Raw genomic sequence first — 57,671 nt, forward strand, 5'->3', positions numbered from 1 at the left:
TCTGACTTAATGAACCACCTGCATGCGCTTTACGCCCAGTAATTCCGATTAACGCTCGCACCCTCCGTATTACCGCGGCTGCTGGCACGGAGTTAGCCGGTGCTTCTTCTGTTGCTAACGTCAAGATGCGCAGCTATTAACTACACACCCTTCCTCACAACTGAAAGTACTTTACAACCCGAAGGCCTTCTTCATACACGCGGCATGGCTGCATCAGGCTTTCGCCCATTGTGCAATATTCCCCACTGCTGCCTCCCGTAGGAGTCTGGACCGTGTCTCAGTTCCAGTGTGGCTGATCATCCTCTCAGACCAGCTAGGGATCGTCGCCTTGGTGAGCCATTACCTCACCAACTAGCTAATCCCACCTAGGCATATCTTGACGCGAGAGGCCCGAAGGTCCCCCTCTTTGGCCCGTAGGCATTATGCGGTATTAGCCATCGTTTCCAATGGTTATCCCCCACATCAAGGCAATTTCCTAGGCATTACTCACCCGTCCGCCGCTCGACGCCCATTAAATCCTCCGAAGATTCAATAATGTCGTTTCCGCTCGACTTGCATGTGTTAGGCCTGCCGCCAGCGTTCAATCTGAGCCATGATCAAACTCTTCAATTTAAGATTTTGTGACTCAACGAATACTGACTTCAAAACTAATATTCATTCGCTCTTTCGAAAAAGATTGATGAACATGTAATTTTAAAGCTATTACCATTCCAACAGAATGGTAATGAATTGACTGTGCCGAATAATTTCTTTCTACAAGAGAAAGTCGTTAAACGTATTGGTCACTCAGTTCATTGAAATCAATTTGTTACCGAAGTAACTGTTTTATCCAAAGGATAAAACGTTTTGATATTCATCAACGAGTGCCCACACAGATTGATAGGTTTAAATTGTTAAAGAGCTTCACTTGTTGAGCGTTCCTTTTAAGTAAGGAGCCTCTCTAAGTGGACGGCCATTCTAGCGTTTTAATTCTCAGTGTCAAACACTTATTGGGAATTAATTTCTACTTTTTAAAAGTAGGAGCGATTAAACGCTTTAAGCTAGTTGCCTTACCAACATTCTGCGCTGAAGCCTTGTGGCGTCTGCCGTGTCAGTGAGGCGGCATTATAGAGATGCAGCTCTTATTGGCAAGCATTAAATGCGTTTTTTATTGAAAAAAGAGGTTAAGCGAAGACATTTCAACCAAGGGCTTATTTATACCACTTTCAACCCAAGTTTCGAACAAATTACCCACAACACCCTGTGGATAACTACTCACCATTATCAAAAAAGTAAGATAAACGAGCCCTAGGGTTTAGATATTCTCTAACTTGTTCCGGTAACTTACTTGGATGAACTGCATTGACAATTTTTATCTCTTTACTAAAGAGGTCAATGATCGGGGCTTGGGTTCTTGGCACGCTAGGATCATAGATCAGTACATTCGGGTAAAGCATGTGTTTAGCATTAACTGAAATCACTATTCCAATTGATTCATTTGAAAGCTGCACGACAGTGCCCGGTGGGTACACTCCCATAAACTTGACTAACAGACTCAAGTTATCCTGACTATATAGGTGTTTGCAGTTCTTATATAAATGAGAGAGTGCTAAGTAAGGGATCTTCTGCTGGGATTGCGCTTTACTGTGGCAAAGGTTATCAAATGCATTTGCTACCGCGACTATTTTTGCAAACTCATCTATACCATCTTCAGTTAAGCCTTCTGGATAACCCGAACCGTCATTCATTTCGTGATGCTGACCAATAACTCTCTTCGCACTGTCAGGAAAACCCTCAATAGCCGTGACTATATCTACCCCATACTTAGTATGAAGTTTGAGATAATTCGCCTCTGGCACAGTCAAAGCTGCCTGCTTTCTTAGTATCGCTACGGGTATCTTTATTTTACCTATATCGTGAAACAACGCGGCAAATGAAAGGTCTTTCAACTGCTGCGTATTGTAGCCTTTTGCTTTACCTATCATTAACGCAACAACAGAGACATTTAATGTATGGAAGTAAATGTCTTCAAAGTCAGCTTTTGCATTCATGAGATGCAAGGTTACGTTATCGTCACTCACTAGCGTTTCAACAATCTCATCAACAAGAGCTTTAACCTCCCCTACCGCATCTAATGGGCGATTACGGATTTTGGTCATCACAGAACGCATTCGGGCAAGCGAACGTTCGAACTCTTTCTCGCAATGACTCACCCTACGACGGTAAGAGCTTAGAGTTTCGATACGCTCATGCTTATCTTTCCACATTCTTTCCGCTTCAAGACTTACTTGTAAATCAGTATCAAGGTCTTGTTCACTCACATGATTAGCGGGTAAAGGTGATGTATCGCTTTGGTTCGGATTTATATAGACGTGCTTAATCCCAAGATGTCGAATTACTTGTACTTGAGCGTCATCTTTGATTTTAAAGCTGTTAAGTAGAAATGGGTGTTCATTCCATTTTACTGGGAGTCGTACATGTAGACCGGGCTGAATGCGATCTACGGTAATCTTTATGCTGCCCATTTTTATATATAATATTGATCAATAATCTCTATTTATAATTCTAATAAAACCGAGCAGCAATTTCACTATCCAATTTCACAGGTTCAACTTAAAGAATCACAGTGCACCATCCAACGTATGCCGAACTTATCTTCCACTTTGCCAAACCGAGCTCCCCAAAACGTATCCGCTAAAGGTGTCATTATTCGCCCACCTTGCTTCAGGTTTTCAAAGATTTGCTCTTGAGTCGCGGTATCCTCAGTAACAAGGGAGAGAGCGAGGTTGTTACCTTCGAGCTCTTTCGCTTTAACACCATCAGACATCATCAGCTTCATACCAAACGCTTCAAACTCAGCATGCATAATCCAATCAGGTTGAGCTCCCTCTATTACTTGTGGCGCATCACTAAAAAGTTGTTTCGATAAAACTACACCGCCAAAACATTTATGATAAAAATCCAACGCTTCGTTACAACGGCCATCAAAAAACAAGTAAGGGGTTACTGTCAGCATATATCTCTCCTCTATTATTCCTTTAAACATAGACAATAGATGAGAGAATGGTAGGTAACATCATGATTTAAGATGATTAATTTATTAAGGAATCGAATTGCGAAGGGAAACGGTGTGGTTTAGGAATGAAACAACAAGATCTGACTGATTAAAAAAGCGTTCCTGCCGTTAAAACAAAGGTAAGCTTTTCTATTCTCCAGATACAACAAAGCCCCGACCATTTCTGATCAGAGCTTTATCTAAATATGGTACCGGTAGGCCGACTTGACTGGGCTTGCATCCAAGCCGTCACGCTGGATTTTAAATTCACAAACGCCTAAAACGACGAAAGGTCGCTATAAAAGCGACCTTTCTATGCTTGGTACCGGTAGGCGGAATGATTGGACAGGCATTCCTGCCGCCGCCGAGAAGGCAACGCTCCCTATACCCCAGATACAACAAAGCCCCGACTTTCGTCGAGGCTTTGTCATTTAAATATGGTACCGGTAGGCGGACTTGAACCGCCACGCCCGAAGGCAACGGATTTTGAATCCGTCGTGTATACCAATTTCACCATACCGGCATTATCTTGGGGCGTTGCCCTTTCGATGTCTGGCATTATACGTATGCGAACTGATGTGGCAAGTATAAAAACTTGAATTCATGTGTGTTTGCCGATAATTTCGCCACTAAGTCATAAGCTGTGCGTCATGTCTCTTTTCACGCCAGGCCTTAGACTATATTCTGACGCCTAAATTTTTGAAGAAGTAATAACACCATGACATCAACAAACACAATGCCACCAGCAGGAGTAATGCGCCGATTTGGTGCCTTGTTCTATGACGCCCTTATCGTAATCGCTATTGAGATGCTGGCGGCTGGCGTCATTGTCGCTCTGCTGCATGCGCTCATGGCACTTGGCGTTTTTAACCATAGCGGTTATGCCGATGTTAGTGACTTCTTGAGCAACCACCCGATTTGGAGCCCTGCATATACCTTTTACTTAGTCGTAGTTTGGGTGTACTTCTTTGTGTTCTTTTGGACAAAAGCAGGTCAAACGCTAGGCATGCGAGCTTGGAAACTGCGCATTCAAAACAAAGATGGCTCCGCTATTACTGTAACCCAAGCTCTGATTCGCTTAGGTACTTCAGGATTTGGATTAGCAAACTTATGTGTTCCATTCGACCCTCAAAAGCGTGGCTTTCACGACATCTGGGCGAAGACCGAAGTAGTAGTGCTACCACAAGCACGATAACGCGATCAAACTTGCTACAGTCAAGAGCAAAAAAGGAAGGCGTTATGCCTTCCTTTTTTCTATTTACAGTTTCCGCCTCAAGAGCATTATGGCTATTCCAAGGAACACCACGCTCGGGGCTAGCGCACCAAAGGCCGGTGGTATTTGATAGACCAAACTGACCGGACCAAAGAACTCACTGGATATATAGAAGGTAAAACCTGCAATAACCCCCGAAAGAATTCTTGCTCCCATAGTCACACTTCGTAATGGGCCAAAGATAAACGACAATGCCATCAACATCATGACCGCTATCGAAATCGGCTGAGTTATCTTTCTCCATAAAGCGAGTTCATAGCGTGATGCATCTTGCTCCGACGCCTTAAGGTAAGAAACATAATCGTACAACCCACTTAAAGACAGTTCTTCAGGCTTAACCGTTACAATGGCAAGCTTATCTGGAGCGAGTGACGTCTTCCATGAGTATGTCGGTAGGCTTTCTTTAGTAATCTGAATCTCATTTTCGAACGACGTGATCTCGACATCGTTCATTGTCCAAACGTTGTCTCCAACGTAATCGACCTCTTCAGAATATATCGCCGTCTTAAGTGCCTTATTTTCATCAAAGCGCCACATGTTCAAACCATATAGCTTTTCATCGTCAATTTTGACAACGAATATAAAGTCATTGGCATCACGCGCCCATACCCCGCTTTGGGTAGAGATAATATTACCACCAGCAATCGATATGGTTCTTAGGTCACGAGCCATCTTCTGTGCTTGAGGCGCCCCCCATTGACCAAGAAGAGTCACGACGATCATTAATGGAATAGCGGTTTTGAGTACCGATAGGCCAATATCTAACTTAGAGAAACCCGCCGCCTGCATCACCACCAGTTCAGAACTCGCAGCAAGCATACCCAATCCAATCAATGCACCAAGTAATGCAGCCATTGGAAAGAACATTTCGATATCACGAGGGACACTCAATAGAACGAAATACAGCGCTTGTAGTAGATCATAGGTACCACGACCAACTTTTCTCAACTGCTCTACGTACTTGATAATCCCAGAGAGACCAACAAACGTCACCAATACCAGAGACGTCGTTGCGATGATGGTTCTGCCTATATATAAATCGAGAATCTTAAACACGGCTTAAGCTAACCTTTTATTCTTGAATTTTTCTTTCAAACGCCTTACTGGCACGCTATCCATAAAGTTTGCACCAATTGCGACAAATAACAATAACGCATTAATTGGCCACATGCCGACTACCGCAGGGATACTCCCTTCTTCAATCGAAGATTTGGTTGCACTGATTGCTAAGAAATAGGTTAGATAAATTAGAATGGCTGGACCAATTTTAGCGAAACGACCCTGTCGAGGGTTCACCGCAGACAGTGGCACAACAAGCATGGTCAACAATGGAATACAAAGTACCAATGAAATTCGCCACTGTAATTCCGCTTTCGCACTTTTTTCTGGATTACCAATCAGTTCGAGTGTAGGAATAGCTTCCCAATCTCGACCTTTCTTCTCAACTTCACGCTGACCAATTAAACCTTCGTACTCTTCAAAGTGCGTCACCATATAATCGAGACGTGTCGGAACCCCTTCATGGCGAGTGCCGTCATACATAACGATGACTTGGCGACCATCGCTCAGTTCTTTGACATCACCCGACTTAGAAAACATCACACTGGGTAATACCGAATCACGTGGGCGCATTTGAGCAACGAACACATTTTCTAACTTATTACCGTCGATATCATCAATGAAAACGACAGAAGAACCATCCGGCGTACCTTCAAACTTACCTTTCGGAAGTAAATCAACGCTATTTTCTGCAGCCACTTCTTCATACATTTGCTCAACTTTGTCTTGCGACCAAGGAGACAACCAAAATGAGTTGAAGGCAGCAACAGATGCAGTAATCAAAGCCAAATAAAGCGCAGATTGGATAAGGAATTTATTACCAATACCCGTTGCGTTCATTACGACTATTTCACTTTCAGCGTAAAGACGGCCAAAAGTAAGCAAAATACCAATATAGATACTGAGTGGAAGCATCAATAAACCCATCGCTGGCATATTTAGACCAACAATCGACAATATGAGGCTCGCAGGAATATCACCATCAGAGGCGTCCGCTAAAACACTGATGAATTTTTGGCTGAGAAACACGAGAAAGAGAACAAAAAAGATCGCAAATTGGCTCTTGATTGTCTCGCGGATCAAATATCTAACAATAATCACGCTCAAATTACCTATACAAAACTTGTTTTTTTGATTGAATCACTATAATTTCCCGTTGAACCTTTTATTTTTTTAAATTTTTAGCTAAGTGTTAGCGTTCTTCTTTAAGGTTAGTTCCATTATAGGATCCAACAAGTAAGAACCCATTATCTAACATTTAGTTCGATTTGTCTTCAGGATGTAGGAGTACGCATGGAGTTCAGTGTAAAAAGTGGCAGCCCAGAGAAACAGCGCAGCGCATGTATCGTTGTCGGTGTATTCGAACCGCGCCGCCTTTCTCCAGTAGCCGAGCAATTAGATAAGATTAGCGATGGCTACATTAGTTCACTGCTTCGTCGCGGTGATCTAGAGGGTAAACCTGGCCAGATGCTGCTACTGCATCAAGTACCTGGTGTACTTTCAGAACGTGTTCTACTGGTAGGCTGTGGTAAAGAACGTGAGCTAGGCGAGCGTCAATACAAAGAAATCATCCAAAAAACCATCAGCACACTAAACGAAACTGGTTCTATGGAAGCAGTATGTTTCCTTACAGAACTTCACGTTAAAGGTCGCGACACTTACTGGAAAGTTCGTCAAGCGGTAGAAGCGACTAAAGATGGTCTTTACACATTCGACCAATTTAAGAGCAACAAACCAGAGACTCGTCGTCCATTACGTAAATTGGTATTCAACGTACCAACTCGTCGCGAGCTAAGCCTTGGCGAAAAAGCGATTTCTCATGGTCTTGCTATTGCTTCAGGTGTGAAAGCATCTAAAGATCTTGGCAACATGCCACCGAACATCGCAAACCCGGCTTACCTAGCTTCTCAAGCTCGTCGTTTAGCTGACGATTATGAGACAGTAAAGACTAAGATCATCGGTGAAGAAGAGATGGAAAAGCTGGGTATGACTTCATACTTAGCTGTAGGCCGTGGCTCTAAGAACGAATCTATGATGTCTATCATGGAATACAAAGGTGCTGCTGACCCAAATGCAAAACCTATCGTTCTGGTCGGTAAAGGTCTTACTTTCGATTCAGGCGGTATCTCGCTTAAGCCTGGTGAAGGCATGGATGAGATGAAGTACGACATGTGTGGTGCTGCATCTGTATTCGGCACAATGAAAGCACTGGCGAAACTTAACTTGCCAATCAACGTTGTAGGTATCCTTGCAGGCTGTGAAAACATGCCAGGTAGCAATGCTTACCGCCCAGGTGACATTCTAACAACCATGTCAGGCCAAACCGTTGAAGTATTAAATACTGATGCAGAAGGTCGCTTGGTTCTATGTGATGCCCTAACTTACGTTGAGCGCTTTGAACCAGATTGTGTTGTCGATGTTGCTACGCTAACTGGTGCATGTGTTATCGCTCTAGGTCACCACATCAGTGGCGTTCTATCTAACCACAACCCACTGTCTCATGAACTTGTTAATGCTTCAGAGCAAGCAAGTGATCGCGCATGGCGTCTACCTATGGCAGACGAGTACCATGAGCAGCTGAACAGTCCGTTTGCTGATATGGCAAACATCGGTGGCCGCCCTGGCGGTACTATCACCGCAGGTTGCTTCCTGTCTAAATTCACTAAGAAGTACCACTGGGCTCACATTGACAGTGCAGGTACTGCGTGGAAGTCAGGTGCAGCGAAAGGCTCGACAGGTCGTCCTGTCTCAATGCTAGTCCAATTCTTATTGAACCGCAGCGGCCAAGAGACTGAAGAGCAATCTTCAAAATAATGAAAAGGGCCTACGGGCCCTTTTTTAATAAGCGCTATTTGTTAGACCCTGTTAACCAAGTAATATTGATATCCACGATTTTCAGTTCAAGTTTCGAGTGTTAAGTATGCAGACTGCCACGTTTTACATTGTGCCTTCAGACAGCCCGCAAGCCTGCGAAGATGGTTTTGCTCACTATGTGCTGTTTCTTGCTCAGTACTTTGCTAAACAAGGCGCTAAACTTTATCTCAACTGCAATGACAAAGAACATGCCGAACGTATCGCTGAGGTTTTCTGGCAGGTCGAACCCAATGAATTTATTGCACATAACTTAGTTGGCGAAGGCCCAAAGTATTCAACCAACATCGAAATTGGCTATCAAGGCGTAAAACATAATTGGAATCGCCAACTGGTAATAAATCTGGCCGATAATAATACAACCTTTGCGAACGCCTTTGCTCAGGTGATAGACTTCGTTCCTTGCGAAGAAAAAGCTAAGCAACTCGCTCGAGAAAGGTATAAAATTTACCGTCAGGCTGGATATCAGCTACAAACTATCGAGATTCAACATCCATAGTCAAACCTCATAGTTAAAGCTATCTTTGGATTTAGATTCAAGAAGCTTCACTTATGAAGTTTGACCACGATTAACCATTCACAGTATCCGTTATAAGAGCACTATGGAAAAGACATACAACCCAACATCAATCGAACAAGCTCTGTATAAGACTTGGGAAGAGAAAGGCTACTTTAAGCCACACGGTGACACATCAAAAGAAGCTTACAGCATCATGATCCCGCCACCGAACGTCACTGGCAGCCTACACATGGGTCACGCGTTCCAAGATACGATCATGGATACGCTTATCCGTGCTCAACGTATGAAAGGCAAAAATACTCTTTGGCAAGTGGGTACTGACCACGCTGGTATCGCCACTCAAATGGTTGTTGAGCGTAAGATCGCCGCTGAAGAAGGCAAAACAAAACACGACTACGGCCGTGAAGCTTTCATCGACAAGATCTGGGAATGGAAAGGCGAATCAGGTGGCACGATCACTCAACAACTTCGTCGTCTTGGTGCTTCTGTAGATTGGGATCGTGAGCGATTCACTATGGATGACGGCCTATCGGCTGCGACTCAAGAAGTGTTTGTTCGTCTATACGAAGAAGACCTAATCTACCGTGGTAAGCGCCTAGTAAACTGGGATCCTAAACTGCACACTGCTATTTCTGATCTTGAAGTTGAAAACAAAGACAAAAAAGGTTTCATGTGGCACTTCCGCTATCCACTAGCGAACGGTGTTAAAACGGCTGACGGCAAAGACTACATCGTCGTTGCTACTACACGTCCAGAAACCATGCTTGGTGATACAGGCGTTGCGGTTAACCCTGAAGATCCTCGCTACAAAGATCTTATCGGTAAAGAAATCCTGCTTCCTATCGTTAATCGTCTTATCCCTATCGTAGGTGATGAGCACGCTGACATGGATAAAGGCACGGGTTGTGTGAAAATCACGCCAGCTCATGACTTTAACGATTACGAAGTGGGCAAGCGCCATAGCCTACCAATGATCAACATCCTAACGTTCAACGGTGATATCCGTGATGCGGCTGAAATCTTCACAACTAACGGTGAAGAAAGCGATGTGTACTCAACAGATCTTCCAGCTAAATACCAAGGTATGGAACGTTTTGCTGCTCGTCGTGCAACGGTTGCTGAATTTGAAGAGCTAGGTTTACTTGAAGAGATCAAAGATCACGATCTAACCGTTCCTTACGGTGACCGTGGTGGTGTAGTTATCGAACCAATGCTGACTGACCAATGGTACGTGCGTACAGCGCCTCTTGCTGCGCCTGCCGTTAAAGCCGTTGAAGATGGTGAGATCCAATTCGTACCTAAGCAATATGAAAACATGTACTTCGCGTGGATGCGTGACGTGCAAGACTGGTGTATCTCTCGTCAACTTTGGTGGGGCCACCGTATCCCAGCATGGTACGACAACGATGGTAAAGTTTACGTAGGTCGCACTGAAGAAGAAGTTCGTGAAAAGAACAACCTTTCACCGGTAATTGTTCTTAAGCAAGACAACGACGTTCTTGATACTTGGTTCTCTTCTGCACTTTGGACGTTCGGCACACAAGGCTGGCCTGAAGATACTGAAGCAATGAAAACATTCCACCCATCAGAAGTACTAGTATCTGGTTTTGATATTATCTTCTTCTGGGTTGCTCGTATGATCATGATGACAATGCACTTCGTGAAAGACGAAGATGGCAAGGCTCAAGTACCTTTCAAAACAGTTTACATGACGGGCCTTATCCGTGATGAAAACGGCGACAAGATGTCTAAGTCGAAAGGTAACGTACTTGATCCAATCGATATGATTGACGGCATCGGCCTTGAAGAGCTAGTAGAAAAGCGTTGTGGCAACATGATGCAACCTAAACTGGCTGCTAAGATCGAAAAAGCAACACGTAAGACTTTCGAAGATGGTATCGAACCATACGGTACCGATGCACTGCGTTTCACTCTTGCTGCTATGGCTTCAACTGGCCGTGACATCAACTGGGACATGAAGCGTCTTGAAGGTTACCGTAACTTCTGTAACAAGCTATGGAACGCAAGCCGTTACGTACTGATGAACACAGAAGAGCACGATTGTGGCATGTCACTGTCTGTAGAAGACCGTGCAAACATGGAATTCTCTCTAGCAGACAAGTGGATTGAATCTCAGTTTGAAGTTGCAGCGAAAGAGTTTAACGCTCATCTAGACAACTACCGTCTAGACATGGCAGCAAACACGCTTTACGAATTCATCTGGAACCAATTCTGTGACTGGTACCTAGAGCTAACTAAACCTGTTCTTTGGAAGGGTACTGAAGCTCAACAACAAGCGACTCGTTACACGTTGATCACGGTTCTTGAGAAGACACTACGTCTTGCTCACCCTGTTCTTCCTTACATCACTGAATCTATCTGGCAGAGCGTTATTCCGCTGATCGACGGCGTTGAAGGCCCTGATGCAGAAGAAAGAACTATCATGACTCAAGCGCTTCCTCAGTTTAATGAAGCTAACTTCAATGCTGAGATCGTTGACGACATCGAATGGGTTAAAACTTTCATCACTGCTATCCGTAACCTACGTGCGGAATACGACATTGCCCCAAGCCAAGGCTTAGAAGTAATGATCAAAGTCGCTGATGAGAAAGATGCAGTTCGTATCGAAGCAAATAAGATCGTTCTTACTTCTCTAGCTAAGCTAGACGATATTAAAGTTCTAGCAGACGGCGAAGCAACTCCGGCTTGTGCAACCAAACTGGTTGGCAAATCTGAGCTGATGATCCCAATGGCGGGTCTTATCGACAAAGATGCTGAACTTGCTCGTCTAGATAAAGAAGTAGCGAAGACTCACGGTGAGATTAAGCGTATCGAAGGCAAGCTAGGTAACGAAGGTTTTGTTGCTAAAGCACCAGAAGCGGTTATCGCGAAAGAGCGTGAAAAGCTTGAAGGCTACCAAGAAACGCTTGTTAAGCTAGAAGAGCAAAAAGCGACTATCGCTGCACTTTAAAACTGATTGAACGAGAAGGCTTCGAACTTCTCGCTCTAAATAGAAAGGTTGGTCTTCGTGACCAACCTTTTTTTATGCCAATCACTCCAAGCTTTATCGTCCGTCACTTATTTATTGATAGTTTTTACCTATCAAATTAATCCCTACAACCCATTTTAATTAATGATAATAATTCTCAATAATAGCTCTATCAAAACAACACAACGATTGAGTAATTATCATGAAAAAGACACTAACCTTTGCCGCATTACATTTTACTATCGCATTTAGTGTCGCTTACGTACTCACAGGCGACATCTTAATTGGCAGCTTAATTGCCATGATTGAACCCTCTGTGAATACTGTTGCCTTCTATTTTCATGAAAAGGCTTGGGCTCAAGTTCCAGCGCTTAAAGCTCGTCAGTGGATGACTAAATTAAAAACAGCAAGCTTCGCTACTATCCACTTTAGTGTTGCCTTTACCGTTGTCTACTTATTGACTGGCGATGCCTTTGTTGGTGGTGTGATGGCAACATTAGAACCCGCTTTGAATACCGTGGCTTACTACTTCCATGAGAAAGTTTGGCTACGAAAAGCAGAAAACCAAACAGCACAGCCACAGTTTTGTTTGCACCAACACGCTTAACCTAGAGAGTTCATTGTTGACATAGTTGCGATTCGCAATTAAATTATAGTTGTACATCGCAACCATATTAAGAGGCAACATGACTTCAGCACAGCTTAGAGAATTATCACGTCAGCTCGTTCGACAGCTTGGAATGCTCGACAAAGATTGTGGTGATATTGCCCTACCTCCGATTCAAGCACATACGCTTATCGAACTAGAGCAGCAGCCATTAACCGTGAATCAATTAGCGGATAAGCTCAATATTGATAAGTCCAACGCCAGTAGAGCAGTCAATAATCTAGCGAGGAACTCGTTAATCCAAACCTCGCCACACCCCAACGATAAGCGCAGTGTTGTTGCTTCAGTAACAGAACAAGGGATAAACACTCTTGCCCAACTTCACAGTCAACAGAATCAATTTTATGACTCGGTACTTGAGCGTTTAACGGAAGCGGAAACTCAACAAGTTTCTGGGGGAATTAAGCACTACCTTAGAGCACTGCAACAAAGCCACGCTTCAAGCGGTGTGATGGTTCGTTCCCTACAACAGCAAGACAACACCGTAGTGGCCAATGTAATTCGCCAAGTCTCTTATGAAAACGGGCTAACTGAAGATAAAGGTTATGGTGTGGCTGACCCCACCTTAGAAGACATGTTCAATGTTTATAACAATGAAAGATCTCAGTATTGGGTAATTGAACTTGATGGAAAGGTTGTCGGTGGTGGCGGATTTGCACCATTAGCAGGTATGCCAGAGGTCTGTGAACTGCAAAAGATGTACTTCTTGCCAGAAACAAGAGGCAAAGGCTTAGCGAAGAGGTTGGTTAATATGTCGATGGAGAAAGCTAAGGAACTGGGTTATCAACATATGTATCTAGAAACGACCGAATGCCTTAATGCCGCCATTAAACTTTACGAAAAATTGGGCTTTGAACACCTTGATTCAGCTTGGGGAGAAACAGGCCATGACGCTTGTGAGGTTGTCATGGCCAAAACGCTATAATGTGTTTTGAAATAGGGTTAGCGTCGGCAGTTCATCAGATGACAAGCAAGTGAGCGAATTGATTCCTTACGTAACGGGCTAATTAAATAACCGCTAACTACGCAAAAAATTACTGACGCAAGAAGCTGGATTCAAGGCGACAAAAGAGCTCTCTTCCTGGCCATCAAGTACCACTTCTAACGAGTATAAATGTTTAGGGTTAGGATTCTCAATATCAAAAATTATCGGCGCCTCAACCTGGAAAACAACACCCGTATGTTCTGCTCGCACATCTATCGGCATCACTAATGTCATACCATTAAACTTGATTGATGCCGATATTAGCCCTGGCTTTAGCGTTTGGTAGATAACATCCACTTTGAACTCACAACCACCACCGTAATGCCAGATCTGCTCTGTCACAACTTGCTCAAGCTTGACGTGACGAACGAACTGCAGATATGGCGCTTGCCAGATTCCGATACGAGAATCCGATTTAGCGACAGCCGATGAAGAGACTGACTCATCCATATCCTCTTCAAGCAATAAGCTCTCCTCTTCTTCAAGGAAAAGAATCTCAAAACGGTTGCGACCAGACTGCATGTAAGGTCGAATATCTTTACGATATTCGACTTGGCTACCATCACAATCAAACACAGCCACACCATTGAGTCGAACTTCCGCAAAGTAATCAACACCTGCCATTACTAACTCAACAAACGGGCACGCCAACATCGCATCATCCACTTCGATGTCATGCATCAGGTGCCACTCTTGCTCTGCGATTTCACTTTCACTCAAGCTATCAGGAAGCTTTGAACTTAACGGAGCCGGAAAAGTAATGTCATCTTGTGGAATAGAGAGGTCCGTCAGTGGCGATATTTGCCAAAGACCATCGAGAGGTAATCGCATAGCATTCCTTGAGCTAGATCAATTTTGACCGCATTATAATGAATGAATGCATATAAAGACATTTATTTTTCTGAGGATAAAAAAATGCCAGCTCAAGGCTGGCATTCTTTAAAACTGGGAAGAGATTACTCTTCGTCTTCCTCATCTTCGTCTGGGTAGATAGCATCTTCACCTTCGTAGTAAGTGCCCCAACCGTCGTAGATAATGTCAAACTTCTCTGCAAGATTTACAAGCTTCTCAACTTGCTCATCAATCGCTTCTGCATTCAGAGTACACTGCATCGTTGCATCACAACAAAGTAGCTTGTTGCCATCTTCGTCTTCTGTCTCTTCAGCTTCAAGCACTTCAAAGCCCATTTTGAATGCTTCAACAACGGCTTTCTCAAGTACTGCGAAATCTTCAGCAAAAAGGTGATGCTCGATATCGTATAGAGCTTCAGGATCGCTACCATCTTCGATTAGTGCTTCAATGATGTCGCGAGTCTCTCCTTTTTGAAATTCAATTAATTCCGCTACTGATAGATATTCATCTTCGTGAGACATGTGTCTGCTCCAGAGTGTTGACTATGAAAAGATCAAATTTGATTGCCACGAAATATGGCATGGATCGCCTAGAAAAGCCACCTAGATCAGGTATAGAAGAGTAAGTTTATCGCTAGATAACAGAGAGGATATCAATTAAAAAGTGAAATCAAAATCACAGAAACAAATTTTCAACATATTATTAACTAACGTGTGTTTTAGCATTTCATTTTTATTGTTACTTTTCGCCTTACTTCTCTAAAACTGAGTGGTTAGTCATATCAAATGCATACTGACGATCACTTCATTGGTGCATAAGATCTCATTTTAGAATGGATAATTGCATAAATTTTGAATGAAAAATCATGTTCACCAAGCAAAATGGATTATCGAGTTACTGAAATTTGAGCATAGAACTGCAAAAAGTTTGTTCTAGCATTGAGTCTTTCAATTGGATTTTAATATCACTAATTTTTAATTAATCAGCATTAAAAACCAACAATTGAGAAATAACACAACCTTTACACAATTTTCAAAACTTGCATATTACGAACAAGCTTGTCATAAATAGACGCTGGATTAATAGTAAGGATGCAAAATGAGTAAGCTGTACGTTGGCTCCGAAGTCGGTCAATTAAGACGAGTTCTCCTAAATCGACCTGAAAGGGCACTCACCCACCTCACCCCTTCTAACTGTCATGAGTTACTCTTTGATGATGTACTTGCAGTAGAAGCCGCAGGTGAAGAACACGATGCCTTTGCGACGACACTTCGTAACCAAGACGTTGAAGTGTTATTACTGCATGACCTACTGGTTGAGACACTCGCTGTAGCTCAAGCTCGTGAGTGGCTACTGACGACTCAAATCTCAGACTTCCGTTACGGCCCTACATTCGCACGTGATTTAAGAGAATACCTTGCTCAAATGGACAACGAGCACTTAGCCACGATCCTACTGGGTGGCTTAGCCTACTCTGAACTTCCTATTAAATCTTCTTCAATGCTACCGAAGATGCACCGCCCACTTGATTTCGTTATTGAGCCACTACCCAACCATCTATTTACCCGCGATACTTCTTGTTGGGTTTATGGAGGTGTCTCTCTTAACCCAATGATGATGCCTGCTCGTCAACGAGAAACGAATCACTTGCGAGCAATTTACCGCTGGCACCCTGTATTCGCAGGCCAAGATTTCATTAAGCACTTCGGTGATGAAGATCTTCACTATGACAATGCGAATATTGAAGGTGGAGATGTTCTGGTTATCGGTAAAGGTGCCGTGCTTATCGGTATTTCAGAGCGTACTAAGCCACAAGGTGTTGAAAACCTAGCCGCTAGTTTATTCAAATCCGGTCAAGCAACCGAAGTGATTGCGATTGATTTACCAAAGCACCGCTCTTGTATGCATCTTGATACAGTAATGACGCACATGGATATCGACACATTCTCAGTCTATCCAGAGATCGTTCGTAAAGACCTAGATACTTGGCGCTTAACGCCGAAAGAAAATGGCGAAATGCGAGTAGAGAAAGCTGAAAACTACCTAACAGCGATTGAAGGCGCACTGGACCTCGATCAACTGAAGATCATCACAACCGGTGGTGATAACTACGAAGCTGAACGTGAGCAGTGGAATGACGCTAACAACGTACTGACGGTGAAACCGGGTACGGTTATCGGCTATGAGCGTAATGTTTACACCAATGAAAAATACGATAAAGCAGGTATCGAAGTTCTGACGATTCCGGGCAATGAACTAGGTCGTGGCCGAGGTGGCGCTCGCTGTATGAGTTGTCCTATCGAAAGAGACGGTATCTAAGCCACAAAACTCAATAAAGCGAGCACACTAACTTATCTAGGCCAGTACCATTATACTGGCCTTTTTTATCAAATTAATAAAATAAATATTCACAAATATAGCATTTTTATGTTTAACTGAGTTCTTCATTGATTCTATATACGCAAGGAGCGAGAGATGGCCTTTAATCTTCGCAATCGTAACTTTCTAAAACTTCTCGACTTTACTCCTAAAGAGATTCAGTTTTTACTCGACCTGTCTGCCGACCTTAAAAAAGCTAAGTATGCAGGTACAGAGCAGAAAAAGCTTAACGGTAAAAACATCGCTTTGATCTTTGAAAAAGCATCCACTCGAACTCGATGTGCTTTTGAGGTAGCTGCTTTTGATCAAGGCGCTCAAGTCTCTTATTTAGGCCCATCTGGTTCTCAGATTGGTCAGAAAGAATCAATGAAAGATACGGCACGTGTATTAGGTCGCATGTACGATGGCATTGAATACCGAGGGTTTGGCCAAAGCATTGTCGAAGACCTAGGCGCTTATGCTGGTGTACCAGTTTGGAATGGCTTAACCGATGAGTTCCACCCTACTCAGATCTTGGCTGATTTCCTCACTATGCTTGAGCATGGTCGTGGTAAACATCTGCACCAAATCAGCTTTGCTTACCTTGGTGATGCACGTAACAACATGGGTAACTCTCTGTTAGTGGGTGCCGCGAAAATGGGCATGGATATTCGCCTTGTCGCGCCAAAAGCATTTTGGCCAGAAGAGCACCTTGTCGAAGAGTGCCAAGCTATAGCGCAAAGTACAGGTGCAAAAATCACGCTGACAGAAGACGTTGCTGAAGGTGTGAAAGGCTGTGATTTCCTTTATACCGATGTTTGGGTTTCTATGGGTGAAGCGCCAGAAGCTTGGGACGAACGTGTGGCTGTAATGACACCTTACCAAGTGAATATGGATGTCATTAAGCTCACAGGTAACCCTCAAGTGAAATTCATGCATTGCCTGCCCGCTTTCCACAACAATGAAACCGTGATCGGCCAGCAAGTTGCAGACAAATATGGAATGAACGGCTTAGAAGTCACTGACGAAGTCTTTGAATCGGATTACTCAATTGTATTTGATGAAGCAGAGAATCGCATGCATACCATCAAAGCGGTAATGGTTGCGACTCTGGGCCAATAGCGAATACTGAAAGTAAACAAAAGCTTGATGTAATCGCTTGCGCTCACAAATTGAAAGCGTATAATTCTCGGCAATTTGTCTGAGAGTAGTGAAAATGACGCCAAGCAATGTTGTGATAAAGCATAATGATATTGTGAAAACACATAATAAAATTGTGAAAACACCAAATATTGCTCGCAAGCTAGCATGCTTGCCAGGCCGTCTATTCTGCTTTTCAGCACTTTTTTAAAGCCTCCCATTATGGGGGGCTTTTTTATGGCCAATACATTATTGTGGGGAAGAAGATCATGGCGAATTCGCTCTATCAAAAGCACATCATCTCAATTCCAGAGCTTTCTCGTGAAGAGCTAGAATTAATTGTTCAAACGGCAGGTCAGCTAAAGGCTGAACCAAACCCAGAACTCATCAAGAACAAAGTTGTTGCCAGCTGCTTCTTCGAACCTTCAACGCGAACTCGTCTCTCTTTTGAAACGGCTATTCAACGCATCGGTGGTGATGTGATTGGTTTCGACAGTGGTGGTAACACGTCACTGGCGAAGAAAGGCGAAACGCTAGCGGACTCGGTACAGGTTATCTCTTCATACGTTGATGCTTACGTAATGCGTCATCCTCAAGAAGGTGCTGCGCGTCTGGCTTCTGAGTTTTCTAACGGTGTACCGGTTATTAACGCAGGTGACGGCGCAAACCAACACCCAACACAAACGCTATTAGACCTATTCTCTATCGCTGAGACACAAGGCCGCCTAGACAACCTCAACGTTGCATTCGTTGGTGACCTTAAGTACGGCCGTACGGTTCACTCGTTGACTCAAGCGCTAGCGAAGTTCGATAACATCTGTTTCTACTTCGTGGCACCTGAAGCACTGGCGATGCCAGACTACATTTGCGAAGAACTTGATGAGGCGGGTATCAAGTATCAACTGCTGACAGACATGGAAGATGTCATTCCAGAGCTTGATGTCTTGTACATGACTCGAGTTCAAAAAGAGCGCTTCGATGAATCGGAATACGCGCACATCAAATCAGCGTACATCCTGACGGCTCCAATGCTGGAAAATGCACGTGATAACCTAAAGGTTCTTCACCCTCTTCCTCGTGTTGATGAAATTACTGTCGATGTCGATAAAACACCTTACGCTTACTACTTCCAGCAAGCAGAGAACGGTGTTTACGCACGCGAAGCACTGCTAGCCCTTGTTCTTAACGAAACGCTGTAGAGGAGAGATATCATGTCTAAAGAGACTCAATTAAAAGTTGAAGCAATCAAGAACGGAACGGTTATCGACCATATCCCAGCCAACATCGGGATCAAGGTACTCAAACTGTTCGACATGCATAACTCTAATCAGCGAGTAACGATTGGCCTAAACCTGCCATCTTCTGCTCTAGGCGGTAAAGACTTACTCAAGATAGAGAATGTGTTTATCACGGAAGAACAAGCGAGCAAGTTAGCACTTTACGCACCTCACGCAACGGTAAACCAAATCGAAGATTACGAAGTGGTTAAGAAGCTAGCATTGGAACTTCCTGAGCAAATCAACGATGTGTTCGAGTGTCCAAACACCAACTGCATTACTCACAACGAGCCCGTAGAAAGCAGCTTTAAGATCTTTGAAAAGAAAGAAGATATTCGATTGAAGTGTAAATACTGCGAAAAAGTCTTCTCTCGTGAGATCGTGACAGAAAGATAACGTCATACGGCAACATCGATCGAACGCAAAAACTATTCAATACCTCGCCTGTGCGGGGTATTTTGCTCTTTACCTATCCTAAGTTTGAAGGCACACTAAAAATCGCTTTTTATCCAATAACTGATGGAATAACCAATGACTAAAGTACTTCACACAGAATCAGCTCCAGCTGCAATCGGCCCATACGTACAAGGTGTTGACCTTGGTAATATGGTTCTGACTTCTGGTCAAATCCCAGTAAACCCAGCAACTGGTGAAGTATCTGCTGATATCGCAGTGCAAGCTCGCCAATCTCTAGACAACGTTCAAGCGGTTGTTGAAGCTTCTGGCCTGACTGTAAAAGACATCGTAAAACTAACGGTATTCGTTAAAGACCTAAACGACTTCGGTACAGTAAACGAAGTTTACGGTAAGTTCTTTGATGAGCACGGTGTTGCAAACTACCCTGCACGTTCATGTGTTGAAGTAGCGCGTCTGCCAAAAGATGTGGGTATCGAGATCGAAGCTATTGCGGTTCGCAAATAGGTTTTAATATCTAGAATAAACGGTTTCTAGTAAACAAGTTGGCATAAAGCTGAGCGTTTATCAGATACAAAAAAGGTTGCCCAATTGGCAACCTTTTTTATTGTTCATCGTTTCGCTTAGATGATTACTTCTTATTAAGCTCAACCACTTCTTTGTCTAACTCTTCAAGCTTCGCAGCCATCTGCTCACGAGCTAGGTTAGCCAGTTGACGAACATTAGACTTATCGTAATCTTCAGTACTGATTGGTGGCAGCATTTCAACAATCACATGACCATTGTTCCAACGGTTCAGCTTCACGCCACCTGTTGAGCTACACACGATAGGGATAATAGGTAAGCCAGCGCCAATCGCAGCATGGAAAGCACCCGTTTTGAATGGCAACAAACCACGACCACGAGAACGAGTCCCCTCAGGGAACATCCATACTGAAACATCACTCTCTTTAAGGCTAGTAACCACTTGGTCAATCGTACCTACCGCTTTGCTGCGGTTAGCTCGGTCGATTAGGATATTACCCGTCAGCCAATACAGCTGACCAAAAAGAGGCATCCACGCTAAGCTCTTCTTACCAACAGTCACAACTTTAGGTGTTACCGCTGATGAAATCGTGAATAGATCCCAGCTATTTTGGTGGTTTGCAACGTAAACATGTTGGCCACGAGAGTAAGCATCTTCCGGGATACGAAGCTCTAACTTCATACCAAAGATTTTCGACATACGACCGAAATAACGACCAAAGGTAAATACGTGTTTCGGGTTGCGTGGGCTTAGTAGACAGTAACCACACCCAAATACAAACATAAGAATCGCAAATATCGCCACTGCGAAAATACGTAATATTGCTATCATTTTGTTCCTCACAACCGCCAAGTTGATTCATCTATTTGCACAAAATAGGCAACAGATTCACTGACGGTAAATACAACTATAAAAAAGCCGAAACCAAGGTTCCGACTTTTCTGTTTTCATCTTACTGATTCATGAACTCACTAACCTAAGTTAGTTCGACTCGCTAAACCGTGTAATGTTTGCGCCTAAGGCTGACAATTTATCTTCAATCTTATCGTAGCCACGATCGATGTGATAAATACGGTCAACAATGGTTTCACCTTGAGCAATACAGCCAGCAATAACAAGACTCGCAGATGCGCGAAGGTCCGTTGCCATTACTTGAGCGCCGCTCAATTTTTTGGTTTCACCACAAATAGCCGTGTTGCCTTCTATTTCCGCTTTTGCGCCCATTCGCTGTAACTCAGGGATGTGCATAAAGCGGTTTTCAAAGATAGTCTCAGTGATAACACCACTGCCCTTCGCCATCATGTTAAGCAGAGTAAATTGTGCTTGCATGTCGGTTGGGAAACCTGGGTGAGGTGCTGTTACGATTTTCACCGCTTTCAGCTCACGGTCTGTCATATCAAGGCTGATCCAGTCTTCGCCTGTTTCAACCTTCGCACCCGCTTCTTCAAGCTTCGCTAATGCAGCTTCAAGAAGATGAGCGTTGGTGTTGCGACAAACCACTTTACCGCCAGAAACAGCAGCAGCAACAAGGAACGTACCCGTTTCGATACGGTCAGCAACCACAGAGTGATGACCACCACCAAGACGCTCAACGCCTTCGATAGTAATCGTGTCTGTACCTGCGCCAGAAATCTTAGCACCTAGTTTGTTTAGGAAATCAGCCGTATCAACAATCTCAGGCTCGCGCGCTGAATTGTCCAAAACAGTTGTTCCTTCAGCAAGTGTTGCTGCACACATGATAGTAATGGTGGCGCCCACACTTACTTTATCCATCACGATGTGCGCGCCTTTCAAACGGCCGTCAACACTTGCTTTTACATAACCATCTTCCAACTTAATGGTCGCACCTAGTTGCTCTAGGCCATGGATATGTAAATCAACAGGTCGAGCGCCAATTGCACAACCACCAGGAAGTGACACTTGGCCTTCACCAAAACGAGCGACTAGAGGACCTAAAGCCCAAATAGAAGCACGCATTGTTTTTACTAAATCGTAAGGCGCACAAAATTCATTAATTTCGCTGCCATCAACATGAACACTACCGTTACGTGATACTTTTGCGCCTAAACGCTTAAGCAATTCCATCGTAGTATCGATGTCACGTAGGTGAGGAACATTACTCACTTCAACCGGCTCTTCAGCAAGGATTGAGGCGAATAAAATAGGTAGCGCTGCATTTTTTGCGCCTGAGATCGTCACTTCACCGCTTAACGGCTTATCCGATCCAATAACTCGAAACTTTTCCATCATAAACCTTAAAGTGACATCAGTTTCTTATCACGTTCCCACTCTTCTGGCGTGAAAGCCTTAATAGAAAGAGCATGGATGTCATTGCGTTGAATGTATTCCATTAGTGGGCCGTAGATTAGTTGCTGCTTCTTAACTCGATTCATGCCGTCAAAACATGCATCAACCGCAACAACTTCGTAATGACTGCCTTCACCCTTCACGAAAATCTCCTGAAGGTTCAGTGCCGCTGCTAATAATTCTTGTACTTTTGTGCTGTCCACAAATAGCTCCTGCCTAATTTTTTATGTGTTCTGCCATCATTGGCTGGATATTGCTCAATTGGAACAACGTTCGTAATTGTTCTGGCACGAAACTGAGCATTATATGACAGTTTTGATTTTTTGCATGCTCTAATAAGTGAATTAGCATCACCATTCCTGCTGAATCGACTCGATTTATATGGCTAAGGTCAATTTCAACGCTCGATTCCGTCGTTTGCCACTTTTCCAATATACGCCAGATTGCAGGGACACTGTCTCGGTCTATGTCACCGAGCAGCTGATACTCTTTAGAGCTTAGTGCTTGCCATTGAGAGTGGCTCATTATTTATTACTCTCAAAACGAATCGGTTGTGCTGCAAGTTTCTCTAATTCATCGGCAACTTGTAAAATGCCTTCTTGACGAATTTTAGTATTCCACTCTGATTGCTTGCTCGATAACAGGCTAATACCTTCAGCAACCATATCAAACGCCTTCCACTCGCCTGACTTCTTGTCTTTGCGTAGCTTAAATTCAAGCTTAATGTTTGGTCGCGGCGTATCTAAGATACTAACCTTAATACTGGTAATACGGCTATCTGCTTTGATTTTTGGTTCTGGACCAAATTCAATCGTCTGATCCGAGTACTGAGTCAGTACTTGAGCGTAAGAAGAAACGAGGTATTTACGGAACGCATCGATAAATACACGTACGTCTTTTCTGTCCGCCCCTTTTAGGTTAGGTCCTAACAACTTAAGTGCCGCATATTGCGCGTTCACATAAGGCATCAATTCATCTTCCACAATGACCTTCAATAACTCAGGATCTTGCTGGATATTCTCTTGCTCACTCTTTAAACGATCAAATGCCACTTCAGCAACTTGCGTCATCATCTGATAAGGCTGAGTGCGATCAATCGATTCTGCAGCAAAAACTTGAGCAGAAATAAGTGAAGCCATTGCTACCATAAACATTGATTTCAAGTAACCGATAACTTTGAAGTGACTAATAGTTTTCAACATCATCTTATTCCTTAACTTCGCTGTCATCAGAGCCACCAACGCTATACAGCACTTGGCCAATCAAATCTTCTAGTACTAATGCTGACTTGGTGTCTTCAATAGAATCACCATCAACCAACATCTCTTCATCATCAAAAATGAAGCCAGGAACCAGACTGATGTACTGCTCACCGATTAAGCCAGACGTTAAGATTTGAGCACTAGAGGTATCTGGAAATTGTGAGTACTTCGCATCAATAGATAATTCAACGACAGGAAGGTAACTCTCGGTATCAAGCTCAATACTTTTAACTCGACCGACAACGACGCCACCCACCTTCACTGGAGAGCGAACTTTTAGGCTACCAATGTTGTCAAAGGTCGCTTTTAGATTGTAAGTATGGTTCGAACCTAAGCCTTTTACGTCAGCGACTTGAAAGATCATGATTAAGATTGCGCAAATTCCGACAATAGCAAAGGTGCCGACCCATAATTCTAATTTTCGAGTTTGTTGCATGATTAATTCCCAAACATCAATGCGGTAAGAACAAAATCTAGCCCTAATACCGCTAGAGAAGAGTGCACTACAGTGCGTGTGGTTGCCTGACTAATACCTTCTGAGGTCGGTACCGCATCATAACCATTAAAAAGTGCGATCCAAGTTACTGTGATAGCAAAGACCATACATTTGATCGTGCTGTTACCAATATCTCGACCTAGCTCAACGGAAGACTGCATCGCTGACCAGAAACTGCCGTGGTCAATGCCCTTCCAATCAACACCAACCAACTGAGCCCCCCAAATCCCGACCGCCATAAAGATCATAGCGAGCAGTGGCATTGAGATAAGCCCAGCCCAAAGGCGTGGCGCAATAATGCGTTTGAGAGGATCGACGGCCATCATTTCAAGGCTAGAGATCTGTTCGGTTGCTTTCATTAAGCCGATTTCAGCCGTTAATGCTGAACCTGCGCGGCCTGCAAACAATAACGCAGTCACCACTGGGCCCAACTCACGTAACAGTGAAAGCGCGACCATTTGACCAAGATTACCTTCAGCACCGTAGTCGATTAACACGACATAGCCTTGCAGGCTGAGCACCATGCCAATAAACAAACCCGAAACTAAAATGATAGCTAATGACTGAACACCAACGCTATAAAGTTGTTTAACGAATAAAGGGAAATTCTTTAGTCTCGGGATGCCAAACAAAGCCCCAAATAACATCAGGCTTGCTCGACCAAATGACTCACAGATCGCAAGTGTTCGCTTACCGACACCCGCAATAGCTTTAACAATCATATTAAAACAAATCCTCTTTTAAGCTCTTCGCAGGAAATCTAAACGGCACAGGGCCATCCGCGTCACCTTGCAAAAATTGCTGCACTCTCGGATCGCTGTTGTTGTACAGCTCATCAGGCGCACCAGCAGCAATGATTTTTCCATCAGCCATCAGATAAACCCAATCGGCAATACTCATCACCTCAGGCACATCATGAGAAACGACAATAGAGGTCAAGCCCAAAGCTTGATTGAGATTACGGATCAGCTCAACCAAGACGCCCATAGTGATCGGGTCTTGGCCAACAAACGGCTCATCGTACATGATAAGTTCAGGATCCAATGCGATCGCACGAGCCAACGCAGCACGTCTCGCCATCCCACCAGACAATTCACTCGGCATCAATTGCGCAGCACCTCGTAACCCTACCGCTTCAAGCTTAAGTAATACGATGGTACGAATGAATTTTTCGTTAAGTTCAGTGTGCTCTCGCAGCGGAAACGCCACATTATCAAAGACATTAAGATCAGTAAAAAGTGCACCCGATTGGAAAAGCATGCTCATTTTTTTACGTGCTTGATATAGCTTTCGACGTGATAATGCAGGGATATTGTCGCCATCAAACCAAATTTCGCCCTCATCTGGCGGTAATTGTCCGCCAATCAAACGCAGCAAGGTCGTTTTACCGATCCCTGACGGGCCCATGATTGCGGTTATTTTGCCTTGAGGCACCTCTAAACTGATGTCATCAAAGATAACGCGCTCACCGCGTGAGAAGCTGAGGTTCTTAACTTTCACAAGCTCAGTGTTCAACATATTTTTGTTGTTTCCTTGCTTTAAAATACGCCAATTATGGCTGCAATAATAATGAGTCTACTTTAGAATTAAAAGCACTGTTCAATTAATTCATATTAAACAGGAATCTATGCAGGGATTTGAAAGCCTTAGAAAATTATCTATTGAGCTCTCTTTCTTGCCTGCTAACTGGTAATTAATTTGCCGAGTGACTTCCCTTTTATCTAGCAACAGGTCAAAATTAGCGGTTAATTCTCCGTTTTTTATTAATTTTTTAGGAATCATCATGCTTGAAGCGATTGCGTTTCTTATTATCGGTCTAGGTTTTTTGGTGTGGAGTGCAGATAAGCTGGTTTACGGCGCCGCTGCTCTTGCTCGCAACTTTGGTATCTCACCATTAGTTATCGGTATGACGATTCTAGCAATGGGGTCTTCGGCTCCTGAAATGATGGTTTCAGCAACAGCTGCTCTTGATGGAAAAACAGATACGGCTGTAGGTAACGTTCTCGGTTCAAACATCGCCAACATCGCACTGATTTTGGGTATTACAGCGCTTATCAAACCGCTATCAATTAGCTCTGGTGTGATTCGCCGTGAACTACCATTGATGATTGGTGTCACTCTACTAGCGGGTGCTTTGCTGTGGGACAACCATTTAGGGTTCTACGAAGGCGTATTGTTGTTTGTTCTTTTTGCCGCATTCTTATTCGCAATGCTGCAAATCAGCCGCAGTGAGAAAAAGAACGGCGATGCCTTCCTTGAAGAACAAGAATCTGAAGTTCCTGAAGGCGTGAGCAACCCTAAAGCCGCAATGTGGGTGGTAGTTGGTCTGATAATTCTGCCTCTAGCTGCCAACATGTTGGTTGATAACGCCGTTGTTATCGCGAAATTCTTTGGCATGAGCGACCTTGTGATTGGTTTAACCATTATTGCCGTTGGTACAAGTCTGCCTGAGCTAGCAGCATCACTTGCTGGCGTAATGAAGGGTGAGGATGATATGGCCGTGGGTAATATCATTGGCTCGAACGTATTCAACATCCTTGCTGTTATGGGTATCCCTGGCATCCTCAACCCTTCAGTCTTGAGCGAGTTTGCGATGGGTCGTGATTTCTGGGTAATGCTAGGCGTATCGCTACTGCTTGTCGTCATGGCGCTAGGTAAATCACGTAGTGTGAATCGTATTGAAGGCGGTGTGTTAATTGTGACATTCGTGGCCTACCAAGCTTACCTACTTATGAACATGTCAGCTTAATTATTGATTTAACTTCCCGTACTTGGAGTATTTAATGTCTCAGTCATTCGATTATCGCAGTGTTGCAAAGCAAGTTTTGGAAACCGAAGTTGCAGGTCTTACTCAATTGGACCAATATTTTAATGATGACTTTTGCAAAGCTTGCGACCTTATCCTGAACAACAAAGGAAAAGTGGTTGTGATGGGCATGGGGAAATCTGGCCACATCGGCAAAAAAATCGCAGCAACACTAGCAAGTACTGGGACATCCGCTTTCTTCGTACACCCAGGGGAAGCTGCGCACGGTGACTTAGGAATGATCGGGGCTGGCGATGTTGTGATAGCAATATCCAACTCTGGCGAATCAGGTGAAATCCTAAGCTTATTCCCGGTATTGAAGCGTTTGAACATCAAGATTATCAGCATGACAGGTAAGCCAGCATCAAACATGGCGACGTTATCTGATATTCATTTACAAATATCAGTACCAGAAGAAGCGTGTCCACTTGGTCTTGCGCCAACAACCAGTACAACGGCTACCTTGGTGATGGGTGATGCATTAGCCGTCGCACTTTTACAAGCCAGAGGCTTTACTGCGCAAGATTTTGCTTTGTCCCACCCTGGCGGCGCTTTGGGTCGACAACTATTATTGAAGCTTGAAGATATCATGCATACGGGCGATGCGCTCCCAGTGGTAACACCGGAAGCATTGGTACGAGACGCTCTTTTGGAGATATCTCAAAAAGGCTTGGGGATGACGGCAGTCGTGGGTGAAGACGGTCTAATGGCCGGTATTTTCACTGATGGTGATTTGCGCCGTATCCTAGACAAACGCATCGATATCCATGATACGCAGATCGGCGATGTGATGACGCTAAATCCGACGGTAGCAGAACCAAACATGCTCGCGGTTGAGGGTTTGAACTTGATGCAAGCTAAGAGCATCAATGGCCTAATGTTGTGCCATGAAGGCAAACTAGTCGGAGCGTTAAACATGCATGACTTACTCAAAGCAGGAGTAATGTAATGACACAGACAGTCGAAACTCTATACGGCACGGTAGATTCAGAAGTGTTTGCCGTAGCAAAAGAGATCAAATTGCTTATTTGCGATGTCGATGGCGTATTCTCAGATGGTCGCATCTACATGGGCAACAACGGTGAAGAACTAAAAACCTTCCACACTCGTGATGGCTATGGCATTAAGTCACTGATGAGCGCCGGTATCGAAATTGCAATCATCACTGGCCGTAAATCTCAAATTGTTGAGAATCGAATGACCGCTCTCGGTATTAAGCTTATTTACCAAGGTCAGGATGATAAAGTTAAGGCCTATCAAGATATTTGCGATAAACTTTCAGTGAATCCTGAAAATACGGGCTACATCGGAGACGATCTGATCGACTGGCCTGTGATGGAAAAAGTTGGCTTGAAAGTATGTGTTGCAGATGGTCATCCACTACTTGCAAAGCGTGCAAATTACGTGACAACCATTAACGGTGGTCACGGTGCGGTACGTGAAGTTTGCGACCTTATTTTACAAGCAAGAAATGAACTCGACGTGCATAAAGGTTTAAGCATATGAGTTTTACTCGTATTATCTATTTAATACTCATATTTATTGCCTCTTGGTCGACCTATTACTTGTACGACAAAGAGCAAACATCAACGATACAAGTGGCTCCAAATTTGGAGCTGCCCGCGTTTAGTGGCAAAAGTCTAAACAACATTAGCTATGACGAAAGCGGTATTCGTAGCTATCAGGTTGAATCGACGTATTTAGAGCACTACTCAGTGGTTGGCGATACGCACTTTCAAAACCCGGTTCTTTCGGTATTCAGAGAAGGGCACACGATTGAATGGCAAGTCACCGCTGATCGCGCGATTATGGATGAGAATCAAGTTGTCACGTTTTATGACAACGTCGTGGCAAAGAACCTGTTGCCAGAAGCCAGCTTCGATACAATGACCACAGATAAAATGGTTGTTGAGCTGCCTAGCCGAGATTTTTATTCAGAGACTCCGGTCCATATGATCGGTACATTTTTTGAAACTGAGGGACAAGCAATGAAAGGTAACTTCGGTACCAACAATGCAACCCTCTTTAATTCTGTTCAAGGTAGATATGAAACTCTTACACCTTAGTTTATTCGCTTTGACCCTTGCGGCGCCTAATGTCTATGCCCTTTCTTCGGATAGCGAGCAACCTGTCTACATTGACTCAGACAGCCAGCAATTGGATATGAAAAGTAACCAAGTGACTTTCCTTGGTGATGTAAACCTTAAGCAAGGCAGCATCAATATCAATGCCGATAAGGTTATTGTTACCCGCAACGCCGTAAACGGTGAGATTGAAGAAATTCAAGGCTTCGGTAAGCCAGCGACCTTCTCTCAACTGACTGACGACGGGAAGACACTCTACGGTGAAGCTGACGACTTACATTACCAGCTTGTTGCCGACAAATTGATCATGACTAAGAATGCAATGCTATCTCAAGATGGCAGCATCATCCGTGGCTCTAAGATCACCTACCAGATCGGCTCTCAAAAATTAGTCGCTGACAGTGGTGAAAACAAACGAGTGTCAACGGTTTTACAACCAACGGAAGTGAATAAGTAACGATGGCTGTTCTTAAAGCAAAAAACCTAGCGAAAACCTACAGCAAGCGCAAAGTTGTTACCGATGTAAGCTTGCAGGTAGAGTCAGGCCAGATCGTTGGTCTGCTTGGCCCTAACGGTGCGGGGAAAACGACCTCTTTCTATATGATAGTTGGCCTGGTTGCACGTGATGAAGGTACTATCAGCATTGACGACCGTGACATCAGTATCTTGCCAATGCACAGTCGTTCTCGTCTTGGTATCGGTTACCTACCGCAAGAAGCATCTATTTTCCGTAAGTTGTCTGTTGAGAACAACATCATGGCCGTTTTACAAACCCGTGATGAAATGACTAACGAACAGCGCCAAGATAAGCTGGAAGACCTTCTAGAAGAGTTCCACATCCAACATATCCGCACCAGTAATGGTATGGCTCTGTCAGGTGGTGAGCGTCGTCGTGTGGAGATTGCTCGAGCTCTAGCAGCAAACCCGCAATTCATTCTGCTGGATGAACCGTTTGCCGGTGTTGACCCGATCTCAGTTATCGATATCAAGAAAATCATTGTTCACCTACGTGATCGCGGCTTGGGCGTTTTGATTACCGATCACAACGTTCGTGAAACATTAGATGTGTGTGAAAAAGCTTATATCGTAAGCCAAGGACATCTGATCGCTGAGGGTACTCCTGAAGATGTTCTCAATAACGAACAAGTTAAACAAGTTTATCTAGGCGAACAATTCCGTCTATGATTATATAGAGAGTATCGAGAGTTCTAAGAATAATAACTAGGTAAGTCACACTGAATGAAACCCTCATTACAACTTAAGCTAGGCCAACAGTTAGCAATGACTCCTCAATTGCAGCAAGCGATTCGTTTGTTGCAATTGTCTACTTTAGATTTGCAGCAAGAGATTCAAGAAGCACTTGAATCTAATCCACTACTCGATGTCGAAGAAGGCAATGAAGATACGCCTACATCGGAAGAGAAACCTAGCAGTGACGAGAAAGAAACAGTTGAAGCCACAGAGCAAGATTTACCTGATAGTTCAGACTTAATCGAAAAATCAGAAATTGGCAACGAACTAGAAATCGACACAACTTGGGAAGACGTCTACAGCGCAAACACAGGTAACACTGGTATTGCGATTGATGACGACATGCCTGTTTATCAAGGCGAAACGACTCAAAGCCTACACGATTACCTACTTTGGCAACTCGACCTAACACCATTCTCTGAAACTGACCGAAGCATTGCTTTCGCGCTGATTGATGCCATTGATGACTATGGCTACCTCACCGTATCTTGTGAAGATATCCTTGAAAACTTCGATAGCGAAGAAGTAGAGCTTGATGAGATTGAAGCCGTCCGCAAACGAGTTCAGCAGTTTGACCCGCTGGGTGTCGGTTCAGTGAACCTACAAGATTGCTTGTTACTGCAACTGGCAACCTTTCCCCAGGATACCCCTTGGCTTAACGAAGCTAAGTTAGTACTTACTAGCCACATCGACCAACTCGGTAACCGCGATTACAAATTAGTCATCAAAGAAACCAAGCTGAAAGAAGCGGAACTACGTGAAGTTCTGCAGTTGATTCAGCAATTGGATCCTCGACCTGGCAGTAAAATTACACCGGACGAAACTGAATATGTGGTTCCTGACGTAACGGTGTTCAAAGATCTTGGAAAGTGGTTAGTCACCATTAACCCTGATAGTGTCCCTAAGCTGAAAGTAAATCAGCAATATGCCGCTCTTGGTAGCAAGGGCAGCAGTGCAGACAACCAATTCATTCGCTCAAATTTGCAAGAAGCAAAATGGCTAATCAAAAGCTTAGAAAGCCGAAATGAGACGCTACTCAAAGTTGCGCGATGCATTGTTGAACATCAGCGTGATTTCTTCGAACATGGCGAAGAAGCGATGAAGCCAATGGTTCTGAATGATGTTGCGTTAGCCGTTGATATGCACGAATCCACGATCTCTCGTGTGACGACTCAAAAATTCATGCACACGCCACGTGGCATCTTCGAACTCAAATACTTTTTCTCAAGCCATGTCAGCACTGACAATGGCGGTGAATGTTCATCTACAGCAATTCGCGCACTGATTAAGAAGCTTGTCGCAGCGGAAAATACCGCGAAGCCTCTCAGTGATAGTAAGATTGCTGCTTTACTGGCTGACCAAGGAATTCAGGTAGCTAGACGTACCATAGCGAAATACCGTGAGTCTCTGGGCATTGCCCCATCGAGTCAGCGTAAACGCCTGCTATAAGCTAATTTAGTTAGCTATTTAGTTAACTATTAATTTGGTTATAACCTGGCAACCAACTGAAAAGGAAAGTCTATGCAAATCAATATTCAAGGCCATCACGTTGATCTTACCGATTCAATGCAAGACTATGTTCGCACTAAATTCGACAAACTTGAGCGCTTCTTTGATCATATCAATAGCGTTCAGGTTGTTTTAAAAGTTGAGAAAATCAATCAAATCGCGGAAGCTACCCTGCATATAAATCAGGGGGAAATCCATGCGACAGCAACTGATGAAAGCATGTATGCCGCGATTGATTCATTGGTTGATAAACTCGTCCGCCAACTCAACAAGCACAAAGAAAAGCTAAGTAGTCACTAACATGCAATTAAGCGAAGTACTTTCATTGGACTGCACCAAAAGTGCAGTCCAATGCACAAGCAAAAAAAGAGCCCTTGAGCTCATCAGTCAGATCGCTGCAGAAAGCTGTGGTCAAGATTCAACAGAACTGTTTGAGTGCATGTTGAGCCGTGAAAAAATGGGCAGTACTGGTATTGGTAATGGCATCGCTATTCCTCATGCTCGTATGAATGTCAGTGATAAAGCGATAGCTGTATTACTACAATGCCAAGACCCAATCGAATTTGATGCGATTGATAATCGTCCTGTCGACCTACTATTTGCCCTGCTTGTTCCAAGTGAACAGTGCAAGGAGCATCTAAAAACCCTTTCATGTATGGCAGAACGACTTAACGACAAGCAGACTCTTAAACAGTTGCGTAATGCTCAAAGCGATCAAGAGCTTTACGACATCATGATCCAAGTGCCAACTTGCGAGCAATAACATGCGATTAATCGTTGTGAGTGGCCAATCTGGGGCCGGTAAAAGTGTTGCGTTACGAGTCCTTGAAGACTTGGGGTATTACTGTGTTGATAATCTTCCAGTAAACCTGCTAAGCGACTTCGTCGAATCGGTACGCGAGATCAATCAAAACGTCGCTGTTAGCATTGATATTCGCAACCTACCGAAAGAACCGCAGTTAGTTACAGAGACACTAGAACAACTAGAAGCCGCCACTGATATTGATGTGAACGTTTTGTTCCTAGACGCAAGTAAGCAAACGCTACTCAAACGCTACAGTGAAACACGCAGAATCCACCCTTTATCGATCGGCCAAGAAAAGTTATCTCTTGAGCAAGCGATTGATTTAGAAAAGACACTCCTAGCACCTCTCGCAGAACAAGCCAGCATTGTGATTGACAGCAGTGACTGCAACCTCTACGAGTTGAGCGAAAAGGTTCGATTTAAAGTTGAAGGCAAAGAGAAGCAAGAGCTGATCATTGTCTTTCAATCTTTCGGTTTCAAATACGGACTACCAAGTGATGCTGACTATGTGTTTGATGTTCGCTTTTTGCCAAACCCTCACTGGGAACCAGCACTACGACCATTAACGGGTCTTGACGCACCCATTCACTCTTTTCTTGAAAAACACTCAGAAGTTCTTGAACTCAAGCAGCAAATTCAAGGCTTTGTTGAGCAGTGGTTGCCAATGTTAGAGAAGAATAATCGCAGTTATCTAACGGTCGCGATTGGTTGTACTGGCGGTAAACACCGCTCGGTTTACCTAACTCAGAAAATTGGTGAATACTTCGAACAACTTGGCCATCAAGTTCAAATCAGACACGCCTCCCTAGAGAAGCACCAACAGGGCTAACCATGGAATTAACTCGAACTGTACTGATCCAAAATCGCTTGGGTCTTCACGCTAGAGCAGCCGTAAAATTGGTTGAGCTTGCACAAAGCTTTGATGCAACCATCACTATCCATAGTGAAGAAGATAAAACGGCAACAGCAGACAGTGTAATGGGGCTACTTATGCTGGAGTCGGCGCAAGGGCAACACATCACTATCCAAGCCGCAGGCACCGATTCACAGCAAGCGCTTGATGCCGTTTGTCACCTAATTGAAGACCGGTTTGATGAGGGCGAGTAGCAAAAACGCTTCACTCACAACATCTAAAACTCAAACCACGCATCAACCAATATTAATTCTTAGTTCTACCTAAGTTAATGATTTAAATAAGCCCCAGAATTAAGTTACTATTCCAAGCATTGTTAGAATAATGAGATAGGAGGAAAATATGGCAGAGCAATTAGAATTCGACCAAGCTCACCAAACCCTCCAAGAAGTCAGCGAAGCCCTAGAAAACGGCCGATTTGTTCACGTACGCCGACAACTTCAGGATATGGAACCTGAGGATATTGCACACCTTTTAGAAGCCTCCCCTCGCAAAAGTCGTGACGTACTCTGGCAACTCACCGATCCAGAAGACTACGGTGAAATTCTTGATGAGCTAAACGAAGACGTCAAAGATGCTCTTGTGTCAAAAATGGCACCAGAAACCTTGGCAGAAGCAACCGAAGGTATGGAAACCGATGACGTCGCATACGTACTTCGAAGCCTACCGGACGATGTTTCTCGCGAAGTCCTTTCTCAAATGGACTCCGTTGATCGCGCTTTAGTTGAAACCGCACTATCGTACCCAGAAGATTCAGCGGGTGCGTTAATGAACACCGACGTAATCACGATCCGTGGTGATGTCGATGTTGAGGTCGTACTGCGTTATTTACGTATGCGTGGTGAATTACCTGACGCTACCGATGCATTATATGTTATCGATGATGACGAACGCCTCATTGGTAACCTATCGCTCAGCACACTAATTACGACTCAGCCTGATGTGTCTGTTTCAGAAGTGATGGAAGATGCCGACGAAGCGATCGCGGTCGAAACTAGCGCCTCTGATATCGCTAGCCTGTTCGAACGTCGTAATTGGGTTTCTGCCCCAGTAGTCGATAGTAATCAACATCTTGTCGGTCGTATCACTATCGATGACGTGGTTGATGTCATTCGTGAAGATGCTGAACACTCAATGATGAGTATGGCGGGTATGGATGATGACGAAGATACCTTCGCACCAGTCGTAAAATCCGCTCGTCGTCGTAGTGTATGGTTAGGTGCAAACGTTTTAGCAGCACTCGCGGCAGCGTCTGTGTCTAATATGTTTGAGGCCACACTGAATGAGATGGCCGCGATTGCCGTTTTGATGACTATCGTACCTTCCATGGGTGGTGTTGCAGGTAACCAAACCGTCGCTCTAGTGATTCGCGGTTTAGCGCTTGGTCACATTGGTGACAGTAACAAACGCGAACTACTACTCAAAGAAGCCTCTATCGGCTTCCTTAACGGCATTCTATGGGCCGTTATCATTGGCGGTATAGTGGTTGCTTGGAAAGGCAATTGGATCTTGGGAGGCATCATCTCAGCAGCGATGATGACAAACTTGATTGTCGCGGGTATTGCCGGTGTAACCATTCCTGTGATGCTGAAGAAGATGAATATCGACCCTGCCCTTGCTGGCGGTATGGCTCTGACCACAGTAACCGATGTGATTGGCCTATCGGTATTCTTAGGCCTAGCCACGATACTTATCTAACTCATACTGACCTAGTGTGAATAAACAGATAGCCTATTTTAAGTTAAGACGCTAAATACAAAAAGGGAGCTCAAAGCTCCCTTTTTTAATGCGTCAAATTTAAGCTTCAGGCTTGAACTTCAGATTTAAACTAAAGCAAATTACTCACCCGCGACTTTCATCGATTCAAGCAAGATAGAACCTGTTTGAATTTGTGAACGAGTTTCAACGTCGTTACCTACAGCTACAATCTGAGTGAACATATCTTTTAGATTGCCCGCGATCGTCACTTCCGATACTGGGTATTGGATCTCTCCGTTCTCAACCCAGAAACCTGCAGCACCACGAGAATAATCACCTGTCACGGTATTAACGCCTTGACCCATCACTTCAGTCACAAGGAAGCCTGTGCCTAACTCTTTTAGCATTTGCTCAAAGTTTTGACCGGTCGATTTAACGAACCAGTTATGAATACCACCCGCATGACCAGTTGGTGTCATATCCATTTTACGTGCGGCGTAGCTCGTTAGTAGGTAAGTTGCTAACACACCGTCGGTGATGATTTCACGATCTTGAGTGAACACACCTTCGCTATCGAATGGGCTTGAAGCCAAACCACGTAAGATATGGGGACGCTCAGAGATATTGAACCAATCTGGCAAGATTTTCTGACCTAGATGATCCAGTAAGAACGAAGACTTACGGTAAAGATTACCACCGCTAATTGCCATCACAAGGTGGCCAATTAGACCTGTAGCGACATCGTTCGCGAACATAATTGGATATTGGCCTGTTGGTAGCTTTTTAGCATCCAAACGGCTGATGGTTTTTTCTGCCGCTTCTTGACCAACACGCTCAGGCGCCCATAGCTCATCACGATGACGTGCAACGGTGTAGCTGTAGTCACGTTCCATTTCACCATTAGCGCCTTGTCCAATCACACAGCAGCTCGTGCTATGGCGACTTGAGGCGTAGCTTGCTAGCAAGCCATGGCTGTTACCATAAACCTTAACACCATAGTGACTGTCGTAGCTTGCACCATCACTTTGCTTGATCTTGTCGCTATAAGCTAGCGCTTGCTTCTCAGCAGCAATCGCAATCTCAGCGGCATAGTCAGGGTTTGGTTCATCAGGGTGGAAAAGGTCCAAATCTGGAATTTCTTTTACCATGTATTCTTTTGCGGCAGGACCTGCAAATGGGTCTTCAGAAGTGTACTGAGCGATATCAAGCGCAGCCGCTACTGTTTGAGCAATTGCCTTTTCACTCAGATCAGATGTAGATGCGCTGCCTTTTTTCTGGCCGCGGTAAACAGTAATACCTAGAGCACCATCACTATTAAATTCAACGTTTTCCACTTCACACATACGTGTTGAAACACTTAAACCCGTTGACTTAGTAATAGCGACCTCAGCTGCGTCTGCACTCACTGATGCCATATCCAACGCTTTAGCTACTGCGGCTTCTAGCTCAACTCTTTGCTGGGCGACTTGCTGTTTTACATCCATATCTATTCTAATTTTTTAGGTCAATATTAGGTAGGATAACAAGAATTTCGCTTTCTCCCCAAGATTCTTGCTAAAATAGGCAATATATTCGTTTGAGATAGTGACATAGGCAGAAAAGATGGCTCGCAAAAACCAAAAAGCCCCATGGGAACCAGAAGAAGAAATCATCTGGGTAAGTAAGACAGAAATGAAAACGGACATGGATGCCCTGCAAAAGCTGGGAGAAGAGCTTGTTGAACTAAAGCCTTCTATTCTTGATAAGTTCCCTTTGTCTGAAGACCTGGCACAAGCGATTAAAGATGCACAACGCTTTAAAAATGAAGCAAAGCGCCGTCAGCTTCAATACATTGGTAAAGTAATGCGCAATGTAGATCCAGAGCCAATTCAAGCGGCTTTAGATAAAATTCGCAACAAACACTCTCAAGCAACAGTTGAACTGCACAAACTAGAACAACTGCGTGACCGCGTTGTTGCAGAAGGCGATGCTGCCATTTCTGACGTTATGGAAATGTACCCTGAAGCAGACCGTCAACGTCTTCGTCAGCTAGCTCGCCAAGCTAACAAAGAGAAATCAGCAAACAAGCCAGCGAAGTCTTCTCGCGAGATCTTCCAAATCTTAAAAGAGCTAAAGCAAGGCGACTAACCTTCGTCTCCTTTTACTCAGAAAGATAATAAAAGACCTAGCACATGCTAGGTCTTTTTGTTTTCGACTTACTCAATATCAAAAGCCATCAAGACCAATACTCAGTCGTCACTCACCCGCTTTAACAAACGAACTTAATTCTTGCTGTGGATGAGTAGCGGTCAGTACCTCTATCGAGTCTTCAACCAACACCTTACCTAGCGCCACAAAAATAAACTTATTCGCGATACTGCGTGCATCACCTAAATGGTGCGTCACCATCAATACCGTAATATTTCGTTCTGCCGCTAATCGCTTCACTAAGCTAAGCATCTCCTCGCGCAGCAAAGGATCAAGCGCAGAGAAAGGTTCATCAAGCAACCAGATATCATGAGGCTGAACAAAACAGCGGGCTAACGCGACACGCTGGCGCTGGCCACCCGATAAATGCTCAGGCAATCTATCTAAATACTCTGCAACACCTACTTGTGCGGCTGCTTGCTCAACTTTGAGCTTTTGGGTTGCTGTAAGCTTTAATCCTGGATGCAGCCCTAAACCAATATTTTCACGTACGGTGAGATGGGCAAAAAGATTGTGTTCTTGGAACAACATCGCCAATGGACGTTGGTGCGCTTCTTTACCAATAAGCGATTGTCCTGCCACTGAGATCTCACCCGATGTAGGCTCTATGAATCCCGCAACTAGCGCCAACAACGTTGATTTACCAGCGCCACTCGGCCCCATCAACGCGACAATGTCGCCCTGCTCAGCTTGGAAATCAAAGCGAAACAACTCTCGGTGATAGTGGTAGTCCACCTCTTTCATCACTAACATCATCGGTTCCTTAACTCTTTAGCATTAGGCTTTGATCTTCGAGTAAATAAAAATTCTATTAAGCTAAAACTGCCCACACTCAGCAGCAGCAAACTCACCGAAACCACCGCCGCAGCTTCCATTTGATAGCTGCCTAACAATTGGAATAGATACAAAGGCAGCGTTCTAAAATCTTGGCTACCAAACAAGGCAATAGCACTTAAGTCACCCATCGCCAGCATGAAACTAATAGAGAAGGCTTGCGCCATTGGTTTACGTAGTGCGCGCCACTCCACCAGCCTAAAACGTGTGAAACCTGTCATTCCCAAGCTTGCACACACGTATTGATACTGTTGAGATAAATGCAACATAGGTTGGGCTAAGGTTTTTATCACATAAGGCAGTGCCATCAAGCTATTTACTGCAATCACAATAAAGAAAGCTAAGCTAAATACATCGGTAAATGAACGCAGTAATAAGAAGAGTCCCGTACTGATCACTAATCCAGGTGTCACTAAGATAATGGTACCAATCAGCTCGATTTTATCGGCTCTAAAGTTCTTGTTCTGCAAACGCCATGCACGACTGGTCAGGAGTATCGCAATACCAATACCGACGGCAATAACACTTGCTAAGGACGCAACTTTAACTGAGGTCATTAGCGCAGTCCAAAACGGTTCGCTGCTGAGCACAGTCAGTGCTTGTGAGTTAATACCACTGACGATAACCATGGCTAATGGCGGCAATACCAGCATTGAGACTACTATGATCCAAAAGCTATCCCAAGCTTTTGACCACCAGCAGTCCTTAACCAAATATTTCTCTTCCGACAACTGACTGGCCGTCACTGAAATAGGTTTCGACAGGCGCTGAATACTCACCGCGAGCACTCCACACAGCAGCATTTGCCATATCGCGAGCAAGGCACCAGCCTGTAAGTCAAAGTCGAATTTAATCGCTTGATAAATAGCGAGTTCGATAGTGGTCGATTTCGGACCTCCACCTAGCGCCATCACGGTAGCAAAGCTAGTAAAGCACAACATGAAGACTAAGCCACATACATGAGGCAGTTGTTGTCTCAATCGCGGCCATTCGACCCATTTAAATTTATTCCAATGACTCATACCCAAATGAGCACACAGCTTATGTTGCTCTGCAGGCACGGTATCTAAAGCTTGTAAAAGTAAACGACTGGCATAGGGCAGATTAAAAAAGACATGTGCGAGCAAAATGCCATTCAATCCATAGATGGAGAATGGTAATTCAATATCGAAGTTCGCCAGAAATTTAGCTAACCAACCACTGTTGCCATAAATTGCAAGCAAACCAAACACACCGACTAACACAGGCAAAACCAAGGTCGACGCGAACAGCCTTAACAACAGAGCTCGCCCAAAAAATTGCCTGCGACACAAAGCATGAGCAATAGGTATAGCAAAGCCAACACTCAGCACAGTTGAGAGTGTCGCTTGATAAAAACTGAATTTCGTTACATGCCAATAGTAAGGATCGGACCATACTTGGCTGATATCAAGAGAAGGGGCATTGCTAAGCAATGCCCCAACTGCTGAAACCACAAAGGCGGTAATGAGTATCGCAACCCAGATCCCGACCTTAGGTGTTTTCTTTATCATAAATTGATTTTTTACCGTAAGTGGTTCACTCAGTTAATATCGAACGAACCTTTAAATACAGAAAGTTAGAAAGCTGAGCTTTAGGAAACTCATCTTTAGAAAGTTAAGCTAGAAGGCTAATCCTTTAAAAAGTAAGTGCACTCTGCCATTCACGAATCCATGGCTTACGCTTAGCAGCGATTTCTTCAGGCGTAAAACTCAGAGCTTTCTGCGGTACTGTTAACTGATCGAACCCTTTTGGTAGCTCGATATCCGTCACTGGGTACATCCAGTTGCCCGTTGGCATCGCCGATTGGAATTCATCACTTAAGATAAACGCCATAAACTCATCGGCCAGTTTTTCATTTTTGCTGCCTTTAACTTTCGCTGCCACTTCCACTTGAGTGTAATGACCTTCTTCAAAGCTTGCAGCTGCATACTTAGAATCACTTTCTGCAATGATGTGGTAAGCAGGAGATGTTGTGTAAGACAAGACTAAGTCCGACTCCCCCTTTAAGAACATAGAGTAAGCTTCAGACCAACCTTTAGTAACCGTAACCGTCTTCTGAGCAAGTTTCTTCCAAGCTGCCGCCGCTTCATCACCGTATACCGACCTCATCCATAGCATCATGCCTTGACCCGGCGTTGATGTACGTGGGTCTTGGTAGATAACCTTAAGGTCGTCACGCTGCTCAACCAGTTCTTTCAAGCTCTTAGGTGGGTTTGCTAGTTTCTCTTTGTTATAGATAAACGCAAAGTAACCAAAATCATAAGGAACAAAGGTGCTGTCGTCCCAGCCGTTAGGAAGTGTCACTGAAGACGTATCAACATTGTGCTCAGCCAATAAGCCCGTCGCTTTCGCTTCAGCCATCAGATTGTTATCTAGGCCTAACACGATATCTGCTTTGCTGTTACCGCCTTCAAGGCGCAAGCGGTTCAGAATAGACACGCCATCTTCTAGCGCGACAAAGTTCACATCGCAGCCACACTTTTCTTCAAATGCTTTTTCAACGGCAGGACGAGGGCCCCAATCCGCAGCAAAAGAATCATAGGTATAAACCGTTAGGGTATTGTCTGCAGCAAAGGCAGAAAAAGAGATGGCTGTAGTAACAGCAAGAGTTGTTAATGTGAATTTCACTGGACGCTCTCCATGGTCTGAGCGGCACAGGTTTGAGGGAGGAGAACGGTAGAAGTTGTTCCTAACTCAATTCCTACGCCAGCATTATCTGGTTCAGGTTTACGAGTCCCAAGCACTTGCTTGATCTCAGCTCGCATTCATTATTTGAATGGTTCGCTCCCCGATGAGTGTTCAGAATTGTAATTCGAATTTTAACAATAAGCTATCAAGTTTGGATCAATTACGTTGATCGTAACCCCAACGTGGCACTAAACCTTGCTCGATACCAAGATGATCCAAAATGCGCGCCACCATAAAATCGACCAGATCTTCAATCGACTTGGGTTGATGATAAAAACCCGGAGCGGCAGGCATAATCGTCACGCCCATGGTCGATAGCTTATGCATGTTCTCTAAGTGCAGCGTCGAGAATGGCGTCTCACGAACCACTAACAACAGTTGGCCTCGTTCTTTCATGACCACATCTGCAGCACGCTCAATCAGGTTATCCGATAAGCCATGAGCAATTGAAGCCAAGCTTCCCGCTGAACATGGGCAAACGACCATCTGCTTCGGCGCTGCAGAACCAGAGGCAACCGGTGAGAACCAATCATCTTTGCCACACACCACCAGCTTTTCTGGGTCGCAGCCTAAATGCTTAACCAAAGCTTGTTTCGCGGCATCTGGTCCAGCAGGTAGCTTAAGTTCATGCTCGGTCGCCAACACCACTCGCGCAGCCGACGATATCATTAAATAGACCTGATAATCCGCCGCCAAAAGGCATTCAAGTAAACGCAGGCCATAAGGCGCACCTGATGCGCCAGTGAAAGCGAGGGTTATAGCTTTATCGTGTTTTGTCATGTTCTCAATTACTTCAAAATATAAGGTCGTGAATACCGTTAGCCTTTGAGTGCCAACGCATCCAACAATTTCTGGTGAATACCACCAAAGCCACCATTACTCATTACTAAGATTTGGTCGCCCGCTTGTGCCTCTGAGACAATTCTAGCAACGAATGCATCCATGTCATCACTTACATGTGCGGGCTGATGGCACGCATCGGCAACATCTTGTACAGACCAATCAATGTTATCTGGTTGGAATAAGTAGGTAGAATCCGCCTGTTTGAGCGAATCAGCCAAGGTTTCTTTATGCACACCACGCTTCATGGTGGCAGAACGAGGCTCTAAAACAGCAATGATTTTTTTCGTATCGACCTTATTACGTAAGCCACCCAGAGTAAGTTCAATCGCTGTAGGGTGATGAGCAAAATCGTCATAGACAGAAACACCTGCCACTTCGCCTTTAAACTCTAAGCGACGCTTGGTATTAATGAAAGTCGCCAGTGATTCACATCCTAAGTCGGGTGTCACACCGACATGTCTTGCCGCCGCAATCGCCATCAAGGCATTACTTACGTTATGATCGCCAACCAAATCCCAGTCTACGGTTCCAACACATTCGTCTTGGAAATAGACCTCAAATTTAGAGCCATCTTTAACCAGTTTCTTGGCATCCCAATCGCCAAGTTCGCCGCTCGATTCAGTCTCACTCCAACACCCACGAGATAGAACATCTTCAATAGCCGTATCTTGCTTCGGTGAGAAAATACGACCATTACTTGGCACAGTGCGAACCAGATGATGGAACTGTCGCTTGATCGCTTCAAGATCATCAAAGATATCCGCATGATCGAACTCTAGGTTATTCATCACCAAGGTTCTTGGGTGGTAATGAACGAACTTAGATCGTTTATCGAAAAAAGCACTGTCGTATTCGTCGGCTTCAACCACGAAGAACATGCTTTCACCAAGGCGAGCAGAGATACCAAAGTTACCCAACACACCGCCAACTAAGAAGCCCGGTGCATAGCCGCAGTCTTCCAAGATCCAAGCCAACATGCTTGATGTAGTGGTCTTGCCATGCGTTCCCGAGACCGCAAGAACCCAACGGTCACGCAGTAGAAATTCTTGCAACCATTGCGGGCCTGATGTGTATCTAAGGTTATTATCCAATACATACTCAACACACGGGTTACCACGGCTCATCGCATTACCGATAACCACGAGATCAGGCCTTGGCTCTAATTGACTAGGGTCGAACCCTTCAATAATTTCAATCCCTTGTGATTCCAACAAAGTGCTCATTGGAGGGTAAACATTCGCGTCACTACCCGTAACCTTGTGACCTAATTGACGAGCCAATACCGCGGCACCACCCATGAAGGTGCCACAAATTCCTAAGATGTGAATATGCATATATTGCTTCCAAACGCTTGGCTAAATGAGCCATGTCTAAATCAAACTACTTGCACTCATTATCATTAAATGGCGATTAAAAGCGAGCAGCAATGCAAAACAAATTTAGTCGACATAGTAAGTGAGATCTGTGTCGCTTAGTTCATTACCATTAAAAAGATCTAACCTTTAGAATTTAGGTAAGCGTCTAGATGAATAAAGCCCACTCAAGAGGCCTAATCTACAGTGCTCAAATCCCCCCTAATATTGAGAGAAGTTTAAGGAAATAACATGTCTGAGATGCGCACCCTTGGTGAGTTCATTGTTGCAAAACAAAGTGACTTTCCCCATGCAAGTGGTGATCTATCATCCCTTTTGTCATCAATTCGTCTTGCTGCAAAAATTGTTAACCGTGAAATCAACAAAGCAGGCCTTGTCGACATTACTGGCGCTGTTGGTACAGACAACGTTCAAGGTGAAGAGCAACAAAAGCTAGACCTTTACGCGAACGACAAATTTAAAGCGGCTCTAGAAGCTCGTGACCAAGTTTGTGGCGTTGCAAGTGAAGAAGAAGACGAAGCTGTTGCCTTCAATAAAGAGCTCAACAAAAACGCAAAATACGTCGTATTGATGGATCCACTTGATGGTTCTTCAAACATCGATGTGAATGTATCGGTTGGTACAATCTTCTCTATCTACCGTCGAGTATCACCTATTGGTACTCCGCCAACACAAGAAGATTTCCTACAACCTGGGCACAAGCAAGTTGCCGCGGGTTACGTAATTTACGGTTCTTCAACCATGCTGGTTTACACAACAGGCGCTGGCGTCAATGGTTTCACTTACGACCCATCACTGGGTACCTTCTGTCTATCTCATGAAAACATGATGATCCCTGATGAAGGTAAGATCTACTCGATCAACGAAGGTAACTACTTCCGCTTCCCTACGGGTGTTAAAAAGTACATCAAGTACTGCCAAGAAGATGAGCCAAGTGATAACCGCCCTTACACCTCTCGTTACATTGGTTCTCTAGTATCAGATTTCCACCGTAACCTGCTGAAAGGTGGCATCTACTTATACCCAAGCACACAAAGCCACCCTCAAGGTAAACTGCGTTTGCTTTACGAGTGCAACCCAATTGCTTTCCTTATGGAACAAGCGGGTGGTATCGCTTCAGACGGTGCTCAACGTATCATGGACATCAAACCAACTGAGTTACACCAACGTGTACCTTTCTTTGTTGGCTCAACAGACATGGTTCGCAAAGTAGAAGAGTTTCTTGAGCTTAACCGAGACTAATTCTCTCGTTTATTTCTCAAAATAACGTCATTAAAAAAGCCAGCATTCACATGCTGGCTTTTTGTTTGATCACTCAAAACACATAGCTACTGAGGGTTGTCCCGCTTACACCAGTCACCCGAAAGTATTTCTTTATTAGCTGTTAGATCAAGCTGATATAAATATACCCATGCTAATCCAAATATAGTCTCTATTTGCTCGCGACGATACTCAACAGGAACATCTTCTAGCCGATCGAGCGACTCCAAAATTTCGTCGTTAATGATATAGACCTCGCCAGCGACACTTTTCTTTCCGAAAATCATCGCCGGATACGCAACTAAATCAAAAAGTGCGTATTCCTCAGGTGTGTCAAACCTTCCTAAACACTCACACTGTTTTAAATAGTGGTGGTTCGATTGGTCTTTTCTCAATGTCCCGTAAACAAAAACGAGGTGCTGCATACTCACTCCCTAGCATTCGTCACCCGCGAATCAATCGCCGCTCAAAGTGTTACTCAAATTCAAATTGATAGAGAAGATCCACAGCACTGTCTAGACCCGATACTGCCTCAACGTAGAGATCCTGCATCAATCGATAACGAACGGTAAACTCGCCTAACGAGTTAAAGATACCCACACCATATTTCACCTGTAAACCAGGGAGAATATAGCCGCTTACCGTAACCTGAGAGTCATCCCCAGAGCCTGCTGTATCCAGTTGTAAATCTTGTACACCAAAGGCTTCACCGATTTCGCCAACAACCTTACCACTCTTCGCCAAACTCAAACCGATCAAGGTTGTTGTCATCGAACCGCTCGACTCACCATCGATATCTTGGCCACGCAGAATATAAGACAGCGCGTTCGCTTGTGGCATCGCTGGATCAGAGTAAATCTCGATGGTCGGCTCTGTCGCAGGGCCTGTAACTCGAATACCTGCGGTCACATCATCCTGAGTATTATCAGGGTTACGAATTGCATTGATGGCTACATATGGTTGATCCGGTGGACCATTCATTAGAATTTTACCCTCTTCGATCAAGAGGTCTTGCCCGAATGATTGGTAAGTACCATCGACGATATTCACTTCACCAGTGATGAATGGACCTTGGTCTTTTTGAGCTACATTGAGCTTACCAACCAAGTCGCCTTCAAGACCAAAGGCAGACAATTTAAAGTCATCACCAATGGAGATATTAATATTGGTCATCACATTGAATGGGATCGTATCTTCACTTTCAGGCTCAAGATCTTTGTTCAATATCACCTGATCGGAAGACACACCAACCGCTGACGGTGGTAAGTCTTCTACCACAATTCGTCCCCATGGTAGTGCTATGTCACCGGTAATTTTTGCCAGCTCGGGCGTGACATCAATAGTCATATCAGGTACGACCTTAACCTTGACCATCGGCGGGATATCAACCATCAACTCATCGGCAAAAACTCTAACGTTAGAGTGCCATGCTTTAAGATCTTGCCAATCCCCGGTTCCCTCAATATCAAGGTGACCGTCAGGCGTTTCTACATTCGCATCCAGTTTTGCACTATAACCATCAAAGTCGAGATCGATACGGCCATCTTTCACATCAACAGGCGTAACGTCGCCTTTGACTTGAATACCATCAACCGAGAACTGACCAAAAACTTGAGGGTGCATCAAAGAGCCTTTAACTTGAAGATCACTCTCAAGGTCGGCTTTCAACAGGCTGTACTCACCTAGGATTGGTTGTAAGAAATCGAGGTGGAACGTGGTCAGCTTAATTGCAGCATCGACCATTTTGTCTTCGGCAAGAATATCCGGTAACGACACCGTACCAGACAGGTCACCATTGTCGGAAACATCCAGCTTAAAATCGGCATCCAATTTGTTATCTTTCAGCTGGGCATTCAATGCAATACTTTCCCAACCCAGTGTGATTGGCTCACCAACTTGTTGAACAACCTGACCTTTCGGCATATCAACACTTACCGTAACCTCAGGCTCACCTTGTTCAGACCACTTAGCATGAGCGGTCGCATTGACTAAGCCCTGCAATTGCGTCTCTTTAGGCACAAAGGCTTTAATCTGCTCGAAATCGAATTGATTGATGGCCACCTTGGCCTCACCCGATTTACCGACACGAACGTCTTCATCCAAACACACACTCGAACCAGATTGTGTCCAACAGTGCGCTTGAACATCGGCAAACTGTTTATCGACATCCGCCTTTATCGCGACAGGTTGATCTAATACCCAAGGACCTTGCTGAGTGGTTATTTTGACGCGGTCTAACGACCCATCCCAAATAATAGAAGGCTTTTGAATCAACTCTCCAGAGATCGCCAAACTTGTCGACACGATGTCGGATATCACATCAAGTGTCACTGTGTGTTTCTTCTCGCCACCACTGACCGTGAGATCAATGCTTTCCACGCTTTGATCTTGATAGGTTAAGTTCTTAGCTTTGAGTACAAGATCGGCTTGAGCCTCAGGTAATGGCAGAGGAACCACAGAGCCATTAAGCGACAAGGATTCTAGTGTTGCTTCGTTATTCCAATCGACCTTATCAACATTTAAAGCGAGATCAACTTCAGGCTCTTTCGTTGGGCCGCTAAGTTGGATGCTACCGATCACTCTACCTTTCAGCTCAGGACTACTTTTTGCAAGCTCAGGGAAGAAGATCTCAACTCCCATGTCCCATTGCTTATCAAGTTGCCCCTGTGCCTTAATCGAGTTAACACCATGAGCCAAGCTCAAACCGCTGGTTTTCAGCTTTGGTTCACCGCTCGCGCTGCGATCCGACGCTGACAACTGACCTTCGATATCCAGAGGGTACTCTCGCAAGATCCCTTCAATATCCAGTTTAGGCAATTCAATCGCCCAACCGCCCGCTTCCGTCAACTCACCCGAGGTGACGATGCTTCCGCTAATGTTACCCTCGGCTTCTGGCCATTGCAGGCCCGGCTGAATGTCTTTAAGTGTTACATCAGCTTGCCAGTTAACGAGACTCTTCCAGTTAGCTTTGACCACACCATTCAACTCACCACCTAATGTATTCAGCTTTAGACGCTCGAACTCAATCTGTTCCGTCGTGCCTTTACCCTGCAGATCGATGGCTAACTCAGGGATTTCCTTACCATCGGCCTCACCTTTAAGTAGAACATTGAAACCATCTAGTGAGCCATTAGCTTTGAATTGCTCAATTGTCGCTTGGTAATCGCTTTTTCCGGTAAGAGGCCACTGCGCTTGTCCGCCCTCTAAAAGAAGGTCAAATGGTAGAGTAGGCTCTAAGGGTTGAATATCCCCAGATAGCTTTGCCTCAATCAGCTCAGAAAACTGAGAATCTAAGTGCAGCTTAGCCACGCTTCCTTGTGCTTTTAGTGATAATTTCTGACCAGCAAGGTCGGTTTCTTTCACTAACGCATCCAAAGAAAGTTCTAGCGGATATCCCCCCTTGAGCTCAACCTTCGTCGCTAAATTCGCACTTGCTTGGGGCATATCAAGCTCTAGAGTGGAAACATCTACCGTGTGCTTACCCGCCGTAGCTTCAAGGCCAAGGTGGTTGACAATAATTGGCGCTTCTTGTTCTAAGGTGAAACGGTTTAGGTCAAAACGCTCAAGTACAACCTGCAAAGGAATTAAGACTTCAGGTAACTCGATAGCCGTTTTAGTGGCAGCCTCTGGTTCTACAATTTCTGTTTGCGGTTCTTCTGTCGATTCAGCAAGCTTAATTTTTAGGTCATTGAACAAGGTTGGCGAAACCGTCAGCGTTTCACCCTGCATGCTCAGAGCGGTTGAGAACAAACCCCATTCGATTTCATGACCCAAGATATTCAGTTTGATATCAGATAAAGCGATGCGATTGATCACTATTGGTAATGGTGTTTTCACTGATGTTAGGGGCGGAGTCGGTTCTACTTCTTCTGTAGAGGGTGGAGGCAGTTCAGTAAATGCGAAGTCCAACCCTTGAATCGCTAAACGATCAACACACAGCTTAGGATCAAGCAAACAACGAGGGTTAATAGCCAAGTTCAGCTTTTGAACCTTGGTGTCGATATGCAGGCTGTCATCTTTAAACTGAACCTTATTAAGCGTAAAGCTTGGGAACAGGGCTCCTTTAGTACTTTCCACTTTAAGTTGTGGTAATGCTTTTTCAGCGCCCCACAGCACAGTGTTCAACCCCGGGTTAGTGAACAAAACAAAACCGAGCAGGGCTATCAACAACAGCAAAATAGACGTCAATGAGATCGACGTCCACTTGATGAATTTGCCCATCACTTTGATCATAATTCTGGCCCTAAACTAAAGTGTAACTGGAACTCATCACCTTTTGCTGCATCTAGGCCCCAAGCAAAATCTAGACTCACTGGACCAACGGGGGACGCCCAACGCACCCCAACACCGGTGCCGTGCTTCCACTCTGGTTTGTCATTAAATGCATCACCAATATCGTAGAATGCTGCGCCCCACCAGTTTCCAACCAAGCGGTATTGGTATTCAAACGAGCTGGTTGCCATGAATTTCGCACCCGTTAATGCACCACTTTTATCGCGAGGAGAGATCGACTCATAACCGTAACCACGAATGCTGTTATCACCACCGGCAAAGAATCTTAGGGAAGGAGACAGCTTCTCAAACTCGTCGGCAAAGTTACCGCCAAATTGAAGCCGAGTTAGGCCTCGGTGGTTATCGCCAATGCTTCGAATCCAAGCGGTTTGGCCTTGAAAACGAACAACCTTAGTTTCGGATAACAAGGTATCATCGGCCGCTTCAAACATAATGGTTTGTTTATCGCCCCACATCGGCATCGAACCACCTCGCGTTCGAGTTCGTGAGAAAGAGAAACCCGGCAAAACAAACTGTGCCAAGTCATCTTGTAAACCTTGTTCATAGTTTTCGACCAAGTATCGAATGAACACCGTGCGTTGCCAGCCGTTATCTAGGCGCCAGTACCTTTCTAAGGCGAGGTTTGACTCCAAACTTTTGGTATCTCGGTTATCCAAGTTCTTCATACCGTACTTAATTTGATAGTAGTCATTAAGCACGTCATCCAATGGGATTTTATAAGCCGCGGTAATCGTCTGCTCGGGCTTGGAGATCGACAAACTACTATTGAAGCTATGACCTTTCTCGTTAACCCAAGGTTTTTTCCATTTGAGAGTGCCTTTCACGCCCAAGTCTGTTGATACACCGATACCTGTTTCGATTTGGTTACGCGCTTGCGGAGCAAGGCTAACCTTCATCGGGATTTCTCGGCCTTCGCCTAACTGACTTAAATCTGGTTCAACAAATACCGAGGAGAACCAATCCGTATTGGACAGGTTTTGGTTGTACTCGCCGACTTTGGTAATTGAGTAAGGTTCACCATCTTCAAACGGCTTGAGAGATTGCACTTTGTCATCTTCAATTTGACTGCCCGTCACAGTGGTTGTGCCAAAGTGATAGCGGATGCCACTGTTATAATGAAGGCGGACATAAGCGCGGTTTAATTCAGGAGCGACTTCTAGCTTGCTAAGATCATACGCCCCATCGAAGTAGCCTTTCGCTAATCCAAGGTTGCGGATCGATGATTTCAAAGAATCATAATTGCCATGATTCAGAATCGAACCTTTAGACAGCTTACTCCTAGCTATTAAAGCCAAAAAGTCAGGATCATCTTTGGCTTCACCAGTCAGAACGATATCTGAGGTATAAATAACAACAGGCTCTCCCGGCTCAACCGTAACGGTCATTTCGGTATCATCTTCGGGGTGAGAAAATGTGATATTAGGGTGGTAGTAACCTAACGCATTCAGGGCTTCTTTTATCATAGACTCCAAGCGAGATTGGAACCTTAATGAAACCGAGTACTCTTCTTCAGGAATCGCACTCAGATAAGCATCAACATTATCCTCAAGCGCTCCATTAAGCCCTTTAATTTCAAGGGAAACATCAGCGAAAGCGAGCGTCGATGACAATAGAGTGCCAATCAGAACTGGTAAAGTTTTTCTTATCATGCTTAATTGGTGAAGAAGTTATCAATACGTTAATAAATGAAAAGAAATAATACCGCTAAAAAGACATTGAGTCTGTAATAAATCTTGGAATAACACGGTCTAATTTAAAGACTTAATCAATATGAACCAGCCGTTAATATGAACCTGGATCTAATGTTAACTTAAGCGGTAAACGTATGCGAAAAGGAATATAACATGCTAAACAAACAACAACTGGTTTCCGCAGCAACCGCATTACCGGGAAATGCAGACCCAATCCGAATCACTGAGCGCCATTTTGTCAATCAAACTGACTTGCTCGATACTCCTATGGGTTCCCAACAAGAAGTCCTACTTGGTATGGGATGCTTTTGGGGAGCTGAGCGTTTGTTTTGGCAACTTGATGGTGTTATTTCCACATCCGTTGGTTACGCTGGTGGATACACAGTCAATCCCACTTATGAGCAGGTATGCAGCGGACAAACCGGCCATACCGAAGTCGTTCGTGTCATTTTTGATAGCGAACAAACATCTTTAGCTCGAATACTTGAGACCTTTTGGGAGCGCCATAACCCCACCCAAGGGATGCGCCAAGGCAACGACTTAGGGACTCAGTACCGTTCCGCGATATACACATTCAGCGAACAGCAACAAGCCGTCGCCGAACACTCTAAACGTGAATATCAACGAGCAATGACTGAATCATTAGGCAACGAGATCACGACGGAAGTTCTGCCTGCTGGAAAATATTTTTTCGCAGAAACCTACCACCAACAATACCTAGCCAAAAATCCTAACGGTTACTGTGGGTTGGGTGGTACGGGTGTGTGCTTCCCTCCGCAATAATGTGTGTTAGGCATACAAACTAGAACAACATTCATTAAAAAAGGGCTTCCGCTAGGAAGCCCTTTTTCATTGGAGATCTATTTTACGCAATGCAAAGCTATAACCGTCAGTTACACCGGCAGCGCAGCAATGGTGCCGTTAACTTCTTTAAAAATAGTGAGCTTTTGTTTGTCTGAAACTTCAGGAAGAAGCACTTTGCCTTGGTCGAAGCGAAACTCTCCGATACCCTCAATAGCAAACTGGCCTTTGAATAGGACTTTAACGAAACGTGCCACTTGATGTGGACGATAAGTAGAAAATTTTCTTAACATAATACAACCTCAATTCCATTTGAGTACTACAGTCACGTACCTAAACACCAACGTATTCAAAGCACATTCAATCGCTAATTCCTTTAGCAAACAGCAAGATAATCTATTGTTCATCTCGATATTGATGCATTATACCTTTTGGTAACAACCCTGCAACTTATTTCTACGTCGTACGATAAAAAAGTTAAAGAGGCATTTTTCAAATTTCATATTATACTTCCAGAGCAAACCAATAAGCGGAACAAAAATATAATGAAAAACAAAACTCTACTGGCTTTTTTAGCCGCAGCCTCTCCACTCTTCGCCAATGCTCACAACCTATCTGTAGGTACAACTCTACCTGCTGTCGATGTTAGCAACTATGGTGAAATCGTACTAAACGACGGAAATACCGGATATCAAGCTTGGGCAACCAATGATCTTCTAGGTAAAGTTCGCGTCGTTCAAGCTATTGCAGGCCGTAGCAGCTCGAAAGAGCTCAACGCACCACTGATGGCAGCCATTACAGCATCTAAATTCTCAGAAGACAGCTACCAAACCACGACCATCATCAACCAAGATGATGCGATTTGGGGTACTGGGTCTTTTGTGAAATCGTCAGCAGAAAGTAGCAAAGAAGAATTTCCATGGTCTTCTATGGTACTAGATGAAGACGGCACGGTAGCGTCATCATGGGCTTTAAAAGAAGAAAGCTCTGCGATTATCGTTCAAGACAAGCAAGGTAAAATCTTGTTTGTTAAAGAAGGGGCATTAAACGAATCAGAAGTCACTCAAGTCATTGAGTTGATTAAAGCGAGCCTTTAATAAGATATTCGCGTCTTTTTCGAGACCTGACCAAAGGATATTGTTATATTATAACAGTATCCTTTTTTAATTCTGTGGTTAATCATACTCATGTGGCAAAACACACCTAACAATGTGAAACGCAAAACAGGCTTCTTGCTTGGGCTGATGCTCATGTTAAGCGTGTTAGCGGCAACACATATGGTGGATATTGACCCCGATCACCACACTTCGCATCACTGTGAGCTGTTTTCGATAAATCAGTTCATTACTGCGCACTCACTGCCACAAGTTCCAGAGTTCCATTCAGAATTTACAGCCACTATTACAGAGTCAGTAATTTCGTTACAGCGCCTGTATTTCGCTTATTTAGCACGTTCACCTCCTGTAAATATCGCTTAATTACCACTACTTTTTAATTAACCTTTATTCAGGAAAAAAACATGAAACCTACTATTTTAGCCGTTGTTATCGGCATGACTGTCTCAACGAATGTTCTAGCTAACGAAGAATTCCGCTCTCACGAAGCACACGTGCACGGTAAAGTTGAAGTGAACATCGCTCAAGATGGGCAAGAGCTGCTTGTTGAAGTAACAGCTCCCGGCGCTGATGTGGTTGGCTTTGAACATGCTCCAGAAACTGCCGAGCAAAAGAAAGTGTTTGAACAAGCTATCGCGCAACTGAACAAGCCAGAAGAACTATTTGGTTTCAACAATGCAAGCTGTACTTTGAAGTTCAAGTCAGTGACGAACACCCTAGAAGACGATCATGATGACCATGAAGGCCATGACCACGCTGAAGGCGAACATGACGACCACGAAGGCCATGACCACGCGGAAGGCGAACATGACGACCACAAAGACCATGACCACGCGGAACACGATCATGACGACCACGAAGGCCATGACCATGCGGAACACGGTCATGATGACCACGAAGGCCATGACCATTCAGAAGGTGGCCACGGTGAATTCACGGTTGAGTATCACTACCAATGTGCAGACATTGCGAAGCTAGATACGGTGAGCACTCAATGGTTCTCTAAGTTCAGCAACACAAAATCAATGACGGTAAACCTGCTAACTGACAGCGCTCAAATTCAAGAAGTGCTTAACGCAGATCGTATTAGTTTTCGATTCTAATCAGTATTAGATTGAATTAAACGTAGATAAGCAGCCAAGTAAGTATTCACTTACTTGGCTGTACAAATCGGTGTGCTCTGGGAATTTATTATTCGAATAACTGTCCAGTAGATACACCGCTTTAATTATTGGAGCTAATATGTCTTCTGACAGTTCATCACTTGTCGTCAAACTCGAAAATATCAGCTTTCGTTGGAAGCCTGAATTGCCCCCAACGCTAGAGATCCCCTCACTGCATATCCAAGCCCAAGAGCACCTTTTCATCAAAGGGCCTAGTGGTTGCGGGAAATCAACATTGTTAGGGTTACTGACCGGAATCAACCAAGCTGAACAAGGCGAAGTATCTATCCTTGGCCAAGATCTCACACAGCTAACACCTCGCCAGAGAGACAAATTCAGAGCCGATCATATTGGTTATATATTCCAACAATTTAACCTGCTTCCTTACTTGTCAGTCATCGACAACGTGACGCTTCCTTGTCAGTTTTCTAAGATTCGTAAGCAGCAAGTCACTGAAAGTCAGAACAGCCTGCAAGCAACCGCTCAAGAGTTGTTGCTCAGATTAAAGCTACCTCAAGCTCTAATGGACAAGCCCGTTACCGAGTTGAGTATTGGTCAACAACAACGTGTTGCTGCCGCTCGTGCTTTGATCGGCCAACCCAAAATCATTATTGCCGACGAACCGACATCGGCTCTGGATCATGACAACCGAGAAGCCTTTATCGAACTGTTGCTAGAACAAGCGAATCAGGCGGGTTCTACCCTGATCTTTGTTAGTCACGATCCAACATTAGAAAAACTGTTCACTCGAACCATAGATTTAAAAACCGTTAACCAAGCTAAGGTTGTCGTATGAAAGTAATTACTCACTTAGCCTTAAAAAGCGTACTCAACCGTAAAGCCACAGCCATTCTAACTATTCTCACTGTGGCGGTGTCAGTCATTCTATTACTCGGTGTGGAACGTGTAAGAACCGAAGCTAAGAGCAGCTTTGCGAATACGATTTCAGGTACTGACCTTATCGTCGGTGGCCGCTCTGGTCAGGTAAACCTGCTGCTTTATTCCGTATTTAGAATCGGTAATGCGACCAACAACATCGACTGGAAAAGCTATGAAGAATTTAGCCAGCACAACGCTGTAAAGTGGGCGATCCCAATCTCATTGGGTGACTCACATAAAGGCTTCCGCGTAATGGGCACGAACCATAGCTACTTCGAGAATTATCGCTATGGAAGTAAGCAACCACTTACTTTTCAGCAAGGCAAAGAGTTCAATCAGCTATTTGATGTCGTGATTGGTGCCGATGTCGCGAAGAAGTTAGATTACAAGATTGGTGATCACATCATTCTGGCGCACGGTATCAGTGATGTCGCCTTCAGTCGCCACGACAACCTGCCCTTCACCATTGTCGGAATACTCGCGCCAACCGGCACACCAGTAGATAAAACGGTGCATGTTTCGTTAGAGGCCATTGAAGCGATTCACGTTGGTTGGGAATCGGGGGCTAACCTCGGGCACACACCGAATGCTGAAGCGCTAAAGCAACGTGACTTCCAACCAAAGCAGATTACCGCGATGATGGTTGGCCTTAAATCGAAGATCCAAACCTTTGCACTGCAACGAGAAATCAATAACTACCGCCAAGAACCTTTGAGCGCCATTATGCCAGGCATTGCGCTTCACGAATTATGGGGAATGATGGCAGTAGCAGAACAAGCACTACTGATTGTTTCAGGGTTTGTTGTAATCGCGGGACTGTTAGGGATGCTGAGTAGTCTACTCACTAGCTTGCAAGAAAGACGTCGAGAGATGGCCATTCTGCGCGCGATGGGAGCAAGGCCTCGTCATGTGTTTGGTTTACTGATCAGTGAAGCAAGTGCCCTAACCTTCCTCGGTATCACATTAGGTGTTGCCGTGTTGTTTGCCCTGATCGCAGTAGTTGCTCCTATTGTGCAACAAAGTTATGGTATCAACATATCGATATCCGCAATCACACCTCATGAGTGGAAACTGCTTATTTTGGTGCAAGTTGCCGGAATCATTATCGGCTTTATTCCCGCTTTCAGGGCTTACCGTCAGTCATTGTCTGATGGCATGACTATTCGAATCTAAAATAGGAACCTACGATGCAACGCAAATTCCTACTGATACTTGGGTTACTTATGTTCCCATTTATCAGCACAGCTCACGCTGAAACCACTCAGACTGACGAATCGGTATTAACACTCGATTGGATTGACTTGATTCCAGAGTCAGAGCGAGCACAACTCGACTCATTTGGCATGCCGATGGTTAACCACGACAGTATGGACAAACCTCAACAATCGACACTTGGCGCTGTTCGCCCAGAGCTGAATGGCAGCACAGTCAAGATTCCTGGCTTTGTGATTCCATTGGAAGGCGATGAGAACATGATCACTGAGTTTCTGCTGGTACCGTACTTTGGCGCATGTATCCACGTGCCACCGCCACCACCAAACCAAATCATCTACGTGAAGTTCCCTAAAGGTGCACCAATACAACAGTTATGGGATGTGATCTATTTAGTGGGTACGCTGAAAACTGAGTCAATAAGCCATGACTTGGCGCAAACCGGTTATCTTATTGAAGGTACTGCGATTGAAGAATATGACGACATGTAGTCATTAGAAGGGTGGCTCAAGGATGAGCTGCCGTCACTGAACGAGTGAGATCATTCAATAACAGTTTAATAACGATTATTTTATTCTAAATTATGCGATGTAATTAGATAAGTACGCTAGAACAGCGACATAAGTAGCGAGTAATAACCCTATACTAAGCTGTTTCTTCAGCTTGTTATCATTAACTTGATTCATAACTCCTCCTTGAGAATTACAACAAATTTAACATTTTATTATCATTAGCAAAAGTAAAATTTTGTTGAAACCTTCAACTCTGCACGCAAAATCTAGCCACCAATAAGATAAAGAGTTACATTTTAGACAGTTAAGTCGTCTCCTAACGGTACTCTTATGTCAGAAACTAAACAGCCAGTGATCATTGAGCATGCTAGCGATACACAGCAAAAGCATGAGAAAAAGCCTCATATTGCCGACAGTGCAAGCAGAATGCTGCACATCGCACAAAGCTTCGGCCTCGATTCCTTAATTAGTCATATTGCAAAGCCAAAAGATAAAGCTGAGAGTACGCTTATCGAACGGGCACTATTACGAGAGAAAAAACGTAGAGAGCTTCGCCAAAAGAACCTAGAACAGATTCTAAAGTTGGCACACTCTTCATGTAAGGATGAAGCGGCTGGAGACCCTGATCAGGACTGGCTATACCGTTTCTTCGATATGGCACAAGAGATCCACAATACATCGATGCAGAGGCTATGGGCTCAAGTACTGAAACGAGAAGTCACCAACCCAGGCTCGACGTCGATGAAGGCACTTCAGATCTTAAAAGACATGACACCAAAAGAAGCGCTCACCCTGCAAAGAGCCGCGTCACTGGGTTGTAGCTTTGGTAGTGATAACAGCAGGAAACTATTACTCGGCTTTAAATCCCATGCTGGAATCTTCAGCTTTGGCAAAAGGGACACCACCAACACCATCAACCTTGGTGGACACAACCTGCCCTACTCTAGTTTGCTCCACTTGATTGAGCTCGGGATTATTCTAGGAACAGAATTAGAATCTGGAGAGATTGATTTCGACCCAGCCCTACACCTGACTTATCAAGGTAAGAGCATGTCACTGGCGCCTATTTCAAAAGGGGTTAAACTGGTTTATTACCGATTCAGTCCAACAGGTAATGAGCTGTGCACCTTACTTGGCAACAAACCCAACATGCAGTATTACGATCAACTGATTGCTCTATTAAGTCAGAAGTTCACGGTACAGACAGAAGTGAAAAGCAGTGTGAATTACACCGTCTAGGCACTCGACGGTGCAAAAAATAGACGGTGTAAAAAGTGAAGAATATTGAGAAGAATAAAGAGAATCTAGAGGATAGGTTTCTTGTCTCGGTAAACCAAGGCTGCACTATTTATCGGTCGTGAATAAACAGATAAACAGCTGAGTAGCCTTAGTCATACCAACGATCTCAGTTGGCTAAAATATTACGCTTCTCTAAAGCATCAATACACAATTCCACCAGTTCATCGAGTGTCTTCTCACCCGCAGGTAAATCTATCTCAGGGTTCTGAGGCGCTTCGTACACTGAGCTAATGCCTGTAAAATTCGGGATCTCTCCAGCTCGTGCTTTCTTATACAGGCCTTTAGGGTCACGCTGCTCACAAACCTCGAGTGGCGTGTTCACAAACACCTCTAAAAACTCGCCTTCGGGTAGCAAGTCTCGCACTAACTGTCTTTCAACTTGATGTGGGGAAATAAAAGCAGAC

At 44.4% G+C, this 57,671-nt stretch carries 58 protein-coding genes, 1 tRNA gene, 1 rRNA gene and 1 riboswitch (1 of these 61 running past the window's edge); of the genes, 33 read left to right on the forward strand and 27 right to left on the reverse strand.

Translation table 11 applies throughout. The features are described from left to right. The 4 genes from L3V35_RS22495 to L3V35_RS22510 form a co-directional block, all read right to left on the reverse strand. Positions 1 to 612 (reverse strand): 16S ribosomal RNA (locus tag L3V35_RS22495); the annotation flags it as partial. Positions 613 to 1,250: 638 nt separating this feature from the next. Further along, positions 1,251 to 2,504, reverse strand: coding sequence for an HD-GYP domain-containing protein (locus tag L3V35_RS22500; RefSeq protein WP_237300685.1), 1,254 nt, complete (start codon positions 2,502 to 2,504; stop codon positions 1,251 to 1,253). Positions 2,505 to 2,587: 83 nt separating this feature from the next. Beyond that, entirely contained in the window at positions 2,588 to 2,995 is a 408-nt protein-coding gene (locus L3V35_RS22505; protein ID WP_004735357.1) for a VOC family protein, read from the reverse strand. A gap of 477 nt (positions 2,996 to 3,472) precedes the next feature. After that, positions 3,473 to 3,557 (reverse strand) — tRNA-Leu (locus L3V35_RS22510). Positions 3,558 to 3,752: 195 nt separating this feature from the next. On the opposite strand from L3V35_RS22510, the gene L3V35_RS22515 reads away from it, so the two are divergent. Further along, positions 3,753 to 4,229 carry an RDD family protein gene (locus L3V35_RS22515; RefSeq protein WP_054548293.1) on the forward strand — a complete coding sequence of 159 codons (477 nt, stop codon included), beginning with the start codon at positions 3,753 to 3,755 and terminating at the stop codon, positions 4,227 to 4,229. Positions 4,230 to 4,292: 63 nt separating this feature from the next. Here L3V35_RS22515 and lptG read toward each other — a convergent pair whose 3' ends face one another. Together lptG and lptF are read right to left on the reverse strand one after the other, a co-directional pair. Next, positions 4,293 to 5,363, reverse strand: a complete 1,071-nt coding sequence (lptG, locus tag L3V35_RS22520) for an LPS export ABC transporter permease LptG (protein WP_004735337.1) — start codon at positions 5,361 to 5,363, stop codon at positions 4,293 to 4,295. 3 nt (positions 5,364 to 5,366) lie between these two features. Further along, the gene (gene lptF / locus L3V35_RS22525; protein ID WP_054548292.1) at positions 5,367 to 6,467 is read right to left on the reverse strand and encodes an LPS export ABC transporter permease LptF; all 1,101 of its coding nucleotides are present in this window, start codon (positions 6,465 to 6,467) and stop codon (positions 5,367 to 5,369) included. A gap of 192 nt (positions 6,468 to 6,659) precedes the next feature. Here lptF and pepA point away from each other — a divergent pair, with 192 nt between their 5' ends. The 5 genes from pepA to L3V35_RS22550 all read left to right on the forward strand — a co-directional run bounded on the left by pepA (position 6,660) and on the right by L3V35_RS22550 (position 13,338). Further along, on the forward strand, positions 6,660 to 8,180 hold the full coding sequence (gene pepA / locus L3V35_RS22530; protein WP_004735335.1) for a leucyl aminopeptidase: 1,521 nt from the start codon (positions 6,660 to 6,662) through the stop codon (positions 8,178 to 8,180). Between the two features lie 106 nt (positions 8,181 to 8,286). Next, a complete protein-coding gene (locus L3V35_RS22535) occupies positions 8,287 to 8,736 on the forward strand; it encodes a DNA polymerase III subunit chi (protein WP_237300686.1) in 450 nt (149 codons plus the stop codon). A gap of 103 nt (positions 8,737 to 8,839) precedes the next feature. Then, positions 8,840 to 11,728: a valine--tRNA ligase gene (locus tag L3V35_RS22540; protein ID WP_237300687.1), complete on the forward strand. Its 2,889-nt coding sequence runs from the start codon at positions 8,840 to 8,842 to the stop codon at positions 11,726 to 11,728. Between the two features lie 220 nt (positions 11,729 to 11,948). Beyond that, positions 11,949 to 12,353: a DUF2061 domain-containing protein gene (locus tag L3V35_RS22545; protein WP_237300688.1), complete on the forward strand. Its 405-nt coding sequence runs from the start codon at positions 11,949 to 11,951 to the stop codon at positions 12,351 to 12,353. Between the two features lie 79 nt (positions 12,354 to 12,432). Then, positions 12,433 to 13,338, forward strand: a complete 906-nt coding sequence (locus L3V35_RS22550) for a bifunctional helix-turn-helix transcriptional regulator/GNAT family N-acetyltransferase (RefSeq protein WP_237300689.1) — start codon at positions 12,433 to 12,435, stop codon at positions 13,336 to 13,338. A 93-nt stretch (positions 13,339 to 13,431) separates the two neighbouring features. Here L3V35_RS22550 and L3V35_RS22555 read toward each other — a convergent pair whose 3' ends face one another. Together L3V35_RS22555 and rraB are read right to left on the reverse strand one after the other, a co-directional pair. Beyond that, entirely contained in the window at positions 13,432 to 14,229 is a 798-nt protein-coding gene (locus L3V35_RS22555) for a hypothetical protein (RefSeq protein WP_146456652.1), read from the reverse strand. A gap of 125 nt (positions 14,230 to 14,354) precedes the next feature. Next, positions 14,355 to 14,771: a ribonuclease E inhibitor RraB gene (gene rraB, locus L3V35_RS22560; RefSeq protein ID WP_237291200.1), complete on the reverse strand. Its 417-nt coding sequence runs from the start codon at positions 14,769 to 14,771 to the stop codon at positions 14,355 to 14,357. A 577-nt stretch (positions 14,772 to 15,348) separates the two neighbouring features. Between rraB and arcA the strand changes: the two genes are divergently transcribed. The 5 genes from arcA (at position 15,349) to L3V35_RS22585 (ending at position 19,946) form a co-directional block, all read left to right on the forward strand. Further along, on the forward strand, positions 15,349 to 16,569 hold the full coding sequence (gene arcA, locus L3V35_RS22565) for an arginine deiminase (protein WP_017110564.1): 1,221 nt from the start codon (positions 15,349 to 15,351) through the stop codon (positions 16,567 to 16,569). A 156-nt stretch (positions 16,570 to 16,725) separates the two neighbouring features. Beyond that, on the forward strand, positions 16,726 to 17,730 hold the full coding sequence (locus L3V35_RS22570) for an ornithine carbamoyltransferase (protein WP_004735322.1): 1,005 nt from the start codon (positions 16,726 to 16,728) through the stop codon (positions 17,728 to 17,730). Positions 17,731 to 18,017: 287 nt separating this feature from the next. Then, complete coding sequence (pyrB, locus tag L3V35_RS22575) at positions 18,018 to 18,947, forward strand: aspartate carbamoyltransferase (protein ID WP_004735321.1); 930 nt, start codon at positions 18,018 to 18,020, stop codon at positions 18,945 to 18,947. Positions 18,948 to 18,959: 12 nt separating this feature from the next. Then, positions 18,960 to 19,421 carry an aspartate carbamoyltransferase regulatory subunit gene (gene pyrI / locus L3V35_RS22580; RefSeq protein ID WP_192889453.1) on the forward strand — a complete coding sequence of 154 codons (462 nt, stop codon included), beginning with the start codon at positions 18,960 to 18,962 and terminating at the stop codon, positions 19,419 to 19,421. Between the two features lie 135 nt (positions 19,422 to 19,556). Beyond that, positions 19,557 to 19,946: a RidA family protein gene (locus tag L3V35_RS22585; protein ID WP_009847729.1), complete on the forward strand. Its 390-nt coding sequence runs from the start codon at positions 19,557 to 19,559 to the stop codon at positions 19,944 to 19,946. Positions 19,947 to 20,070: 124 nt separating this feature from the next. On the opposite strand, the gene L3V35_RS22590 is transcribed toward L3V35_RS22585, so the two are convergent. The 8 genes from L3V35_RS22590 to mlaF all read right to left on the reverse strand — a co-directional run bounded on the left by L3V35_RS22590 (position 20,071) and on the right by mlaF (position 25,548). Continuing rightward, on the reverse strand, positions 20,071 to 20,796 hold the full coding sequence (locus tag L3V35_RS22590; protein ID WP_004735318.1) for a 1-acylglycerol-3-phosphate O-acyltransferase: 726 nt from the start codon (positions 20,794 to 20,796) through the stop codon (positions 20,071 to 20,073). Positions 20,797 to 20,946: 150 nt separating this feature from the next. Continuing rightward, positions 20,947 to 22,212: a UDP-N-acetylglucosamine 1-carboxyvinyltransferase gene (murA, locus tag L3V35_RS22595; RefSeq protein ID WP_054548286.1), complete on the reverse strand. Its 1,266-nt coding sequence runs from the start codon at positions 22,210 to 22,212 to the stop codon at positions 20,947 to 20,949. 8 nt (positions 22,213 to 22,220) lie between these two features. Further along, complete coding sequence (ibaG, locus tag L3V35_RS22600; RefSeq protein ID WP_004735316.1) at positions 22,221 to 22,475, reverse strand: BolA family iron metabolism protein IbaG; 255 nt, start codon at positions 22,473 to 22,475, stop codon at positions 22,221 to 22,223. Positions 22,476 to 22,488: 13 nt separating this feature from the next. Next, on the reverse strand, positions 22,489 to 22,797 hold the full coding sequence (locus L3V35_RS22605) for a lipid asymmetry maintenance protein MlaB (RefSeq protein ID WP_004735315.1): 309 nt from the start codon (positions 22,795 to 22,797) through the stop codon (positions 22,489 to 22,491). After that, complete coding sequence (locus L3V35_RS22610; RefSeq protein ID WP_237300700.1) at positions 22,797 to 23,426, reverse strand: phospholipid-binding protein MlaC; 630 nt, start codon at positions 23,424 to 23,426, stop codon at positions 22,797 to 22,799. Before L3V35_RS22610 ends, L3V35_RS22605 begins: the two co-directional genes overlap by 1 nt. A gap of 52 nt (positions 23,427 to 23,478) precedes the next feature. Next, positions 23,479 to 23,970: an outer membrane lipid asymmetry maintenance protein MlaD gene (gene mlaD / locus L3V35_RS22615; protein WP_237300690.1), complete on the reverse strand. Its 492-nt coding sequence runs from the start codon at positions 23,968 to 23,970 to the stop codon at positions 23,479 to 23,481. A 2-nt stretch (positions 23,971 to 23,972) separates the two neighbouring features. Next, positions 23,973 to 24,752: a lipid asymmetry maintenance ABC transporter permease subunit MlaE gene (mlaE, locus tag L3V35_RS22620; protein ID WP_004735312.1), complete on the reverse strand. Its 780-nt coding sequence runs from the start codon at positions 24,750 to 24,752 to the stop codon at positions 23,973 to 23,975. A gap of 1 nt (position 24,753) precedes the next feature. Continuing rightward, complete coding sequence (mlaF, locus tag L3V35_RS22625; protein ID WP_004735311.1) at positions 24,754 to 25,548, reverse strand: phospholipid ABC transporter ATP-binding protein MlaF; 795 nt, start codon at positions 25,546 to 25,548, stop codon at positions 24,754 to 24,756. A 265-nt stretch (positions 25,549 to 25,813) separates the two neighbouring features. Here mlaF and L3V35_RS22630 point away from each other — a divergent pair, with 265 nt between their 5' ends. The 12 genes from L3V35_RS22630 to mgtE all read left to right on the forward strand — a co-directional run bounded on the left by L3V35_RS22630 (position 25,814) and on the right by mgtE (position 35,096). Then, positions 25,814 to 26,779, forward strand: coding sequence for a calcium/sodium antiporter (locus tag L3V35_RS22630; RefSeq protein WP_004735309.1), 966 nt, complete (start codon positions 25,814 to 25,816; stop codon positions 26,777 to 26,779). A 34-nt stretch (positions 26,780 to 26,813) separates the two neighbouring features. After that, positions 26,814 to 27,785, forward strand: coding sequence for a KpsF/GutQ family sugar-phosphate isomerase (locus L3V35_RS22635; RefSeq protein ID WP_237300691.1), 972 nt, complete (start codon positions 26,814 to 26,816; stop codon positions 27,783 to 27,785). Next, the gene (kdsC, locus tag L3V35_RS22640; RefSeq protein WP_054548282.1) at positions 27,785 to 28,342 is read left to right on the forward strand and encodes a 3-deoxy-manno-octulosonate-8-phosphatase KdsC; all 558 of its coding nucleotides are present in this window, start codon (positions 27,785 to 27,787) and stop codon (positions 28,340 to 28,342) included. The genes L3V35_RS22635 and kdsC overlap by 1 nt, the downstream gene beginning before the upstream one ends. Further along, on the forward strand, positions 28,339 to 28,902 hold the full coding sequence (lptC, locus tag L3V35_RS22645) for an LPS export ABC transporter periplasmic protein LptC (RefSeq protein ID WP_004735306.1): 564 nt from the start codon (positions 28,339 to 28,341) through the stop codon (positions 28,900 to 28,902). Before kdsC ends, lptC begins: the two co-directional genes overlap by 4 nt. Continuing rightward, a complete protein-coding gene (gene lptA, locus L3V35_RS22650) occupies positions 28,883 to 29,377 on the forward strand; it encodes a lipopolysaccharide transport periplasmic protein LptA (RefSeq protein ID WP_004735305.1) in 495 nt (164 codons plus the stop codon). Before lptC ends, lptA begins: the two co-directional genes overlap by 20 nt. A 2-nt stretch (positions 29,378 to 29,379) precedes the next feature. Then, the gene (gene lptB, locus L3V35_RS22655) at positions 29,380 to 30,105 is read left to right on the forward strand and encodes an LPS export ABC transporter ATP-binding protein (RefSeq protein WP_004735304.1); all 726 of its coding nucleotides are present in this window, start codon (positions 29,380 to 29,382) and stop codon (positions 30,103 to 30,105) included. A gap of 54 nt (positions 30,106 to 30,159) precedes the next feature. Further along, complete coding sequence (locus L3V35_RS22660; protein ID WP_004735303.1) at positions 30,160 to 31,620, forward strand: RNA polymerase factor sigma-54; 1,461 nt, start codon at positions 30,160 to 30,162, stop codon at positions 31,618 to 31,620. Between the two features lie 72 nt (positions 31,621 to 31,692). Further along, the gene (gene hpf / locus L3V35_RS22665; protein ID WP_004735302.1) at positions 31,693 to 31,980 is read left to right on the forward strand and encodes a ribosome hibernation promoting factor; all 288 of its coding nucleotides are present in this window, start codon (positions 31,693 to 31,695) and stop codon (positions 31,978 to 31,980) included. Between the two features lies 1 nt (position 31,981). After that, complete coding sequence (gene ptsN, locus L3V35_RS22670) at positions 31,982 to 32,443, forward strand: PTS IIA-like nitrogen regulatory protein PtsN (RefSeq protein WP_004738707.1); 462 nt, start codon at positions 31,982 to 31,984, stop codon at positions 32,441 to 32,443. A gap of 1 nt (position 32,444) precedes the next feature. Beyond that, complete coding sequence (gene rapZ, locus L3V35_RS22675; protein ID WP_054548280.1) at positions 32,445 to 33,314, forward strand: RNase adapter RapZ; 870 nt, start codon at positions 32,445 to 32,447, stop codon at positions 33,312 to 33,314. Positions 33,315 to 33,316: 2 nt separating this feature from the next. Continuing rightward, entirely contained in the window at positions 33,317 to 33,592 is a 276-nt protein-coding gene (locus tag L3V35_RS22680) for an HPr family phosphocarrier protein (protein WP_004735299.1), read from the forward strand. Between the two features lie 148 nt (positions 33,593 to 33,740). Further along, entirely contained in the window at positions 33,741 to 35,096 is a 1,356-nt protein-coding gene (gene mgtE, locus L3V35_RS22685; RefSeq protein WP_017089958.1) for a magnesium transporter, read from the forward strand. A gap of 140 nt (positions 35,097 to 35,236) precedes the next feature. Here mgtE and pmbA read toward each other — a convergent pair whose 3' ends face one another. Then, a complete protein-coding gene (pmbA, locus tag L3V35_RS22690) occupies positions 35,237 to 36,580 on the reverse strand; it encodes a metalloprotease PmbA (protein ID WP_017086694.1) in 1,344 nt (447 codons plus the stop codon). Between the two features lie 118 nt (positions 36,581 to 36,698). Here pmbA and yjgA point away from each other — a divergent pair, with 118 nt between their 5' ends. Continuing rightward, positions 36,699 to 37,223: a ribosome biogenesis factor YjgA gene (gene yjgA, locus L3V35_RS22695; RefSeq protein WP_017083748.1), complete on the forward strand. Its 525-nt coding sequence runs from the start codon at positions 36,699 to 36,701 to the stop codon at positions 37,221 to 37,223. A 108-nt stretch (positions 37,224 to 37,331) separates the two neighbouring features. Here yjgA and thiQ read toward each other — a convergent pair whose 3' ends face one another. The 5 genes from thiQ to mpl form a co-directional block, all read right to left on the reverse strand. Beyond that, on the reverse strand, positions 37,332 to 38,036 hold the full coding sequence (gene thiQ, locus L3V35_RS22700) for a thiamine ABC transporter ATP-binding protein (RefSeq protein ID WP_020477151.1): 705 nt from the start codon (positions 38,034 to 38,036) through the stop codon (positions 37,332 to 37,334). Further along, positions 38,036 to 39,649 (reverse strand): thiamine/thiamine pyrophosphate ABC transporter permease ThiP, encoded by a 1,614-nt coding sequence (gene thiP, locus L3V35_RS22705; RefSeq protein ID WP_054548279.1) that lies wholly within the window; start codon positions 39,647 to 39,649, stop codon positions 38,036 to 38,038. The genes thiQ and thiP overlap by 1 nt, the downstream gene beginning before the upstream one ends. 124 nt (positions 39,650 to 39,773) lie before the next feature. After that, positions 39,774 to 40,766, reverse strand: a complete 993-nt coding sequence (gene thiB / locus L3V35_RS22710) for a thiamine ABC transporter substrate binding subunit (RefSeq protein WP_054548278.1) — start codon at positions 40,764 to 40,766, stop codon at positions 39,774 to 39,776. 53 nt (positions 40,767 to 40,819) lie between these two features. Further along, a riboswitch (TPP riboswitch) is annotated at positions 40,820 to 40,939 on the reverse strand. 43 nt (positions 40,940 to 40,982) lie between these two features. Next, positions 40,983 to 41,606 carry a flavin prenyltransferase UbiX gene (locus L3V35_RS22715; protein WP_017080883.1) on the reverse strand — a complete coding sequence of 208 codons (624 nt, stop codon included), beginning with the start codon at positions 41,604 to 41,606 and terminating at the stop codon, positions 40,983 to 40,985. 38 nt (positions 41,607 to 41,644) lie between these two features. Next, positions 41,645 to 43,003: a UDP-N-acetylmuramate:L-alanyl-gamma-D-glutamyl-meso-diaminopimelate ligase gene (gene mpl, locus L3V35_RS22720; protein WP_237300692.1), complete on the reverse strand. Its 1,359-nt coding sequence runs from the start codon at positions 43,001 to 43,003 to the stop codon at positions 41,645 to 41,647. A 270-nt stretch (positions 43,004 to 43,273) separates the two neighbouring features. On the opposite strand from mpl, the gene fbp reads away from it, so the two are divergent. After that, complete coding sequence (fbp, locus tag L3V35_RS22725; RefSeq protein ID WP_004735289.1) at positions 43,274 to 44,284, forward strand: class 1 fructose-bisphosphatase; 1,011 nt, start codon at positions 43,274 to 43,276, stop codon at positions 44,282 to 44,284. 86 nt (positions 44,285 to 44,370) lie between these two features. On the opposite strand, the gene L3V35_RS22730 is transcribed toward fbp, so the two are convergent. From L3V35_RS22730 to L3V35_RS22740, 3 genes are read right to left on the reverse strand one after another with little or no spacing between them, the layout of a single operon-like run. Further along, on the reverse strand, positions 44,371 to 44,727 hold the full coding sequence (locus L3V35_RS22730) for a gamma-glutamylcyclotransferase (protein WP_054548276.1): 357 nt from the start codon (positions 44,725 to 44,727) through the stop codon (positions 44,371 to 44,373). 49 nt (positions 44,728 to 44,776) lie between these two features. Then, a complete protein-coding gene (locus L3V35_RS22735; protein WP_237300693.1) occupies positions 44,777 to 48,535 on the reverse strand; it encodes a translocation/assembly module TamB domain-containing protein in 3,759 nt (1,252 codons plus the stop codon). Beyond that, complete coding sequence (locus L3V35_RS22740) at positions 48,532 to 50,244, reverse strand: autotransporter assembly complex family protein (protein WP_054548274.1); 1,713 nt, start codon at positions 50,242 to 50,244, stop codon at positions 48,532 to 48,534. Before L3V35_RS22740 ends, L3V35_RS22735 begins: the two co-directional genes overlap by 4 nt. Before the next feature lie 195 nt (positions 50,245 to 50,439). On the opposite strand from L3V35_RS22740, the gene msrA reads away from it, so the two are divergent. Beyond that, a complete protein-coding gene (gene msrA, locus L3V35_RS22745) occupies positions 50,440 to 51,069 on the forward strand; it encodes a peptide-methionine (S)-S-oxide reductase MsrA (protein ID WP_054548273.1) in 630 nt (209 codons plus the stop codon). Positions 51,070 to 51,179: 110 nt separating this feature from the next. On the opposite strand, the gene L3V35_RS22750 is transcribed toward msrA, so the two are convergent. Continuing rightward, positions 51,180 to 51,380, reverse strand: a complete 201-nt coding sequence (locus tag L3V35_RS22750; protein WP_004735283.1) for a DUF1107 family protein — start codon at positions 51,378 to 51,380, stop codon at positions 51,180 to 51,182. Between the two features lie 252 nt (positions 51,381 to 51,632). Here L3V35_RS22750 and L3V35_RS22755 point away from each other — a divergent pair, with 252 nt between their 5' ends. The 7 genes from L3V35_RS22755 (at position 51,633) to L3V35_RS22785 (ending at position 57,207) form a co-directional block, all read left to right on the forward strand. Continuing rightward, entirely contained in the window at positions 51,633 to 52,184 is a 552-nt protein-coding gene (locus L3V35_RS22755; protein ID WP_017078800.1) for a YtfJ family protein, read from the forward strand. 90 nt (positions 52,185 to 52,274) lie between these two features. Further along, a complete protein-coding gene (locus L3V35_RS22760) occupies positions 52,275 to 52,565 on the forward strand; it encodes a DUF2607 family protein (protein ID WP_017078801.1) in 291 nt (96 codons plus the stop codon). Between the two features lie 41 nt (positions 52,566 to 52,606). Beyond that, positions 52,607 to 53,305, forward strand: a complete 699-nt coding sequence (locus L3V35_RS22765; RefSeq protein WP_054548271.1) for a DUF2796 domain-containing protein — start codon at positions 52,607 to 52,609, stop codon at positions 53,303 to 53,305. Between the two features lie 139 nt (positions 53,306 to 53,444). Next, a complete protein-coding gene (locus L3V35_RS22770; RefSeq protein WP_019824198.1) occupies positions 53,445 to 54,161 on the forward strand; it encodes an ABC transporter ATP-binding protein in 717 nt (238 codons plus the stop codon). Continuing rightward, positions 54,158 to 55,417 (forward strand): ABC transporter permease, encoded by a 1,260-nt coding sequence (locus L3V35_RS22775; protein ID WP_054548270.1) that lies wholly within the window; start codon positions 54,158 to 54,160, stop codon positions 55,415 to 55,417. The genes L3V35_RS22770 and L3V35_RS22775 overlap by 4 nt, the downstream gene beginning before the upstream one ends. 14 nt (positions 55,418 to 55,431) lie before the next feature. Further along, entirely contained in the window at positions 55,432 to 55,947 is a 516-nt protein-coding gene (locus tag L3V35_RS22780; protein ID WP_004735277.1) for a DUF3299 domain-containing protein, read from the forward strand. Positions 55,948 to 56,298: 351 nt separating this feature from the next. Continuing rightward, entirely contained in the window at positions 56,299 to 57,207 is a 909-nt protein-coding gene (locus tag L3V35_RS22785; RefSeq protein ID WP_054548269.1) for a TIGR03899 family protein, read from the forward strand. Between the two features lie 166 nt (positions 57,208 to 57,373). Here the strand turns inward: L3V35_RS22785 and cysC are convergent, their stop codons facing one another. Then, positions 57,374 to 57,671, reverse strand: partial view of an adenylyl-sulfate kinase gene (gene cysC, locus L3V35_RS22790; RefSeq protein ID WP_004735274.1) — the final stretch only. It continues 323 nt past the right edge of the window; 298 of the gene's 621 nt are visible here — the last part of the coding sequence; the start codon falls outside the window, past its right edge — the gene reads right to left on this strand; the stop codon is at positions 57,374 to 57,376.

Origin of the sequence: Vibrio sp. L5-1, assembly GCF_021728315.1 — a bacterium.
GTDB classification, from domain to species: domain Bacteria; phylum Pseudomonadota; class Gammaproteobacteria; order Enterobacterales; family Vibrionaceae; genus Vibrio; species Vibrio splendidus_K.

Coding starts and splice junctions, on each gene's coding strand:
- kdsC (WP_054548282.1), top strand. CDS start 27,785: ATGACACAGACAGTCGAAACTCTATACGGCACGGTAGATTCAGAAGTG.
- L3V35_RS22680 (WP_004735299.1), top strand. CDS start 33,317: ATGGAATTAACTCGAACTGTACTGATCCAAAATCGCTTGGGTCTTCAC.
- L3V35_RS22590 (WP_004735318.1), bottom strand. CDS start 20,796: ATGATAGCAATATTACGTATTTTCGCAGTGGCGATATTTGCGATTCTT.
- L3V35_RS22765 (WP_054548271.1), top strand. CDS start 52,607: ATGAAACCTACTATTTTAGCCGTTGTTATCGGCATGACTGTCTCAACG.
- mlaE (WP_004735312.1), bottom strand. CDS start 24,752: ATGATTGTTAAAGCTATTGCGGGTGTCGGTAAGCGAACACTTGCGATC.
- L3V35_RS22780 (WP_004735277.1), top strand. CDS start 55,432: ATGCAACGCAAATTCCTACTGATACTTGGGTTACTTATGTTCCCATTT.
- L3V35_RS22635 (WP_237300691.1), top strand. CDS start 26,814: ATGTCTCAGTCATTCGATTATCGCAGTGTTGCAAAGCAAGTTTTGGAA.
- L3V35_RS22610 (WP_237300700.1), bottom strand. CDS start 23,426: ATGTTTATGGTAGCAATGGCTTCACTTATTTCTGCTCAAGTTTTTGCT.
- yjgA (WP_017083748.1), top strand. CDS start 36,699: ATGGCTCGCAAAAACCAAAAAGCCCCATGGGAACCAGAAGAAGAAATC.
- L3V35_RS22730 (WP_054548276.1), bottom strand. CDS start 44,727: ATGCAGCACCTCGTTTTTGTTTACGGGACATTGAGAAAAGACCAATCG.
- mpl (WP_237300692.1), bottom strand. CDS start 43,003: ATGCATATTCACATCTTAGGAATTTGTGGCACCTTCATGGGTGGTGCC.
- mlaD (WP_237300690.1), bottom strand. CDS start 23,970: ATGCAACAAACTCGAAAATTAGAATTATGGGTCGGCACCTTTGCTATT.
- L3V35_RS22775 (WP_054548270.1), top strand. CDS start 54,158: ATGAAAGTAATTACTCACTTAGCCTTAAAAAGCGTACTCAACCGTAAA.
- rraB (WP_237291200.1), bottom strand. CDS start 14,771: ATGTCTCACGAAGATGAATATCTATCAGTAGCGGAATTAATTGAATTT.
- rapZ (WP_054548280.1), top strand. CDS start 32,445: ATGCGATTAATCGTTGTGAGTGGCCAATCTGGGGCCGGTAAAAGTGTT.
- msrA (WP_054548273.1), top strand. CDS start 50,440: ATGCTAAACAAACAACAACTGGTTTCCGCAGCAACCGCATTACCGGGA.
- thiQ (WP_020477151.1), bottom strand. CDS start 38,036: ATGTTAGTGATGAAAGAGGTGGACTACCACTATCACCGAGAGTTGTTT.
- hpf (WP_004735302.1), top strand. CDS start 31,693: ATGCAAATCAATATTCAAGGCCATCACGTTGATCTTACCGATTCAATG.
- pyrI (WP_192889453.1), top strand. CDS start 18,960: ATGTCTAAAGAGACTCAATTAAAAGTTGAAGCAATCAAGAACGGAACG.
- pepA (WP_004735335.1), top strand. CDS start 6,660: ATGGAGTTCAGTGTAAAAAGTGGCAGCCCAGAGAAACAGCGCAGCGCA.
- L3V35_RS22660 (WP_004735303.1), top strand. CDS start 30,160: ATGAAACCCTCATTACAACTTAAGCTAGGCCAACAGTTAGCAATGACT.
- L3V35_RS22545 (WP_237300688.1), top strand. CDS start 11,949: ATGAAAAAGACACTAACCTTTGCCGCATTACATTTTACTATCGCATTT.
- pyrB (WP_004735321.1), top strand. CDS start 18,018: ATGGCGAATTCGCTCTATCAAAAGCACATCATCTCAATTCCAGAGCTT.
- thiP (WP_054548279.1), bottom strand. CDS start 39,649: ATGATAAAGAAAACACCTAAGGTCGGGATCTGGGTTGCGATACTCATT.
- L3V35_RS22505 (WP_004735357.1), bottom strand. CDS start 2,995: ATGCTGACAGTAACCCCTTACTTGTTTTTTGATGGCCGTTGTAACGAA.
- L3V35_RS22735 (WP_237300693.1), bottom strand. CDS start 48,535: ATGATCAAAGTGATGGGCAAATTCATCAAGTGGACGTCGATCTCATTG.
- L3V35_RS22570 (WP_004735322.1), top strand. CDS start 16,726: ATGGCCTTTAATCTTCGCAATCGTAACTTTCTAAAACTTCTCGACTTT.
- L3V35_RS22755 (WP_017078800.1), top strand. CDS start 51,633: ATGAAAAACAAAACTCTACTGGCTTTTTTAGCCGCAGCCTCTCCACTC.
- L3V35_RS22515 (WP_054548293.1), top strand. CDS start 3,753: ATGACATCAACAAACACAATGCCACCAGCAGGAGTAATGCGCCGATTT.
- L3V35_RS22630 (WP_004735309.1), top strand. CDS start 25,814: ATGCTTGAAGCGATTGCGTTTCTTATTATCGGTCTAGGTTTTTTGGTG.
- L3V35_RS22715 (WP_017080883.1), bottom strand. CDS start 41,606: ATGACAAAACACGATAAAGCTATAACCCTCGCTTTCACTGGCGCATCA.
- L3V35_RS22785 (WP_054548269.1), top strand. CDS start 56,299: ATGTCAGAAACTAAACAGCCAGTGATCATTGAGCATGCTAGCGATACA.
- L3V35_RS22585 (WP_009847729.1), top strand. CDS start 19,557: ATGACTAAAGTACTTCACACAGAATCAGCTCCAGCTGCAATCGGCCCA.
- lptC (WP_004735306.1), top strand. CDS start 28,339: ATGAGTTTTACTCGTATTATCTATTTAATACTCATATTTATTGCCTCT.
- L3V35_RS22540 (WP_237300687.1), top strand. CDS start 8,840: ATGGAAAAGACATACAACCCAACATCAATCGAACAAGCTCTGTATAAG.
- pmbA (WP_017086694.1), bottom strand. CDS start 36,580: ATGGATGTAAAACAGCAAGTCGCCCAGCAAAGAGTTGAGCTAGAAGCC.
- murA (WP_054548286.1), bottom strand. CDS start 22,212: ATGGAAAAGTTTCGAGTTATTGGATCGGATAAGCCGTTAAGCGGTGAA.
- L3V35_RS22550 (WP_237300689.1), top strand. CDS start 12,433: ATGACTTCAGCACAGCTTAGAGAATTATCACGTCAGCTCGTTCGACAG.
- L3V35_RS22750 (WP_004735283.1), bottom strand. CDS start 51,380: ATGTTAAGAAAATTTTCTACTTATCGTCCACATCAAGTGGCACGTTTC.
- L3V35_RS22770 (WP_019824198.1), top strand. CDS start 53,445: ATGTCTTCTGACAGTTCATCACTTGTCGTCAAACTCGAAAATATCAGC.
- L3V35_RS22740 (WP_054548274.1), bottom strand. CDS start 50,244: ATGATAAGAAAAACTTTACCAGTTCTGATTGGCACTCTATTGTCATCG.
- lptA (WP_004735305.1), top strand. CDS start 28,883: ATGAAACTCTTACACCTTAGTTTATTCGCTTTGACCCTTGCGGCGCCT.
- L3V35_RS22535 (WP_237300686.1), top strand. CDS start 8,287: ATGCAGACTGCCACGTTTTACATTGTGCCTTCAGACAGCCCGCAAGCC.
- L3V35_RS22605 (WP_004735315.1), bottom strand. CDS start 22,797: ATGAGCCACTCTCAATGGCAAGCACTAAGCTCTAAAGAGTATCAGCTG.
- arcA (WP_017110564.1), top strand. CDS start 15,349: ATGAGTAAGCTGTACGTTGGCTCCGAAGTCGGTCAATTAAGACGAGTT.
- L3V35_RS22500 (WP_237300685.1), bottom strand. CDS start 2,504: ATGGGCAGCATAAAGATTACCGTAGATCGCATTCAGCCCGGTCTACAT.
- fbp (WP_004735289.1), top strand. CDS start 43,274: ATGTCTGAGATGCGCACCCTTGGTGAGTTCATTGTTGCAAAACAAAGT.
- lptB (WP_004735304.1), top strand. CDS start 29,380: ATGGCTGTTCTTAAAGCAAAAAACCTAGCGAAAACCTACAGCAAGCGC.
- mlaF (WP_004735311.1), bottom strand. CDS start 25,548: ATGTTGAACACTGAGCTTGTGAAAGTTAAGAACCTCAGCTTCTCACGC.
- L3V35_RS22760 (WP_017078801.1), top strand. CDS start 52,275: ATGTGGCAAAACACACCTAACAATGTGAAACGCAAAACAGGCTTCTTG.
- ptsN (WP_004738707.1), top strand. CDS start 31,982: ATGCAATTAAGCGAAGTACTTTCATTGGACTGCACCAAAAGTGCAGTC.
- L3V35_RS22555 (WP_146456652.1), bottom strand. CDS start 14,229: ATGCGATTACCTCTCGATGGTCTTTGGCAAATATCGCCACTGACGGAC.
- mgtE (WP_017089958.1), top strand. CDS start 33,741: ATGGCAGAGCAATTAGAATTCGACCAAGCTCACCAAACCCTCCAAGAA.